Raw genomic sequence first — 57671 nt, forward strand, 5'->3', positions numbered from 1 at the left:
ATCAACACCACACTTGTCTTTTCTTACCATCCAACGCAAATACATATTTATTCTTTTGCAAGTAGAATTATTAATGGGTGATGAAATATGCTTTTTTGTTCTATTAGGAAAATCAGGCAACGAAAAAAACGCTTGCTGAAATTGAACCAAACCATTTTCAAGATTATCATTTACAAACAAATTTTCTAATGAGTCGTTTTTTCTATAATATTGATTGAAGAAATGAATACAATACAATAAATCAGTACTATTAAAAGTACGATGTACAAAATCTTGAAATCTAATTAAATCTTTTTCTTTATGGTTTAATATAAAATCATGAGGTGCATTGTCCATCAATTCTACAATTCTATTTGCATTTTTGATGATAGTTTTTCGCAAGCCCCAAGCCAAAATTGCCGCAAAAAAACCAGCAATTTCTATATCTTGTTTCTTAGAAAAACGATGTGGCACAGAGATAGGGTCATCTACAATAAAATCTATGCAATTGTATTTACGATAATAAAAATCAAGTAGTTTTATATTTGATGGTTTAGGCATATATTTTGGCATTTATGATATATATCATCAAACGAAAGACTAAAATAATATTTTAATATCAAAAGCTTATGTATTTTTGTCATTCAATCTTGTAGTATGAATTTTTTAAATAATAAAACTAATTTTGAATTAATTGAATTTGGCAAACAAAATCATGATGCATACGTAAATGCAAATCCATTTCCAAGTGGCTATTATGATAATTTATTTAATCCAGAATTATTAAGAGAAATTATAGCAGAATTTCCAGAAATTGGAAAAGCAAAAGAAGATATTCATTATGAAAACCCAAATGAACAAAAATTTGCAACCAAAGGCGAGAATAGATTTTACCAAAACCAAAGAATTTATTCATTATCTAAATTCTCAACCATTCTTAGAGTTTTTGCAACAACTTACAGGCATCAAAGAAACATTAATTCCTGATCCATACTTGGAAGGTGGAGGTTTCCATCAAATAAAACCTGGAGGTTTCTTAAAGATGCATGTTGATTTTCACAAACATAAATTGACAAACTTAGATAGAAGATTAAATATTTTAGTTTATCTAAACGAAGATTGGAAAGAAGAATATGGCGGACATTTTGAGCTTTGGGAAAAGATATGAGCAAATGCGTAACCAAAATATTACCATCATTCAATCGTTTGGCAATGTTTTCTACCACAGATTATTCTTGGCATGGTTTGCCAGATCCACTTACTTGCCCACCAGACAGAAGTAGACGTTCTATAGCATTATATTATTATACTAATGGCAGACCAGAAGGCGAAGTAAATGCAGGCGACAAATCAAGAATTACAACCACATTTGCAACCAGAAAAGGACAAGACAACTCATCTATGAAATTTTTTAATGGCTTGGTTAATTTTGCTAATGATATACTTCCACCATTTTTAGTTAGATTTATAAAAAAATTTAGAAATACCTAATATCACAAACCAACTATTCTATCTATATGGAAATAATACAACAATGTTATTGTTGCAAGAGCAATAATTTTAAAACATACACAAAAGCAAAAGACAACTACGCAAACGAAGTATTTTCTATACAACAGTGCGAGAGTTGTGGTTTTGTGTTTACCAATCCAAGACCAGAAATTCAAGATATAGGAAAATATTATAACGCTGCAGGTTATTTATCGCACCAAAGCCACAGCAAAGGCTTTGTACAAAGTATATATAGATACGCAAGAAATTATATGAAGAAAAAGAAACTATCTTTAATTCAAAATGAGATAGGCAAAAAAGATAATTTCACGTTATTAGATTTTGGTTGCGGCACAGGCGATTTTCTATCATTTATCAAAGAAAATAATATACAAGCAGAAGGCATAGAACCAGACGAACATGCAAGAAGTGTAGCAAAAAACATCAATAAATTAGACGTTTTTTCTTTAGAAGATATGAATACAATAACTAATGACAAATATGATGTTATTACACTCTGGCACGTTTTAGAACATGTATATAATCTACACGAACAGATAGATTACTTCCACAAATGGCTAAAACCAAATGGAAAACTAATCATTGCAGTACCCAATATTGAAAGTTATGATGCTAAGAAATATCAACAACATTGGGATGGTTTAGATGTACCAAGACATATTTATCATTTTTCTCCTAAAAATATTGCTCAAATTTTAGGCAACCAACAATTTGTATTGCAAGGTACACATCCATTGTTTTTAGATGCCTATTATGTGTCTATGCGTAGCGAATGGCATCATGGCACAAATAGACTTTTAGCTTACATAAAAGCAGTTTTTGTTGGATTTAATAGTAATCAAAAAGCAAAAAAAGACGGAAATTATAGTAGCTTGATTTACATTTTTGGTAAAAAATAAAAAGAGCTAAGTAAAACTTAACTCTTTTTAAGTAGGCCGATAAGGATTCGAACCTTAACTAAAGGCACCAAAAACCTCTGTGCTACCGTTACACCATCAGCCTAATTGGTGTGCAAATTTATAAAAAATTCTAAATATCTAAAACTTATTTTTAGAAATAATCTTTTTTTAAAACTGCAAACAAAGTTAAAAAGCATTAATTATAATGTAGAACAATAATTTTGTAGAAAAAAATTTATATTATTGACACAAAAAAAATAAAATGAAAAGATTATGTATTTTAATTGTGAGTGTATTTGTTTTGTTTGCTTGTACGCAAGATCCAAAAATTGATTTTGTAAAAGCAGCACAAACAGAAATAGGCAACCTAAAAAAAGAAAGTGCAAATTTTTCAACTGTTCTAGACTTTATTAATTTATCTGAAGAAGAATTTGACTTTAAAGATGTTGTATTAGATTTTAAAATTGATGGCAAAGAAATAGGAACAATATTCTTAGAGAAAGCAAAAAAAATAAAAACACACTCTGAGTTTAATATTCCAATTAAATATAACTACGAAACTAAGCATGTATTAGATCCAGATGAAGAGCCAGAACATTTATACTTAATAGAACTATCTGGAAAAATGACATTGAAAGATAAAAGTGGCAAAGAAATTGTAGTACCTATCAAGCATAAAGAAAGCTACGAATACAAAACCAACAAAGAAGAAAGAAGAGATAATAGACAAGAAAAGAAAGAAGAAAAAGAAAAAAGAAAAGAAGAACGCAAAAAAGAAAAAAACAACGATTAAAAAATGCAATCAATTATAAAATACACAATCATTCTATTTTTTTTTACAGTAAGCATATGTACTATAGCTAAAGAAGAAGTAAAAGAACCATATTTAGTACGTACAAAAGACTTTAGTGTAATAGATTTCGGGCTAAAGCAAGTAGATTTAGGACTTACAGCTGTAATTTTTAATCCAATTAAAGCAAAGGCCAAAATTGATGAAATAGTTATCGATGTATTTGTTGAAGATAAAAAACTGGGCACAATTTTAGAAGTACCAGAAGTTGTAAAAGTACCCAAAAATGACACATTTGATTTGCCATTAAAAATTGCAGTAAAAACAGGACCGACATTAGGAAAATTTGCCACAGAATCAGCAAGATTAGCATTAGGCAAATCAGTAAAAGTACAATACAAAGGTTACATAAAAATAATTGCCATAGGTTTTATTCCAATAAAGGTAAAAATTGACGAAACTGAGTATTTTACAAAAAATGATATATTCAAAACGCCACCAAAAAAACCAATTGATACAATAACCATCAAGAAAGCACCAAAGAGCATAGAATAACACAATAGTATAGTTATTAAAATATAAATTATAGAAATGACTATAGATTTTTTATTAGCTTTGCAAACAATATGTTTAAATCACTCAAAGCAATAGTTGCTTGCAAATGCCCAAAATGTAAAGAAGGAAATCTGTTTGTCAATCCAAATCCATATGTATTTAAAGATTTAGATAAGATGTATGACAATTGCCCAAAATGCAATTTTGACTTACGCAATGAAACAGGATTTTATTGGTTTTCAATGTACATTAGTTATATACTTAGTACAGCCATTACCATAGCAAATTTTGTTGTTTTCGGATTGTTATTTGGCTTTCTAGAGCATATAGTTACCTTTATTATTATAAATGCAATTATTCTAATCATACTATTGCCATTTATTTTTAGATGGTCTAGAATTTTAAGCATATATCTCACACTTAAAGTGGATAAAAATTAGAATATCTTTTTAGATTTGTGTAGTGCAACTTAGTTTCTCAGAAAAAGAATCAAAAATATTACGCGTAATAGCTAAAGCAGCTAAAAACTTAGGTGTTGAAGCATTTGCAGTAGGTGGTTTTGTAAGAGACAAATTACTCAATAAAGAATGTAAAGACTTAGACATTGTTTGCCTTGGCAATGGAATAGATTTAGCACATGAAGTGTCTAATTTATTAGATACCAAACCCAAAGTTTCATTTTTTAAGAATTTTGGTACAGCACAATTCAAATACCATGATTTAGATATAGAATTTGTTGGCGCTAGAAAAGAATCTTATAGAAACGATAGCAGAAAACCAATAGTAGAAGATGGCACACTAGAAGAAGACCAACTTAGAAGAGATTTTACAATAAATGCACTAGCAATCTATCTTTCAGAAGAAAAATTTGGCAAAATATTAGATTCATTTAATGGCTTAGAAGATTTAGAAAACAAAATAATTAGAACACCAACAGATGCAAATATCACATTCAATGATGATCCTTTGCGCATGATGCGTGCCATACGTTTTGCTACACAACTAAATTTTAGAATAGAAGAAAAAACATACCAAGCCATAGAACCATTAGCAAATAGATTATCAATTATTTCGCAAGAAAGAATAACAGATGAGCTAAATAAAATTATAAAAGCAAAACAACCATCAATTGGCTTTAAAATGTTGTATAATACCAAATTACTACATCAGTTTTTTCCAGATATGGTCAAATTGCAAGGCGTTTCATTACAAGATAACTATGGCCATAAAGATAATTTCTACCACACATTAAAAGTATTAGACAATATATCAGAATATACAAATAATTTGTGGTTGCGTTGGGCAGCTATCTTGCATGATATTGGTAAGCCAGCAACACAAAAATTTGAACAAGGTCATGGCTGGACATTTCATAACCACGAATATATTGGCATGAAGATGGTGCCTAAAATATTTGCAAAATTAAAATTGCCTTTAGATGAGAAAATGAAATATGTGCAGAAATTAGTATTACTACATCTTAGACCAATTTCTCTAACAAAAGATAATATCACAGACTCAGCAATTCGTCGTATAATATTTGATGCCAATGAAGATTTAGAAGATTTACTTATATTGTGTAATGCAGATATTACATCAAAAAACGAAAAAAAAGTAGCAAAGTATAAAGAAAACCTAGAACTAGTAAAAAAGAGAATAGCAGAAGTAGAAGAAAGAGATAAAATAAGAAACTGGCAACCACCAATCGATGGATTGCTTATTATGCAAACATTTAACTTAAAACCAAGTAGAGAAGTAGGCATCATTAAAGAACATATAAAAGATGCAATATTAGATGGCATTATTCCAAACGATTTTGATGCAGCATTTCAACTAATGATACAAAAAGCAAAAGAAATTGGTTTATAAGCTATAATATATTACAACAAATAAGTATTTTTGGAAACAACAATTTAAATAAAGAAAAAATAATTCTATTTTATATATAAATAGAATATTATGTTATCTTTACATACAATACCACACACAAAACTAAAACATGTTAAAAATAGACAACAAACAAGACTCAAACAATCAAATCATTCTGTTTGATATCAACAGAAAGGAAAGTCTAGAATTCTTAGAAAAAGAAGAACAACAACTAGTACAAGCAAAACTAGATAAAAACATACATACAATACATTTCCAAATACACCATATACAATACATACTTTATGGTTTTAAGATAGAAGGCGATGCTAATGAGGCAAAAGAAAAACTTAGAATAGACGCACATAAAATATACAATTACCTAAGTACAGCAAAAGAAAACAGCGCATCATTAAATATTTTAGACAAATTAGATAATAAATATATCATTGCATTCCTCGAAGGATTTTTATTATCTCAATATCAATTTGATAAATACAAAAAACAAAAAGCAGAAATATTTACATTATACATTCCAAACAATTTACTTCCAAAACAAAGCCTAACAGAAATCAATAGCATTGTAGATGCAGTAAAGATTACAAAAAATCTAATCAACGAACCACAAAATTTCTTAAGTACATTACAATATACAACAGAAATAAAAAATATATTCAAAGGCACTACTGTAAAACACACATTTTGGAATCAAGCTAAGATAGAAAAAGAAAAAATGGGCGGAATATTGGCAGTAAACCAAGGCAGCCAAAACACAGCATTCTTCCACCAATTAGAATATAAACCACAAAACGCACAAAACAAACAACCAATAGTTTTGGTAGGCAAAGGCGTAATGTACGATACAGGTGGCTTATCAATAAAAACAACAACCAATAGCATGGATTTAATGAAATGCGACATGGCTGGCTCAGCAACTGTGATTGGTGCCATGCACGCAATTTCAAAAATGAATTTGCCATTTCATATTATTGGATTAATACCATCAGTAGAAAATAAAATAAACTCAAATGCAGTTTGTCCAGGAGACATAATTACTATGTACGATGGCACAACAGTAGAAGTAATGAATACTGACGCAGAAGGAAGATTAATTCTAGCAGATGCACTACACTATGCCAAAAGTCTAAATCCAGAATTGGTAATTGACCTAGCAACACTAACAGGCGCAGCCATTCGTTCTGTAGGAAGAGAAGCAGCATTAATAATGAGCAATGCAGATAAAAAAACCAATAAAAAACTAGAAAAATCAGGACTAAAAACAGCCGAAAAATTAATATTTTTTCCACTTTGGAAAGAATACAAAGACTATCTAAAATCTGATATTGCAGACATAAAAAATATTGGAGGCGTAGATGCAGGAAGCATAACAGCAGCAAAATTCCTAGAACACTTTACAAACTATCCTTGGGCTCATATAGATTTATCGCCAGCATACGTTACTTCAAACTATAATTATAGAGGAAGATTCGCAACTGCCTTTGGTGTTAGATTATTGTGTAAATTTGTAAAGAATTTATCGAAGGAGAAAAAAAATATTAAAGAAAAAAATACACCAAAAAATGTCCAACCAAAAACAAGAAAAAATAAAAGTAGGAATAACACTAGGTGATGCAGCTGGAATTGGTCCAGAAATAATAATGAAAACATTTAGTGATGATAGATTATTTAAACATTTTACACCTATTGTTTTCGGAAATCCAAGAATATTTTCATTCTACAAAAAAGTTATTGAGATAGATAAATTCCAATATTCAACAGTAAAAAACTATCAAAACCTAAGCAACAACTCTTTAAATATATTTCCAGTATGGAATGAAGAGTTTGCAATAAATATTGGAGAACCAAATAAAGAAACAGGAAAGTACGCATTCTTATCATTAAAAGCAACCTGCGAAGCATTAGAAAAAAATGAAATTGATGTGTTGGTTACAGCACCAATCAATAAAGATGTAATACATTCTGATGAATTTCCATTTGCAGGACATACAGAATATTTACAAGCATTTTTTAGTGCAAAAGATAGTTTAATGTTTTTAGTAACGGATGAAATAAAAATTGGATTAGTAACAAACCATGTTGCAATCCATGATGTTGCAAAAAACATTTCAAAAGATAAAATCATTAGAAAGATAAGTCTAATGCACCAAACCTTGCAAGAAGATTTTAATATAGATAAACCTAAAATCGCAGTATTAGCATTAAATCCATACGCTGGAGACAATGGCGTAATAGGCAACGAAGAAAAAGATATCATCTATCCTGCAATTCAAGAAGCAAAGAATATGAATATCTTGGCATTTGGACCATACGCAGCTGATGGATTTTTCGCTTCAGACAATTATAAAAATTTTGATGGAATACTAGCAATGTATCATGATCAAGGCTTAATACCATTCAAATACATAGCAAGAGAAGATGGCATCAATTTCACAGCAGGATTAAACATCATTCGTACTTCTCCAGACCACGGAACAGCAGAAAACATTGCAGGAAAAGGCATTGCAGAAGAAGCATCATTTAGAAATGCAATTTATAAAGCAATTGATATATACAACAATAGAATCAATCACTTTGAGATGCGTAGCAATCCATTAGAAAAAATTGCACAGTTTAAAGAAGAAAGATAGCAAACAACCTAAACCATAGCAGTTGAACACAGATTTTCCTAAATATTATTTAGCCAATGGAAAATTGTTGCTTACCTCAGAATATTTTGTCTTAGATGGTGCAAAAGCATTAGCAGTACCAACAAAATTTTACCAAGAAATGCAATGTTTTAAAATCTGAAAACGAAGGCATATTTTGGGAAAGTTTAGATGAAAATAATGAAGTTTGGTTTTCATGTCAGATGTCTAAAAACATTGAATTATCAATATATTCAGACAAAAACATAGCTGAAACATTATTAAAAATTATACACTTAGCAATAAATAACGACAAAACCATTGATTTTAATAATCTTCATGTAAGAACAAAGACAAATTTTAATAGAAATTTTGGATTAGGCACAAGCTCAACACTCATCAGTTTGATAGCACAATGGACTAACGCAAATCCATACTTTTTGTTAGAAAATTCATTTGGTGGCTCAGGTTATGATATTGCATGCGCAACATCAAAAAATGCAATTCTCTATCAAATTCAAAATGAAAATAGAAATATTGAACACACACATTTTTCACCACCATTTCAAGAAAACATTTATTTTATTTACTTAGAAAATAAACAAAATTCAAGAGAAGGTATACAATATTATAAATCTATCAATCAAATAAATAAACAAAATACAATTGAACAACTAAATGATATTACTAATAAAATTATAAAATGTAATAATATTTATGAATTTAATACATTGATAGAAAAACATGAACAATTAATATCTAGCCAGTTGCACATGAGCCCAATAAAAGCTACATTATTTAGTGATTTTTCAGGAAGCATAAAATCATTGGGCGCATGGGGCGGAGATTTTATTATGGCATGTAGTGATAAAGGTGCAGCGTATATTCAACAATATTTTAAAGAAAAAAAATACAATAACATAATATCTTTTAACGACATGGTGTTAGATTAATTGCTTATATTGCGTGGTTTCAATTTTTGAGTAGAAATAACTAAACACGTAAGCACAATACATCTATGGATATTACAGAGACAAAAGAAATCGCCAAAGTTCAAAAAAAATTATACCCATATCAAGAAATATATATTGAAAGGATACTTGGTGCATTGCTTCATAATGAGCGACGCGACAACTTAGTTTTTCAACTACCAACTGGTGGAGGAAAAACAGTTATATTTTCTGAGATAACAAGAAAATACATTGAGGCTACAGGAAAAAAAGTATTAATACTCACGCACAGAATAGAACTACTAAAACAAACAGCAAGAGCATTAGAAGAAGCCAATGTACACTGCAAACTTATTACAAGCGAAATAGATAGTGTCGAAGACCAAGAAGGTTATATGTGTTTCTTAGCAATGGTAGAAACGCTGAACAATAGACTAAAAGAAGATGAAGAATTTTTAAAAGAAATAGATTTAGTAATTGTTGACGAGGCGCATTACAATTCTTTTAGGAAGATTTTTAAATATTTTGAGAATACAATGATATTTGGTGTTACGGCAACACCATTAAGTTCAAATATTCATTTTCCATTAAGACACAATTACAAAAAACTAATTGTTGGAGATTCTATTAATGATTTAATTAGTAACGGATTTTTGAGTGATGCCAAAACATACACATATGATGTACATTTAGGTGGATTAAAAGTAGGAATTGATGGCGATTACACAGTCAACTCATTAGACAGAATCTACATGGGTTTTGATATGCACCAAATACTACTGAATGCTTACAACGAAAAAACAAAAGGCAAAAAAACATTGATTTTTAATAGCTCAATAGCAACATCAAAATCTGTAGAAAATTTCTTTAAATTACATCAAATTCCAATTAGGCATTTAGATAGTACAAGCAACAAGCAAGACAGAAAAGAAGTACTACAATGGCTGAAAGAAACACCAGATGCAATTGTAACAAGTGTTGGTATATTAACTACAGGATTTGATGAGCCAACAGTAGAAACAATTATTCTAAATAGAGCAACACGTTCACTTACATTGTACCATCAAATGATAGGACGAGGAAGTAGAAGATTACCCAACAAAAGTGAATTTACAATCATAGATTTAGGTAATAATGCAAAAAGATTAGGACTATGGCAAGACCATATTGATTGGCAAGATGTTTTTGTTAATCCAGATAGATTTTTAGAACATCTATTTGATAGAGAACAAAAAATGGAAAAAGGATTGATGTACACATTATCACAAGAGATAATGGACAAATTTCCCAATACAGAAGACTTTTATTTTGATATAGAAAAAGAATACCAAAAATTATACTTAAAAGGACAAAAAACACTACAAGTATTAGATATTTCTATACAAAACCATTACGAAAGAATAAAAGAAAACTGCACCAATTATTTAGATGCAGTAGAGTTGATTAATATTTTACAAGATGAAATAAAATATAGATTGAATGTATATATTAATTGTTTATCAAAAGCAACCAAAAATTACTTCAATTATCTTTTAGAAGAATATAACACTAAACTGCACAAATTACTCAAAGAGAATTTGCCGTTTAGTGATTAATATTAAAAGAAATTAGAAATTGCTAATTATAGCATCTCCAAATTCAGAACATTTAAGTAAAGTTGCATTCTCCATCAAACGATGGAAATCATAAGTAACAGTCTTGTTTTTTATTGCTTGCTCTAAGCCTTTTACAATTAAGTTTGCTGCTTCATTCCAACCAATATATTCCAACAACATTACACCACTCAATATTACAGAACTTGGGTTTACTTTGTCTTGGTTTGCATATTTTGGCGCAGTACCATGCGTTGCTTCAAAAATAGCCATTCCAGTGATATAATTAATATTTGCACCTGGTGCAATACCAATACCACCAACCAACGCAGCCAATGCATCAGAAATATAATCACCATTTAAGTTTAGAGTAGCCACAACATCATATTCTTCAGGTCTTAGAATGATTTGTTGTAAGAAATTATCTGCAATGGCATCTTTTACTATAATTTTTCCTTCTGCAACAGCTTTTTTCATAGCATCATTTGCTTCTTCTACGCCATCTTCAACAGCAATTCTATCATATTGTGTCCAAGTAAATACTTTGTCTGCAAACTCTCTTTCTGCTAATTGATAGCCCCATTCCTTAAATTTACCTTCTGTAAATTTCATAATATTTCCTTTGTGTACAAGTGTAACAGATTTTCTATTATGCTTCACAGCATGTTCTAATGCAGCTCTGATTAATCTTTCTGAGCCTTCTTTAGAAACTGGTTTAATACCAATAGATGATGTTTCTGGGAAACGAATTTTATCTGTTACATTCAGTTCGTTTCTTAAGAAACTAATAATTTTTTTAGCATCATCAGTACCTTCTAGCCATTCTATACCAGCATAAATATCTTCAGTATTTTCTCTGAAAATAATAATATCTACTTTTTCAGGCACTTTAAAATTAGTTGGTACACCTTCAAAATATCTAACAGGACGAACACATGCATATAAATCTAATATTTGTCTTAAAGCCACATTTAATGAACGAATACCACCACCAACTGGCGTTGTTAATGGTCCTTTTATTGCAATTAAATGTTCTTGTATTGTCGTTAATGTTTCTTCAGGCAACCACTTTCCAGTTTCTTTATATGCTTTCTCACCAGACAATACTTCCAGCCAATTTATCTTTCTCTTTCCATCATATGACTTCTTTATTGCTGCATCAAAAACTTTTACTGATGCGTGCCAAATATCTGGTCCTGTTCCATCTCCAATAATAAAAGGAACAATTGTTTCATCTGGCACATGTAGTGCGCCATTTTTCATGCTAATTTTTTCTGCTGACATATTAATAGTTTTTTAATTGTTCAAAATTATGGCACAAAGATATGAATTTTAATTTGTGTTATAATAATATTAACAAGATATAAGATATTTTGTTTTCTAAATATTTCAAACTAGAATTAACTATAGTTAATTAAAATACTAGTTGTTCATTATTAGCTTTTGTTAATTGATTTTGTTGTTTTATAAGAATAGATTTATATAAATAAATTTCTAAAATATGACAGCAACTACGCATAAACTTAAAGTAAGAAATGTAAAATTTAATTTTGATAAAGTGCCAAAGCATTGGATACTAGGTAGCACAATTGCTACTCACTTTGTGAATAGTATGCATGTCGTTTTTCCAGAAGGCGAAAAATTCTTTGTAAGAAGTGTAAGACATTTTGCAAAGCAAATAGATGACAAAGATTTAAAAACCGAGATAAATAGTTTTTGTGGACAAGAAGGCATACACGCACGCGAGCATCAACGATTTTGGGATGTAATGGAAGAACAAGACTTAAACCCAAGTTGGTTTGCAAATTTCTTAAAAGTATCAGCATTTTCTGGAAAATATAGCTATGAGAACCTGAGTGTAAAAATATTAAATCGAATACAGCCAAACCTTGGCTATAAATTTGCACTTTCTGTAACTACAGCACTAGAACATTACACAGCAATATTGGCAAACGCACTTTTTCATGAACCAATTGCCACAAATGATAATATTGCACCTCAAATGTTAGAACTACTACATTGGCATGCATCTGAAGAGATAGAACACAAGTCAGTATGTTTTGATGTGCTTAAAGAAGTAGATGATAGTTATATCCTACGTGTTTCTGGTATGGGAATGGCAAGTATTATGCTTTGGGGATATATTGGCATAGGGCAAATATATTTTATTTCAAAAGATAAAGACAAGAGCATAATCAAAATGCCAATAGAATCTTTTATTTTATTAAGAACAATAATTTTTGGAGAAATTGGAAAAAATTTATCTAAACATCTATTATTATATTTCAAAAAAGATTTTCATCCAAATGATATTGATGATAGATATTTGATTGATAAATTTTTTGCAGATAAGTCTTACGCTTAAGACTTAGAAGAAATTAGATATTACAAAGCAACTCAATTTTTTGTCCTTTGAGTTGTTTTTTTGTGCTTTCAAAATTTTGGGTAAAGCCTAAAATAAAACCACCACCACCAGCACCACAAAGTTTTAGATAGTATTCACCAGTATCCAATCCACGTTTCCATAATTTATTAAATATTCTTGGAATCATTGGTTTGAAATGCTCAAACTGGAACTTAGAAAGTAATTTTAAGTATGCGAATAGAGTTTCTTTGTCACCATCTAAGAATGCTTGAATACAGTTGTTTGCAAATGGCTTTAATTGTTTATCTACGAATTCTCTGTACGTGTGCTCTTGCATACGCTGCATATAGTATTTTACAAGTGGCTCAGTAGAACGAGAAATTCCTGTATCTATTAAAAATATTGCGCCTTTACCATCATTTTTTAATTCTACTTGTACTGGTTCTACACCATTTTTTCCATTAATTAATAATGGTAAATTCAAATAACAAATTAATGGATCAACACCAGAGCTACTACCATGAAAATAAGATTCTAACACAGATAATACTTTTTTTAGTTCAAGTATTTCTTCTTTCTTTGGTGTTACATCTAAGTTTAGCTTATTTATACAATAATTAGAATATACTGCTGCAACTAATGCACCAGAACTTCCAACACCAAAGCCTTGTGGTATTGAAGAATCAAAGTAAAGACCATTTTCAATATCAGCTTTAAGTAGTTCAATATTAAAATTGACTGTTAAAGATTTGTCATCTAATTTTTGTTGAATATAATTTGCAAAATCTTTTAGATATTGATTAGATTGTTGTACAAAATCAGAAGTATTATTATGTTTATTAAAAGAAAGGCTACCGCCAAACTCTTGGTATGGAAGTGTTAGACTCATAGAGTTTTGTATGGCACTATACTCACCAAACAAAAGTATCTTAGAGTTGAATTTTTTATCTTTATTTTCAGCCATTTGGCATTATTTTAATTTTATTGGTCCGCTTCCTACCTCATCATAAATTACCTTCCTTTGCTCACAGTATTCTAACAATATGTTGGTAATGAATGTTTCTACTTCAGGTGCATTTTCTTTGGGATACAATAAGTGTACATTTGGTCCTGCATCTAATGTATAGTACAAAGGTACGTTATTTTTTGTTCTGTAGTCTTTTATTAGATCTATAATTTTCAGTGTATTAGGTTGCAATAAGATAAATGAAGGATTAGAACACATCATTAAAGCATGAAGGTAAGTGCCTCTTGCTCTACAATTCTACCAAAATCATCTAAATTGCCATTTTCTAAAGCCTTAAGTAGCTCATCAAAGTGATGTTTTGCTTGTTTATACCTAGATTCGGCAAAGAAATTATTGTCCATTAAGGCATGTCCAGCTCTACTAGACACAGATTTCTCATCAGATGAAACTATCAATATAGCATCTTTATAAGATTTAAAAACGGGATGAATTTTTTCCTCAAATCCAATAGCATGTTCATTGCTTGAAAATGGAATGTTTTCATCTTTTCCCCAAACTGAAATGTATGGAAATATTGACCTACAAGCACTTCCAGAGCCTAAACGTGCTATAAAGCTTGATTTTTCTATAAATTCAGCTGGTCTTAGTCCGCCAGCAATTGTATTTTCAATATCTGACAAGCATAGTACCAATGCAGACATGGATGATGCAGAACTTGCAATTCCTGTTGAATGTGGGAAAGAATTGTAACTTTCTATTTTTAATTCTAAGTATTTTAAAAATGGAAAATATACTTCAATACTGCTCAGAAACTGAACAATTTTAGCTTTAAATTTTTCATTCTCTTTTCCTTCAAATAAAAAACTGATTGAAAGCTGTCCATCTACTTCTTTTTTACCTTGGTAGTGAATGGTAGTTTCTGTAAATGCTTTTGAAAGTGTAAAACTAATATTTGGATTTTTTGGTAGCTGATTGCCGTATTTTCCCCAGTATTTTACTAGTGCAATATTTGATGGAGAACGCCATGATACTGTACCATGTACATTTTTATAAGGATTATTTATTGAGCTCATCAATCGTATAGAAAATTGTTAATTGATGTTGTAAAAATAAGTTATTTTGTTAGAATTGAAGAAGAAAAACTTACTTTTGTAGCTTTTGGAATGATTTGTGAGATAAAATATAAGAAGAAAATGAAGCAACTATTCACATTAATTATAATATTATTTTCTATATGTACGCTTAGTTACTGCCAACAAAACAATGATAGTACGGAAAATAAAGTTTTTAAACAAAAAAAATACACACAAGATGAGTATCTAAATAACAGAAAGATAGATATAAATATAAAAGATACTAACATTCAACAAAAAATACATGCATTAGATTGTTATTTTGCTAAAAGGGTTGATTCTTTAGGATTTAATGGTTCTGTGCTTATCAGCTACAAAGGAACACCAATATTGGAAGGATACTATGGATATTCAAATTATTATACCAAAAACAAACTAAATAAGAGGTCAACATTTCAGATAGCATCTACAAGCAAAACATTTACATCAGCTGCAATTTTGTTGTTACATCAAGAAGGATATCTGAATATAGATGATACATTACAAAAATATTTTCCAACTTTTCCATACAAAGGCATTACAGTACGTATGTTACTCAACCATAGATCTGGATTGCCTAATTATCTTAATTTTTCAGAAACATATTGGGCTAAAAAAACCATATACATGAACAACGAAGATGTATTGGCTCAGCTTCAAAAATTTAAGCCAAAAAGTTTAGCATATCCAAACACAAAATTCTATTATAACAATACAAACTATGTCTTGTTAGCTTTAATAATTGAAAAAGCAAGTGGTTATAGTTATAAAGATTTTATGCACCAATTTATATTTAATCCATTAGGAATGCACGACACACATGTATTTGACCCAAAAAACCAAGGAAAGAACGAAGTATTAGGGTACAAAGGCAGTAGCTGGAAAGAAGATAATATTGTGTACACAGATGGTGTAGTTGGAGACAAAGGAATCTATTCTACAGTATTAGATTTGTATAAATGGGATCAGGTATTATATGCAGGAAAGCTGATAAAACCAGAAATTTTAAACTTAGCTTATACACCACAAAGTTTTGAGAAACCAGGAAACAAAAATTATGGACTAGGTTGGCGTATGACAGACCAAGAAGACGGCACCAGAATAATTTACCACAATGGTTGGTGGCATAGCTTTAATTCTGTTTTTAACAGAAAAATTAGCGATGGTACATGTATCATTGTACTTAGCAATCATTATAGCCAAAGTGTATATAAAATAAAAGAAATATGGGATATTCTATATCCAAATCAAGATGTGGACATGAGTTCTGAACAATAAAAATTAGAGTTTAAACTTTTATTCAATATGTTGTGTTTTTATTTTAAAATGAAATACATTTGTATTAGAATATTATTGTAAAAAATAAAGAAAATGAAACAAGAAATAAAAGTACCATCAATTGGAGAATCAGTAAATGAAGTAACCTTAGCATCTTGGTTGGTAGAAGATGGAGATTATGTTGAGCTAGACCAACCACTAGCAGAATTTGAGTCTGACAAGGCAACATTTGAGCTTCCTGCAGAGGTTGCTGGCATTGTAACAAGAGTTGCAAAAGAAGGCGATGATATAAAAATAGGAGAAGTAGTAGCGACAATAGATACAAGTGCAAGTAAAACATCAAACGATAATAAACAAGAAGAAAAAGCTATAGAACAACCAAAAACTGAAAGTAAAGCAGCAGTTGAGAAAAATATTACACAAGAAAATAATTATGCAACAGGCACAGCATCTCCAGCAGCTAAAAAAATATTAGACGAAAAAAACATAAATACTTCAGAAGTTAGCGGAACTGGCGTTTCTGGAAGAATTACAAAAGAAGATGCAATTAAAGCTGAAAAACAAACAGCAAAACAAGAAACCATAGTTGCCCCAAAACAAGAAGTACAAAAAGTAGTTGGAGAAAGAAACGAAAGAGTTGAGAAATTAACAAGAATAAGAAAAACAATTTCAAAAAGATTGGTTGAAGTAAAAAACCAAACAGCCATGCTAACTACTTTCAACGAAGTAGATATGACAGCTATCAATGAGATAAGAGCAAAATACAAAGATGCATTTTATGAGCAAAACAATATAGGCTTAGGCTTTATGTCGTTTTTCACAAAAGCTGTTTGTCAGGCATTACAAAAATTTCCAGCAGTAAATGCTTACATTACTGATGAGAATATGATTTTTCACGATTTCTGTGACATTTCTATTGCTGTGTCAACAGAAAGAGGTTTGGTAGTTCCAGTAATTAGAAATGCAGAAACACTAAGTTTTGCAGGAATCGAAAAAGAAATAAAAAGATTAGCTACACTTGCCAGAAACAACGAACTAAGCATTCAAGATATGGAAGGCGGCACATTTACAATAACAAATGGTGGCGTTTTTGGCTCATTAATGAGTACACCAATCATCAACCAACCACAAAGTGCAATTTTAGGTATGCATAAAGTACAAGATAGACCAATGGTTATTAACGGAAGTATTGAAATAAGACCAATGATGTATATTGCGCTTTCATACGACCATAGAATAATTGATGGAAAAGACAGTGTTAGTTTCTTGGTTGCAGTAAAAGATTATTTAGAAAATCCTGAAAAATTATTAATAGGATTATAATATATTTTTTAATTGAATGAAATACAAATTAATATTCATAGTTTGTTGTTTTGTTAGTACTGTTGGTTTTGCTCAAAAATCAAATAAAAAAAAAACAAGCAATCCATATTATATTGTAAAAAACTTAGAAGATAAAAAACTACAAAATATTAATAAGAAGATAGATTCATTAACTTCTATTAAATTACCAAATGATGCAAAACTGATTAAGCACAAAGCATATTACAGTGCATATTCTACTATTTATAAGCAACCATATTGGGTAGCACACATTATACCTAAAGATATTTTGTATGGTTCATACACAAGAAATGATGGTTTTGTAAAAGATAGTTTGTACTTAAACACGGCAGACAGCACAGACTATTGGGCAAGTGGCTACGATAGAGGACATTTGGCACCAGCAGCAGATTTTAGATGGCACAAAGATGCTATCAAAGAATCATTTTACTATACAAATGTGGCACCACAACTCAAAAATTTTAACAGAGGCGCTTGGTCAAAATTAGAAACTTTGGTAAGAGAATTTGCCATAGATGCCAATGAAGTATATGTGATTACAGGTGCAGTGCTCAACAATAAATTACCAAAACTACAACAAGGTTCATATCAAGTATCAATACCAAAATATTATTATAAAATAGTGTATGATATCTATCCACCAGAATACAAAGCAATAGCATGTATGATGCCTAACCAAGATATAAGTTTTGATTTAACAAAATACATTGTAAGTGTAGATTCTATAGAAAATCTTACAGGATTTGATTTTATGAATATTTTGCCAGATAGTATTGAAAATAGAATAGAGAAACAAAGCAAAATAATAGATTGGGACAAAAATTATCTTTCATTTTCTGGAAATGAAATATCTAAAAATTATGGTAATAATAAAATTAATACACTTGAGGCTAAAGATATGATTGGCAAACAAAGCACTGTATGCGGAAAAGCAGTAAGTATCAAGTTTGTTGAAAATGGAAAATCAAATCCAACGTATATTAACTTAGATAAAAAATTTCCAGACCAATTATTTACTATCGTAATCTATGAAAATGTAAGGAACAAACTAAGTTATATTCCTGAAGAAAAATTAATGAATAAAGAAATTTGCGTTTCAGGAAAAGTAGAACAATACAAAGGCGTTCCACAGATTATATTACAAAAAGAAAAAGACATTGAACTGATAGAAAAATGATATTTTATCAATTATAAAATGATAAAATTTTTTGTATAATATATTGTACATTATCTATTTCAAGCTCAGGAAATATTGGCAAAGACAACACTTGTTGACATAATTGTTCAGCATTTTTCAATGAAATATTCTGTTTGTATGCCACTTGTTGGTGCGCACACAATGGATAGTACACAACAGTTTCTATCTGTTCATTTTTTAGATAATCTTGCAAACTATCTCTCTCATTGTTTTTTACTTTTATAGTATATTGATGATAAGCATGTGCGTTTTTTTGTTTTGGAATAATTACATTATCTATATTTTTCAATGCTTCATCGTATATTGACGATATATGTTTTCGCTTCTGAATAAAAGTATCTAAGTGTTTTAGTTTAATGCTTAAAATTTTAGCTTGGATAGCATCTAATCTAGAATTTATACCAACATACTCATGATAATATTTTTTATTCTGTCCATGATTTGTAAGCTTTCTTAGCTTTTCTGCTACATAATTATTGTTAGTCATTACTGCACCACCATCACCATAACATGCCAAGTTTTTAGTAGGAAAAAATGATGTAGTAATGATGCTATTTCTCGTAATATTTTTTTCAGCACCAATACATTGCGCAGCATCTTCAATTAACAATATTCCATTTTCATTACAGAACGTAGCTATCTCATCAATATCTTCAACAATTTGTCCAAATAAATGCGTAACAATAATTGCCTTTACTTCGTTGGTTAGTACAGCTTTTATTTTTTCTAAATTAATATTGAATGTATCATTACATACATCAGCAAAAATAATATTATAGCCAAGTAAGGTTGCCACTTCTACAGCAGCAATATAATTGAACGTAGGAATAATAATACTTGAATTTTTTGGCAAATTAGCACTAAGTAATGCCAACATCAATGCATCAGTACCATTGCCACAAGATACCACATGTTGAATGCCTAAATAGCTTGCCAATTCTTGCTCAAATTGATGTACAGCTTCGCCACCAATAAATTTTCCAGACGCACAAGTAGAACTTATAGCATCATCAATTTCTTTTTTTAAAGATTGATATTGTAGTTGTAAATCAAAAAAAGGAATTGTTGCCATTTTTCTATTTATAATGATGACAAGATACAATATGATCGTTCACCAATCCAGTTGCTTGCATGTGCGCATACAAAGTGGTAGAGCCCAAAAATTTAAAACCTCTTTTTTTCATGTCTTTTGCCAATGCATCAGAAATTGGTGTTGTGGCAGGCACTTCTTTAAGTACTTTCCATTTGTTGATGATTGGTTTGCCACCAACAAAACTCCAAATATAATTGCAAAATGTGCCAAATTCTTTTTGTACTTCCAAAAATCGTTGCGCATTATTGATAGTAGATTCTATTTTTGCTCTATTTCTAATAATTCCTGTGTCTTGCATTAGCCTTTCTACATCGTCAGGTGTCATTTTTGCCACTTTTTTATAGTCAAAATTTTTAAATGCTTTTCTGTAGCCCTCGCGTCTTTGCAAAATTGTCCACCAACTTAGTCCAGCTTGCGCAGATTCTAAGACAAGAAACTCAAATTGTTTTGTATCATCAAAAATAGGAACGCCCCATTCTTCATCATGGTATTTTTCGTACAATGGTTTGCCTATGCACCAGCCACATCTTATTTTTTCGCTCATAATTATTAATATTTTATGCTCGCCAAATCATTTTTAGTGTATGAAATAACGTAGTTCTATAGAATTTATTTTTAATATAAATCATCTTCCTCTTCCAACCTTTTGTATGTTCTAATAGTAAGAATTGCTCAAGAATTTGCTTTTCTTTTTCTGGCAACAAACTACTGTATTGTTGTTGGAATGCTTTTAGCTTGTTCAATTCTAACCATTAGATGTTTAATATATTCATCTTGCGTCGAAAAGTTTTTATAAAATCGTTTTAATCGCATCCAATTGTTATTCTTTCTTTGAGTAACATTTTCACCATGATTTCGAATCAAAACTAATTGTTCTTCTGTAGCAATTGCTTGTCCAAAAACTACTGTAACCAAGGACAACCAATGATCGTGCAAAATTGCATTTTTTGGAATTGGGAAAGCCATATTTTTCAATTCTTGATGCATGAGGATTGTACAACCATGAGGAATATTCTGCATCAAAAGTCTATTAAATGTAAAATGTTTTGGATGTAGATAGGCTAATTTCCAAAAAGAATCATGCGTTGTATTGTCATATTTATCAATGATTTTCATGTCAGAATACACAAAACATATTGATTTATTTGATTTTTTCAAGTATTCATCTATCAAAACCATTGATTTTTCAATCTTTTCTGGAATCCAAATATCATCTTGGTCGCAAAATGCAATGAATTTTGCTGTACTGTGTTTTGCAAGCTCATTGAAATTTTGGGTTACACCTAAATTTCCAAGATTATCTTCAATGATGTGAATTTTGTTTGGATATTTTTGTTGGTATGTTGCTAAAATTTGTGGTGTATTGTCAGTTGAACCATCATCTCTAATCCAAATTTTTAAATTAGAATACGTTTGTGCCAAAACAGAATCTATCTGCTTGTGCAAATATTTTTCACCATTATAAGTAGCCAATAATATGTCTATAGGTTCTTCCATTTCTTATAATTGATGATAGCCTAATTGTTGTAACAAAGCATCATTTTTTATTTGCTGATAAAATCTAACATAGTTTTCATTATTTAAAAATGCATATGCTCTATTTTTTTGCACTGTTTGAGTTGCTTGTTGTATTTTTTCTTCATTGGTATCTAAATCACAAAAAACACTCAGTTTTTTCAATTCTGCTTCAGGATTTGATAAGAATTGCTCATATTGAAGTAAATAATAAGCATCATTGCTTTCTTGTAAATGCAAAGCTTGAGTTACATATTCTTTCCAAAGTTGGTAGCCTTGTTCTAAATCGTATAGTCTAAAATTATAGTTGAATTTATATGTCAATAAAAAATCTCTTTTTAGTTTTTTCTTCCAGTTCCATTCAAATTGATTTTTCATAGCTAAGTCGCGCTCAATATAACTTGAAATGCAATCAATAGGATTTCTGTAAACATGTATTATTTTAGGATTTGGGAAAACTGATTTCCAAAAATTAAGTGTAAATGTATTTTTTGGATCTTTCCAGCCGAAAGGGAAACCTACATCAGCAATTGAATTATATTGATTAGATAGATTGCCTAAATATTTTTTTTTTCTTGAAGATTGAACAAAATATTGCAAGGCTTCTTCTAAAATAATTTTTGTTGTAGGATTGGTGTATTGCAAATTATGTGGAAGTTCAGGTTTTGCTGTATGCAAATCAAAAATCCAATTGTTTATTTCCCAAAAAAATAATGCTTCGTGGTTAATTTCTTTTTCTGTACCAACAAATAAACCTATGTTTTCTAATAACTTAGTAATCATAGTTGTACCACTACGATGCATGCCTAAAATAATAATTGGTTGTTGGCTCATTTTTATTATTTTTGAACTATGTCTTTACAAGTATTATACGAAGATAATCATATTATTGCTGTAAATAAAAAATCTGGTGATATTGTACAAGCAGATATTACCAAAGATGAACCTATTACAGAAGAAATAAAACGCTATATAAAAGAAAAATACGATAAACCTGGTGCTGTTTTCTTGGGCGTTATTCATAGAATAGATAGGCCAGTGAGTGGTGTGGTGCTTTTTGCTAAAACAAGCAAAGCTTTGGCAAGAATGAATGTTTTATTTAAAAATAAAAAAATTGAAAAAACATATTGGGCTGTTGTAAAACAGAAACCACAAGAAGAACATGGTACATTAATACATTATCATTTAAAAGACGAGCAACGTAAAAAAGCTAAGTTATTCAATAAAGAAGTAGCGCATAGTAAAATATGCGAATTGGATTATACACTTCTTATGTCTTCAGATAATTATCATCTATTAGAAATACATCCAAAGACAGGAAGATTCCACCAAATAAGAGCACAGCTAAGCAAAATTGGTTCACCAATAAAAGGCGATTTGAAATATAATTTTGATAGACCAAATGCTGATGCATCAATACACTTGCATGCAAGAAAAATAGAATTTATACATCCAGTGAGTGAGAAAAAGCTAGAGATAATTGCACCAGTGCCAAGTGAAAATGTAGTGTGGCAATATTTTGAAAAGAACTTAAATAAGTAAGTATATTGTGTTATGACATATACTGATTTATAATATGACTGAGATTGGTTGCTTAATAAAATAAACATATAATTATACTTTGAATCTTATCTTCACATCTTCTTAGTATTAAGTTCACAAACCATTGTATATTAATGATTTTTTCTTAATAGCTTACTAAAACTATATTAAAATATAGTGTATAAATTTGCTGTATAAATTATTTATAAAATGAAAACAGATTCCAAAGACAAGTTCAAAGAAGCATTTGATGTATTAGTTAATGACTTAAATGCAAAAGTTGAAGAATTTCGCCAAAACCTACAAAACTTTACAAGTGATGTAAAAGTACAAGTAGAAGGACAAAAAGAAAACTTACAAGAGTACGGCGAGAAACTAAAAGGAACAATAACAAAAGTAATTGATTTAGACAAAGTAGATAAAGCAAGAGAAGACATTTTAGCAGAAGCAGAGAATGTAATTGATGAAGCAAAACACAAATTAGATTCTTTCTTTAAAACTGTGGCAGATAGAGTAAATATGGGCGAGAAAAAAGCTAAAGAAGCTGCAAACAATTTTACAAAGCAAGCAAAACAAACTTCAGAAAAAGTAGAAAAAGAATTGAAAAAAACTGCTAAAGAAGTTGAGAAAAATATAGAAAAGAATACAAAGAAAGTTACAAGCGAAGTAAAGAAAACAGTAACTAAAGCAGAGAAAGAAGTAAAATCTACAGTAAATACAGCTGCTAAAAAAGTAGAAAAAATAGCTGAAGATGTACAAAAAAGCGTGAGCAAAAAAGCACCAGCGAAAAAAGTAGCAGCCAAAGCGCCAGCAAAAAAGGCAGCAGCAAAAGCACCAGTAAAAAAAGCTCCAACTAAAGCGCCAGCAAAAAAAGCAGCAGCGAAAAAATAGAATTTTGTTTAGTGGAATATTTTTTGTGGCTCGTCATTTTGGCGAGCCACATTCTTTTTAAAGCAAATTATGAATTATTGTTTTCCAAACAATTTGTTTTTAAAAGGCAAATAAGCAATTATAAAACCAAATTTTTGGTAGATATACACCACGCCAACAACATTCCAAACAATCATGCTGATGGTGCTCGCTACGCTCGCACCAACTACGCCATAATACTTAATTAAAAACACATTCAATAGTATATTGACAAATGCACCGAAAATAGAAATATAAGTAAACTGTTTATGATGACCAGTTGCATTCAATAATTGAGCAACAGGACCACAAGCTGTATTAAAAAATTGCCCAACTACCAAAATCATTAATGGAATAGTACCATCAGCAAAAGTACTACCATACAACTGCATGATTTGTTTAGCCAAACCAAACAATAAAATATAAATTGGAAGACTCAACCAAAAAATTAAACCAGAAGAACGTTGTACCAATCTACTAAGTTCTTTCATTTCATGCTTATAATATAGCTGAGTAATTTTTGGTTGCACAGTAGTATTGATAGCTACCAAAAGCGTAGCACTAATCAATGCAATATTTGTAACTGTTTTATAAATGCCAACATCAGCAGTAGAAATGTCAAATATCTTGAGCATAAACACATCAGCATTATTATTCACTAAAAATGAAAAATAAGTAATGAACATTGGGAAAGATAAGTGTCTAATTGTTTTCAGCTCAGGCAGAATGAGTACAGGCTCATCTTTAGAAGCAACAACAAAGTTTTTATAAATTGGATATATGGTAAATAAAAATGGCAACAATGCCAAGGTTATCCAATGCAAATAAATTGGATTATAGATTATAAAAAAAGTAGGTAACAATCAGCAACAAGATTATTCTTAATATAGTTGGAATAATTAAGGTAATATTTGCAGTATTAATTTTTAATCCAGCTTTTAAGCTAAAGAAAAAAATGTCGCCGAGCACAGCAGGCAAAACAAACAAAGCACTAATTCTAAATAAATTTGTAAGCGAAGGTTCATTCCAATAATTTGCTAAGTATGGAGCAATAATGTATAAAATGATAGACAACACAACCCAATTCAAAACAACCATTTTATTACCTAACATAAAATAATGATAGGCAGCTTTGGTGTTATATTTAATTTTATACTCAGGAATAATGCGCTGTAAGGCATCTTTAATACCAAAATTGCATAATATGCCAACAATAGACATTACTGTAACTACTAATGTTAATTTTCCAGATGCATCAGCACCATAATATCTACCAATAATAACACCAGAGATAAAACGCAAACCTTGAACAATACCTAAGGTAACAAATGTAGAAAGGCTACCTTTGGCAACAAATGAAAAATTCTTGTCTTGCAATAATTTGTTTATCTTTTCTGTATATTGCTTTGGAAGCATTGATAAATATAGAAATAAAATATGCGCTTTTTGATTTTCAAACAATAAAATTTGTAATTTTATAATCGTCACATGGCAAGGTCAATATTTAAAAAGATATTCTTTATTACCATAATTCTTTTGTTAGTATCACAGTTGGTAGATGCTATATTGCCATATGGTTGGGCAGATATTGTACAATACACCAAAATTCAAGATTATAAGCAGAACAAACAACAGTACAATGCATTGTTTTTTGGAGGCAGTTTAGAATATAGACACATTATGCCAAGTATTGTAGATAAACAATTAAAAGATAAAAATATAAATTTTAAAAGCTATAACTTAGGTGTAGATGCACACAATATTATTCAGCAAGTATCAGATATTGAAGGTGTATTGAAAATAAAAAACCCAAACCTAAAATACGTCTTTGTTAGTCTTTCTAGCGAACCATATTTCTTTGCATATAATAAAAACACATCAAAATGGTTGGCTTGGAACAATGCAAAATCTACCTATAGAGCATTGAGTATTTTGCCAAATGCAGGAAAATCAGTAAAAGAAAGATTGCGATTTAGCATTTTATATATCAGAAGTTGGATAATGAATTTGTTTAAAGTAGGTATTTGCCAGATGTACTAACACATTATTTTGTTGCAGATACCTTGCACCACGCATATATTGGCACACAGAAAGATGGCTTTTTTTCTTATGATGAAGAAAGAGCATATTTAGAGAAATTTAATGCAGGATTAGATCAACCATTAATTGAATCTAGAAATAGTTTTGTGAACACACCAGCACACAGAGATAGCTTATTGAGTGGAAATATAGAACAATTTAGACAATATAAAAGCACAGATAAACCGAACCAACAAGAACTAGCAATGCTTGAAAACTTAATGAAAAAATTAGCAAAAAAAGGAATAGATATTTATTTTATTTTGCCACCAAGAGCAAGAACAACTTACTCGTTTTTATTGCCAATTTACCATGCATTACCACAAGAAAGATGTATAGAATTAGCCAATCCGATCCAATACCCAGAGTTTTATACATACGAAAATGGTTATAATTTTCATCACCTAAATTTGAAAGGCGCAAAAATATATAGCCAAATATTAGCTGAAAAGATAGAACAACTATTGAACATAAACAGCAGCGTAACTGGACAATAGAATTAATCTACTATACTAATTTTTATCATGTTCGTTCTGCCTCTTCCTTTTATTGGCATACTTGCTGTATTTATTACAATATCTTCAGGCTTTAGCTTATCAATGCTTTTTAATAAGCCAATAATATCACGAATAGATTTGTCTGTAGTTTCAAAATTATCGTAGTAGAATGCTTCCACGCCCCAAACCAAACTCAGCTGATTAATTAAGTTTTGGTTGCTCGTAAAAATATAAATATTAGACATTGGTCTGTAACTTGCCAGCATAAATGCTGTGTAGCCAGAATACGACATGCCCAAAAGTGCCTTTGCTTCTACATCTTCGGCAATACTACAAGCATTGTAGCATATAGCATCTGATAGAAAAGACACAGAATTTTTATTAGGCAATAAATTTTTAAAATATATTTTATGTTGTTCTTCTGTTTTTCTAATAATCTTATCCATTGTCTGGATTACCTTTATCGGATATTTACCTACTGATGTTTCTGCACTCAGCATCATAGCATCTGCGCCATCAAAAACACCATTTGCCACATCTGTAATTTCTGCTCTAGTTGGTCTTGGCATTTCTATCATAGATTCCATCACTTGCGTAGCAATAATTACTGGCTTTGCATGGTATATACATTTTTCTATTATATTTTTTTGTATAATAGGCATTTCTTCCATAGGTACTTCTACAGCCAAATCGCCTCTAGCTATCATTACGGCATCACTTGCTATAATAATATTGTCCAAATCTTTTATTGCCTCAGGTTTTTCAATTTTAGCAATAATTTTTGCTGTAGATTGTCTATCATTTAAGTATGTCTTTAGTTCTGTAATGTCTGATGCTTTTCTAACAAAAGATAAGGCAATCCAATCTATTTGATGTTGTAAAATAAAGGCAACATCTTCCATGTCTTTTTCAGTCAAACTTGGAATAGATATTTTTGTATCTGGAAGATTAAATCCTTTTTTGGATGATAAAATGCCACCAAATACTACTGTACATTCTATTGTTTTCGCATTTAGTATTTTGGTAACTTTTAGTTCTATTTTTCCATCATCAATCAAAATAGATTCGCCAACTTTTATATCATTGCTTAGGTTTTCATAAGTTACACTAATGATGTCTTTATTGCCAATTACATCTTCAGAACTTACTTTTATAGTATCATTTTCGTTTAATGTTATTCCATTATTTTCAATAACACCAATTCTTAATTTTGGACCTTGTAAATCTGCTAAAATTCCTATATTTAGTTGTAGTTTTTTATTTAGTGCGTGTATATTTTGTATAACAGCCAAATGCTGTTTGTGATTTCCATGAGAGAAATTTAATCTAAATACATTTACGCCTGCATGCATTAAAGCTTCTAAGTTATCAATATCACTACATGCTGGGCCAACTGTGGCAACGATTTTTGTCTTTCTACTTTTGTTTATCATTAAAATGTCTCATTAAAAGATTGTATTTGGTTTTTATATTTTCTATGTCTATTTCAAAGATAGACTGAATTCCTTTAATTTGCTTGAGTACTTGCGTTATTTCATCTTTATTAAAATAATCTTCTTCGCCTTGGAATAAAAAAATGTAATCAAAGTTTTTCATTTCAGGAATAAGAATATTACCATCATGTTTGTTTTTTATAATTTCAATTGTATAAAAGTCTAACTCATTAACATACTTATATGCATTAAAGTTGATGTATCTTTTTTCTTTCTGTTGATAAAATGCAATATCATCTACTCTTTTGAGTTTCCAATCTAAAATTTTATTGAGCAACCAACATAGTCTATAATCTTCTAATGGACTATTGATGCCCCAAATATTAAAATTGAAGGAGATAGAATCAATGATATTTTTATTCTTCTTAATCACTTACTAGTTGTTCTTCAGATGTAGAATAATGGTATAAAATTTCATCCAAAACTTCAAAAATTGCTTCTTTTTGTTGCAATGTTACCAACTGAGTTCTATATGGTTTAATGTGTTGCAAGCCTTTTAGGTAATTACTATAATGTTGTCTCATCTCTAAAATACCTAAGGTTTCACCTTTCCATTCAATAGATTTCTCTAAATGTGTTTTAATGACATTAATACGCTCATCTATTTGTGGTGTTGCAATAATATTTTTATTAAATATGAATTCTTTTATTTGATTAAATATCCATGGTGCGCCAATGGCAGCTCTTCCAATCATAATTCCATCTACGCCATATTTATTTTTATAGTCTAATGCTTTTTGTGGAGAATCGATATCACCATTTCCAAAAATAGGAATATGCATTCTCGGATTGTTTTTTACTGCGCCAATTAATGTCCAATCTGCTTCGCCTTTGTACATTTGTTTTCTGGTTCTGCCATGTATGCTTAGTGCTTTTATGCCTATGTCTTGTAGTCTTTCTGCAACTTCTACAATGTTTTTAGAATTATCGTCCCAGCCTAATCTTGTTTTTACAGTTACAGGCAAGTTAGTTGTTTTTACTACTTGCTCTGTGAGTCTAATCATTTTGGGTATATCTTGCAAAATACCTGCACCAGCCATTTTACATACTACTTTATTCACAGGACAACCATAATTAATATCTATTAAGTCTGGTTGTACTTCTTCTATTATTCTAGCAGATTGTACCATAGCATCTTCTTCGCCACCAAACATCTGAATGCCAATTGGCTTTTCGTAATCAAAAATGTCTAATTTCTGAATACTTTTCTTTGCATGTCTAATTAATCCTTCTGAAGAAATGAACTCTGTGTACATCAAATCAGCACCATATTGCTTACAAACATATCTGAATGGCGGATCACTCACATCTTCCATTGGTGCCAAAATAATTGGAAATTCTCCAAGTTCTATGTTGTCAATTTTTACCATCAATACTAGACCAAAGATAATAAATTCTGTGTTCTAAAAATTTTACAAAAAGTTTTAATTGATATATAAATTTGTATTTTACAACCAAAAAGCATAAAAATGCATACAGGAAAAAGATTTTCGCCTTTAGTATTTTTTAAATGGTCACTTCAGGATACTATAGTATTAATATTAATTGCTACAATACCTACCATATTATATTATTTTGGACAAACCTATGTTGCTCTACCATGGCAACCTATAGCACTATTAGGTACAGCACTTTCTTTTATAGTTGGTTTTAAAAATAATGCAAGCTATGGAAGAGTTTGGGAAGCTAGACAAATATATGGTGGAATAATAAATGATAGTAGGAGCTTTGGATATACACTACGTGATTCATTAGGTAAGAACAATATTAATACAACAAAAGAAATGTTTTATCGTCATTTTGCATGGCTAACAGCATTGCGTTTCCAATTGAGAGAGCAAAGAAGTTGGGAAAATACAAATAATAAAAGAAGCAACAGAAAATACATGGAGAAAACCTACAAAGTACCAGAATGGGAAAGTAATATAGAAGTAGAATTAAGAAAATATCTAGATGTAGAGCAACTAAAGTATATATTATCGAAAAAAAATAGAGCAACTCAATTAATAGCATTACAATCTAAAAACATTGCAAAATTGAAAAACGATGGAATAATTAATGATTTTCAATGGTCAGAATTGCAAAATAGTATTACTAAACTAATAGACGACCAAGGCAAGGCGGAACGTATCAAGAACTTTCCTTATCCAAGAAACTTTGCATCTATCGCCACCTATCTTATGTTTGTATTTGTAATCTTATTGCCATTCGGACTAATTGATGCATTTAACAAAATTGGCGAAGGTACATTTCTAGAAGGATATACTATTTGGCTGAATATTCCAATTTCTGCTATTGTAACATGGTGCTTTCATACACTTGATACAATAGGCGAAAGTTCTGTTAATCCATTTGAAGGTGGCGCAAATGATATTCCAATTACACAAATTAGTAGAATGATAGAAATAGATATGAGAGACATGCTAGATGAAATTAACTTGCCAGCACCGATTGTGCCTATGAATGAAATTTTATTATAAAAACTAAAACTTATCTGTTATAAAAAGATGGAAGAAATAAAAAAAATTGCAGAATATTCAGGAAACTACATAACATGTGGCACTATTATAATTGTAACATTTATTATCGCATTCATAATAAAAAAATATATGAATGAGAAAGTAGTTGAAAAAGCAACAAGGCACCAAATTGATGCAACAAGTTTTGTGTTCTTAAATCACTTAATTATATCTATAGTTTATTTTCTTGGCTTTGGTTGGGCATTGTTGCTATTGCCAATTACACACACGTTTGCACATTCACTATTTGCTGGCGCAGGTGCATCTACGCTAATTCTTGGATTTGCATCACAAAATTTATTTACTAATCTTATAAGTGGCGTATTTTTAGTTATCAATCGTCCATTTAAAATTGGCGACAATGTGGAATTTCAAGGAATTACAGGCAAAGTAGTAGAAATTAATCTTAATGCAGCTATTATTGAAGATAAAGACGGAAATAGAAATATTATTCCAAGTTCATTAATTATAAATGATAAAATAAAAATTATAAAAAATGCTTAAAAGTCAAAAATTAGAAATCATCAGAAAGTGGTATCCACATGCAATTACAACATTAGATAGCGTAAATAGGATAATAGATTTTTTTGAAGAAGAATTAAAAATAGAATCGAAAAGTGTAATGCTTGCAGATAGTATTTGTAGCGATGATGTAAATAGCATACAATATCCAGCAAGAGCCTTAGATTTCTTAGGTCCTTTCAAAATGGGCGGATTAGATGGTTACCCTTTTACTGGATTAACAGGAATGGGTGCTTTTGCTAGTCATGTTCCAGATGATGGTGCTGTTTTTATATATTATGGACCACATATTGGTATTACAAAAACAGGCGAATTAGGAGAAATACATAGAATAGGACAACACAAAAATAGTGGATGCTGTGGTGCAGCAAAAGGCGCATTAAGTAAATTACTCAATAATGAAATAATAGAAGGTAATATAACAGAAATAGACTATCAGATGAATACGATTGAGCAAATTTTATTTGCACAGAAAGATAGAATAATTAATGCAAAAACACCATATTTGAAGCAACAGAAGTTATCTACGAAGCAATAGACAAACGCATCAACGAATTAATAGGGAAAACAAAATACAATTGCAAATATGTTGTTGCAATTGGTGCAGTACTTATCAATAGTGATAGTGATATGGGTTCATTTGCTCAAACAAAAAACTTTAAGGTAACTAATGTAGCAACAGGCGAACAGAAAGACTATACACACTATCTCAAAGAATGATATAGCTGTACACAAATATTTTCTTGTTCAGTCATTAATGATTTGTCTGCTTTCTTTTTGTCGTTATAGCCTATTAAGTGTAAAAAGCCGTGCGCCATTACTCTTAATAGTTCGTCCATTTCAGAAGCATTAAATTTAATTGCATTCTCGACTATTCTATCAATACTAATATAGATTTCGCCATTTATAGATGTAGCATGCTCTGCTAAGTTGAATGTGATAATATCAGTGTATGTATCATGTTGTAGAAACTGCATATTTATTTCAAGTAGTTGCTCATCACTAAGGAAAATGTATTGTAGTGAGTCAATTTTTTGATGGTAATGTTGTTCTAATGTCTTAAACCACTTTTTAATACTTATAGATTTAAAGTACTTAGGCTTGGCAACTTCATCAAAATAAAATGAAACATGCATTGTATTAGTTTTCTGCTACTACTTCTTGTACTTCAGGTACAAATCTTTTCATAATATTTTCTATACCTTGTTTTAGTGTAATTGTAGATGAAGGACAACCACTACATGAACCTTGCAATTGTAAAGTCAATTTGCCATCTTGAAAACTAACGAATGAAATATTGCCACCATCCATTTCTACAGCTGGTTTTACATATTTGTCTAATGCGGTTTTTATTCTAATATCTACATCAGTATCATTGTCAGCAATTTGGTTGCTTGCTGTTTTGCTTGGTTTTACAAACTCTGGCAAAAGCAAAGGCTTATCTTCATCAAGGTATTTTTTCAGAAATTGTTTAATTTCTGGCATCAACTCAAACCATTCCAGTTTATCATCTTTAGTTATAGAAATAAAATTATTAGACATATATATTGCTACAACATTAGGAAATTGGAATAATTCGATAGCAATAGGTGCATTTTTTGCTTCGTCAATATTTTGTATTTCTACAAAGTCATTAGGCATCAAAGGTCTATTTACTACAAATTTTAGTGTGTTTGGGTTAGGTGTTGTTTCTGTGTATATCATCGCAGGAACTACTTTTATCGTATCCATGTTTTTTTATTTTTTTGATTAAGAATTAATTTATAGCTTCTACCTTCACAATTTCTGGTACAGCCATTTTTATTGTACTTTCTACGCCAGCTTTCATGGTAGATGCACTCATTTTACAAGTTTCGCATGTGCCTAATAGTTTCACAAAAACAACTAGTTCTTCTGTTATATCTACTAATTCTATATTGCCACCATCAGCTATCAAAAATGGTCTGATATCGTCTAGTGCTTTTTCTACTTTTTGATGTAGTGTTGCTTCTGCTGTCATTTAATATTTCAAATTTAATTATTTTACTGAAATTCAGTGTTTAATATAGCAACTTGTTGCGCCACAGCTTGTGCTATATGCTCAAATGCTTTGCTTGATGGTGTAGAAAATTGCAGCGCAATAGGTCTTCCTTCATCTCCACCTTCTCTAATGGCTTGTACTAATGGCAATTCTCCTAAAAATGGTACATCAAATTGTTGTGCAATTAATTGTCCGCCACCTTTTCCAAAAATATAATATTTCTTTTCTGGCAAATCTGGTGGAACAAAATATGACATATTCTCTACAACACCTAAAACTGGAATATTTATGCTTTCTAGTTGATAAAAGGCAACTGCTTTTCTTGCATCTGCAAGTGCTACTTCTTGTGGTGTGGTAACAATAACTGCTGCTGTAATGCCAATTGTTTGTGCCAACGTAAGGTGAATATCGCCAGTGCCTGGTGGCAAATCTATGATAAGATAATCTAAATCTTCCCAAAGTACTTCTGTTATCATTTGTCTGAGTGCAGAAGTTGCCATTGGGCCACGCCAAGCAACAGGTTGTTTTTCTCCAATTAAGAAACCAATAGACATTACTTTCAAATCATTGTACATTAATGGTACAATAAAATTTCGTTCATCTATTTTTTGTACTGTCGGACGTTGGCTTCCAAGGTTGAGCATTGTTGGAATTGATGGCCCATGAATGTCTGCATCTATCAATCCTACTTTTGCGCCAGTATTTGCTAGTGCTAATGCCAAATTTACAGATACGGTAGATTTTCCTACACCACCTTTGCCTGATGATATTGCAATTAGGTTTTTTACATTAGGCAATAGTTCAGCTTTTATATTTTTTGCTGTTGCCACTTTTGATGTAAAGGTTATGTCTACTTTTGCTGTGTTTGAAACCAATTGAGCAATAGCATTTCTACAATCTTCCTCTATTTTATCTTTAAGTGGACAAGCTGGTGTCGTTAGTTCTACTGTAAATGCAATATTATTTTCGTCAAATGATATGTCTTTTATCATATTTAGTGATACCAAATCTTTTTTAAAATCTGGATCATCTACTTGTGCTAATGCATGAATTATTTTTTCTTCTGTAATAGTCATCTGAATGCAAAATTAAGCTAATTAATTACAAATAATGCGATAGTTTTGTTTAGATTTGTTTTAAATAATACTAAAATTAGTGTGTTGTATATGAAAGCAATGGTTTTTGCAGCAGGATTAGGTACAAGACTAAGACCATTAACCAATGATATTCCAAAAGCTTTGGTGAAAATTGGTGATAAACCTCTATTGCAAATTGTAATAGAACAATTGAAAAGCTATGGAATAACAGAAATTGTTATTAATGTACATTATTTGGCACAGAAAATAGAAGAATTTCTAAAAACGCACAATAACTTTGGAATATTAATACATATTTCTGATGAAAGTGATGAATTGTTAGAAACAGGTGGAGGATTATTAAAAGCAAAAGATTTTTTTGTTGATGATAATGCACCATTTTTGGTATGCAATGCTGATATTTTTACCAATATTAATATCCAAGAGTTTTTAAATCAGCATAAAAAAAATAATGCGCTAGCTACTTTGGCAGTACGACAACGTGCATCTTCTAGATATTTGTTGTTTGATGATGAACATATTTTGTTTGGTTGGGAAAATGCCAAAACAGAAAAATTTATTATTCCACGTACATCAGCTAGAAAATATACAACAAATGAATTTGGAGAACAAGTGTTGGTAGAACATCCTTTACACGAATTTGCTTTTAGTGGTTATCACATTATAGAACCAGAAATTTTTAATCATGTAAGTAGAACAGGCATTTTTTCGATGACTGATTGGTACTTAGATTTGTGCAAAAACCATGTGATAAAAAACTACATACACAACGATGATATTTGGATTGATATTGGTACTATTGAAAAAGTAGAAGCGGCAACGCAGACTTATAGAAGCAACAATTCTTTGTAAGCTAATGCGTATTGATATGAATTTTTATTTTCACTCAAAATAAAATCTTGATGTATATCTATAATTTCTTCAATGATAGCTACTAATTTTTCTTCAAACAATAGTAGAATCCATTTGTCAATTGTCTTTGCATTGTTTAAATATTGAATGCCATTTTGTAATTTTTTACAGTAAAATAGCCAACCAATATATTTGCATTTGGATAGTTTTTGTAGTACAACCAAGCATACAACAAACCTTGAAATGTTTCTTTGTAAGGTGTTGCTGTCTTGTTTAATATCTTACTAAAGAAATCATCTATACTTTTTTCATCGCCTTCAGTAGGAAAATTGCAAAGCTTAATGTTTCCTGTTTTATAATCTAAAATTCTAATATGGTTATTTTGCTTATCTATTCTATCTATTTTTCCGTATATCGTTATTTCTTTATTTTTAATGTGTAATGTTGCTTTTAACTCTTGTTCTAATCCAAGAATTTCAAAAGATTCTTTTTGGTCAATATCAAGTACATCAGTAAAAAGTTTTTCAATAATTTTTTTAGAGAATGCATTGTTTTTTTTGAAATAACTTTTTGGATAGCCTAAATCTGCAATAGCTTGTTGTATATAATCATTCTTTTCATATTCATTAAGAACCCTCGGACTTTTGTTTTGCGTATAAAATTTTTCTAATATCTTATGCAAGATGGTACCAAAATCAGCTGATTCTTTGCTTGTGTTTAATTCATCTGGAATGTACACTTTTAGAATATACTTAAGATAGAATTGTATAGGACAAGTTAGATACGTATTGATTGATGATGCTGTGTATTTAATATTTTCTAACTGTTCAATAATTTCTGGATTTTTTGGAATAAGTATTGAGTTGTTCGTATGTACAACATCAGCACTTAGCATATTCAATGTTGATGAATGTATGGCTATCTGCTTTCTATCAAACTCATATTCTATTTGTCGTATAAATCTACTTTTTTCATTATCAGAATCTGAGCTTGCTGAGTTATTGTATATTAAATAGATGTTTTTTGCACGCTTCAGCAATCTATAAAAATGATAGGCATTCACACCATCAAATTGGTCAAAAGTTGGTAGCTGAAAACTTTTTCTAAGATGATATGGAATAAATGAATTGGATTTGTTGGTGCCTGGCAAATTCTTATCATTCAAGCTAAGAATATACAAACTTTCAAAATCTTGCAATCTGGTTTCTAAAAATCCCATAATTTGTATGCTGTTATCGCGCTTGGTTTCAAACGGAATAGCACCATTTAGTATATAATTCTGAATAATTAGTTTTATATCTTTTATACTTTGTAAAATATCGTAGTTAATTATTTTGTGAAAATGCTCAAGTTCACGCGTTAATTCTTGGGCAATTATCTTTTCATTTTCTGTTTGTAATGCTAAAGCTCTTATCAAAGAAATACAATTGGGAATAATTTGTCTTGTATCTAAGTTTTTAAATAGATTTAAAAATGATTCATCGTAAATATACGATGAAAGACTATTTATCTCAAAAGGAAAATTATAATGCTCAATAGATTTAATATTTGACTCTTTGGAAACAATATGTTCTAGTTCATGATATGAAATAAGTGTAGCAAAATCTTTTATATAAATAAAATTTTCATTTATATTTTGGATGCACGATAAATAGTTTTGAATAATATTGCAAATATTACTATTTTTTACTTTGCTGCCCATCGTAATATTTACAATGTCTTTGTCAAATATAGGCTGACAATGTTCTAATAAAGACTCATCACACAATACAATGGCACTATTTTCTTTAGGATTGATTAGGCTTTTTGTGTAATGCACTTGCCCAACATTGCTCGACAATGATATAATATTGATTGTTTGTTGTTCGTTTCTATCAAAGCACCAATGATGATTTTCTCCAGCATATTTTTGCTTGTAGTTTCTAAGGAAATTTCCAGCTTCGTGCCAATCATTATTCATAAATAATTCATCAACATCCCACCAAGTTTCTATATTCTTTTTACATAATAGAATGTCTAGCAGCTTTTCTTCACAGTAGGTAAACGCATTAAAACCACAGAAAATAATATTGTTGTAAGCTATTGTTGTTTTATCTAATTCAATATCGCTAACTAGTTTTTTATAAGCCATACCTTCGTAGCCTATGTTTTCTGCGTTTAATGTAGTTTGTAATTGCTTGTATGTAGCACCAAGATGTTGCCATGTTTTTACAAAATCATCGTACAATATTCCTTTTTTATCGTTCTCTAAATGTTTGTAGAATATTTGCAAATATTCATTGGTTAAATTCTTAAGCTCATAATGTTCGTCAATATCTTTATGTGCTTGCAACACATCAAAAAAATATTCAGTATCTATATTGTATTTATCAATTTCATCAAAATCTTTCAATATCAATTTTCCCCAAGAAATAAATTGATGGAAAGTTTGTCCACTTTGTGTTATAGATTCATGGATTATGAATAATTTTTGAAGTAAATAGAATTCATCTACAATGGATATTCTACTGTATTCATTAAAAAATTCTTGTATTGTTTTAGTTTCTGGAAGAATATATGTTTGTCCTTCTGTTTTGTCTTTTAATATTTGGTTGAATATTGCAACGGCTCTCTTACTCGGAAATATATACAAATTGTCTTTTAATTCTTGAATAGAATATTTGCGTAAGGTATGCTCAACAATTTGTTGAATAAAATTCATACACGAATATATTGAATAAAAAACTTTCTTTTAGGAATTATTCTATAATAGGAATTAAACCACGAATGCCCATGTCTACAACACTATCTTCAATTAGGTTGTTGTTCAAGGCATTTACTGGCTGAAATTGTCCATCACCATTTTTATCTTTCCATTCAAAACTTTTGTTGGTAGACAAAGAAACAATCACAACGATATCTTCTGTTTCGTTTCCAGTAATGGTCAATGTATTAGCAAAACGACCAGTAACAACACAAGAACCTTGTGGTACTGGTGATGTTGAAAATATTGGATTTGGTACTGTTGTTGCACCAGCTGGTGCTTGCCATGTAATTGGATTGACAGTAACTGGCAAACCACTTACTTCCAAACCACCATAACCTTGTTTTCTATTGCCATTTACAGTTACGCTTTGGTTTTTTATAGTATAAGCATCTATGTATGTATTAAATCCAATAAATGATGCAACAGTACCATCTAAATTGAATGAGCCATATGTTGGATGTACATATTTTATTTTGATATCATAGTTCTGATAAGCTAAAGAAATACGCAGCCACTTGTATGTGCCAACGCCAATATTGCTAACTGGAACAGAATAAAAAACTTCGTTGTTGCCTGCAAAATACGCTTTAGAAAAATTAATTGCAGATTCGCCATTTGTCGTTTTTTCATCAGCTTTGTATAATATTTCGCCTTTTCCCAAAAGTGTTAAACTGTCAAAAGCTAATTCTATATAATGTGCTGACATAGAATTGAAAATTGGCGATTGTGCTGCATTTCCTGCTGGCAAACTTAGTATTTCTTGTCCAAAATTATTCAATCTAGTTTGTGTAGAATCAAATCTAAATTTGAATATAAGTTTTAGTCAGTTGGTTCTGTATTATTATTTTTATTGCAAGATGATAATACCATCAATATTGATAGTAAAGAAAAGATGCTCCATTTCATAATTATATTTATTTAATTGTATCAAATTCTATTCCAAATAAGTTAGATGCATTTTGTGTGGTTTGTTTGGCAATTTCATTTATATCTATTTGATAAACAGAAGATAACATATCTGCAACTAAGTAAGTATATGCACTTTCATTTCTTTTTCCTCTGTGAGGTACTGGAGGCAAATAAGGTGCATCTGTTTCTAACACAATATGTTCTAAGTCAATCTTCGATAGTGTTTCTCTCAAGTTTGTATTTTTATAAGTTACCACACCACCAATTCCTAAATAATAACCTAGTTTAATGATTTCGTTTGCTTCTTCGTAGCTACCTGTAAAACAATGAAAAACACCTTTTGGTTTTTCTTTTCTTTTCTTTAGAATATCAATTATTATTGATGTGCTTTCCCTTGAATGAATAGCAATAGGAAGTTGGTGTTGCACTGCCCAATCACATTGTAGTTCAAAAGCAATTTTTTGAATATCGAGCGTAGATTTGTCCCAATATAAGTCTATGCCAATTTCGCCAATAGCAATAGGTTTGTTTTTTAATATAGCTTGATTGATGGTGTCTAATTCTTGTTTGTAGGTTTCTGGTTTTACATAGCATGGATGTAGACCAAGCATAGGAAAAACATTGTTTGGAAATTGATGAACGATACTATACATTGGTTCTATCGTTGTTGCATCAACATTTGGAATAATCATTTTCTGTACATGATGTTTGATAGCATTTTCAATCATTTGAGTTCTGTCGTTATCAAACTGTGTTTCGTATAAATGTGTATGTGTATCTACTAAAATCATTGTTACAAAAGTATAATTTATTATCTTTGAAATAATATTTTGAAGCACATAATTTCATTTTTTTTAATTTGCTTGTTGTTTTTTGTACAGTGCAAAAAGCAACAAAATATATCTTTCTATTATTGGGAAACTACTTATAAACTCAATTCTGCCGAACAGAATTATTTGTCAGAATTTTTAGTAAAGAAATTATATGTCAGATTTTTTGATATAGATAAAGAAAATGGACAATCATTTCCTGTGGCAACAATTCAGATACAAGAAAAGAATAATAACCAAGAAATTGTGCCAGTTGTTTTTATTACCAATGAAACATTTAGAAACACGACAAATCAAGAAATTATACAATTAGCCAATCATGCTTTTAATGAAATTAAATATATCTATCCAAAAATAAGTGATAGGAAAATTGAAGAAATACAGTTTGATTGTGATTGGACAGTGCAAACCAAAGAAAATTATTTTTTGTTTTTAAAGACAGTACAGCAAATTTCAAAAGATATTGTGGTGTCTGCAACAATTCGATTGCACCAAATAAAAGATAAACAAGAAACAGGCATTCCGCCAATAGAAAAAGGCGTTTTGATGTATTATGCAACAAGCAGTCCAATTGAAGACAACAACAATAATTCTATTTTAGATAATAATACAGCAAAAAATTATATTGAGAATTTAGATGAATATCCAATCAAATTAGATGTAGCATTACCAATTTATTCGTGGGCAATTGTAACCAATGAGTTAGGCGAAAAAAGACTTGTGAATGGCATAAGACCAGAAAATTTAAGCGACTCAACTTTGTATCAAAAATTAAATAAAAATAACTATCGCGTAAAAAAAGAACATTACTTGAATGCTATATTTGTATATGAAAACTATGAAATAAAAATTGAATATATTTCTGAAAATGACTTGCAAATTGCTGCAAAAAATATTCGAAAAAAGATAAATAACAAATCATTTCAAACTATACTCTATTATTTAGACGACAAAAACATTAAACATTATTCTACAGAAACCTTAAAAAACTTATAATACATGAAAAAAGCATCACTCGTACTAATTTCACTCATCGTTACTTTAAAATTAAGCTCTGCTTGTGCTGATTTTTCTGAAGATATAACTTATTATAATTTGTTTGACCAAACCTTAGCAAAAGAAGAAAAATTGCATCCATTTCTAGTAACTTTTGATTATATTTTTTATGATAGAGGTTATTGGAATCCAGCAGAAAAATCTTTAGATAGTATAGATTACAATATTGTAGAATGGCAAAAGTTTTTTGATAATCAAATTTCAAGTCAAGATTTAAAGTACATTGTATATCAATCTACGATAGATGAATTAAATGAAATTATAAATAATAAAAACACCAATAAATCTACAAGTATTTTTAAACATAAAATCTTATTATCAGACAAAGGAATTGAGGCACTGAAATATCTTGTGTTTGCTAAAACTTGTGAGCCATTTGCTGTAATAAAACACAGCTATGATACTTGGTCTTACATGGAAGGAAGAGGCGAAATGACCAAATCTCAGTTTATGAAAACAGCAAAAGATGGTAATATTCTTTATGCTGCCACAAAAAACAACGACCTAAAACTTAGAATTGCTTATCAGTTGGTTAGGCTTTCACATTATGGTGGATTTAATGACGATGCCGTGCGATATTTTAATACTTACGTTGTTCCATTAAACAACAAATCTTTGATATATTATTATGCTTTGGAACAAAAAGCAGGAGCATTGTACAATCAGAAAAAATATGCCAACGCAGCACAAAACTATATCGAAGTTTTTAACAATACACCAGACAGACAATTAGCAGTGTACACCAGTTTTTTAATGAATAATAGTTTATTTGTAAATGCTGAAAATACCATCACATCAAAAGAAGAGAAAGCAACACTATATATGCTTCGTGCTTATCATGCATTTTCAAATGGATTGGCAGAAATGAAGAAAATTTATAATTTATTACCCAATAGTTCTAATTTAGAAATTGTTGCTATAAGAGAATTGAACAATATAGAAAGACATATCTTAGAATTACCAGCACAATACAATGGCAACAATTCTTTTTTGAAAGCAGATGCTAAAACTCAAACATATTTAAATAAATTAATTTTATTCACAGAAACATTAGCAAACAACAAAAGCATTATAAGAAAAGATTTTTGGAAAGCATATTTAGCACACCTATATTTTGTATCAGGTAATTATACCAAAGCAGAAAGTACAGCAAAATCTATACAAACTACTGATGATAGAATAAAAAATCAAGCAACAATTACTGCATTTGCAGCATTTATGGCAAGCAAAAAAACAATTGATGCAAATACCGAAAATACAGTATATGATTATCTAAATAATAATAAAGACGAAACAGTACAAGGATACATCTATGAAGTTTTGGGCAACAGATACCTAAAGCAAAAAAGCTACGCAAAGGCATTTTTATGTCACAATGATTTCTCAGGCTTGTATAAGTCATTAGATATTCAGGTAATAAATGATTTAATTACATTTTACAATCAACCCAATAAAAATAAATTTGAAACAGAATTGTGTGCAAAAGAAAACAAAAACGCACTTTCCTATCTATACGAATTAAAAGGAACTTATTATCTAAAAAATGATGACTTAGAAAACGCATTAATTTGGTTCAAAAAAATTCCACCAACACTAAAATTCCTTACAGATATTGAATATAGTTATGAAAACGACATATACAAAGAAATAGTACACGAAACGGAAGGCTTTAATGGATATAGTAATATCTCACCAAAAATATTTAGCAACGGAATAAGACCATATTTTGAAGATGATGTAAATACAGCAATGACTGATGTACTATACAAAACAACAGATTTTAGTTTTATTCCAGATGTTCTAAACAAATTACAACTAACAGAAATACTCATCAAACTAAAAAAGATGGCAGCAGAAAATAACGAGCTGAGTGCAAAAGCAAACTATCTATTAGGCAACTATTATTACAACATATCAGCTTTCGGATATTTTAGAAACATCATGTATTACGAAACAGGCAACTACTATTTATCTAATATCTATTCATACACAAACAACAAACCGAATGATTTAGTAAATCCATACAATTACAATGGCGGCACAGGATTTGTCTATCAAAATCAGTTGCAAAAATCGTTCGATTGTTATATGAAAACAGCAACACAAGCTATCAATAGTGAGTTAAAAGCAAGAGCAACATTCCAAGCATCAAAAATTGAGTTAGACAATCTTTATATCAAAGACAACAAAGAACAATCTCAATACTATTATCCAAGCTTTTGGGAAAAGCCTTATGTACAATATTCTGAAGTAAACAGACCATTGTTCAAAATCTTAAAAACGAAATACGCAGACACCAAATATTTTGCTCAGATAAAAAGTAACTGTTTGTATTTCAAATATTACTTAAATAATTAGTATTATTGCGAACCAATATGTATCAAATTCTAAAATTCTTTTTGTTCCAATTAGATGCAGAAAAAGCACACCATCTTACATTAAATTTACTAAAGACAATCACTAAAATTCCTTTTGTAAAAAGTATTCTAAAGTTTTTGTATCAAAAAAAGGATAAAAAATTAGAAAGAAATATTTTTGGATTACAGTTTAAAAATCCAGTTGGGTTAGCAGCAGGCTTAGACAAAAATGCATCATGCATCGATGGATTAGCAGCATTAGGCTTCGGCTTTGTAGAAGTAGGAACAACCACACCATTAGCGCAAGACGGCAACGACAAACCACGATTATTTAGGTTAATCAAAGACCAAGCAATTATCAATAGAATGGGATTTAACAACGATGGCGCAGAAAAAATAAAGTCGAATATATTAGCATCACAAGCATACAAAAACAAAAACATAATAATTGGTGGAAATATCGGAAAAAATAAAAATACACCAAACGAGAAAGCAAATGAAGATTATATCAAATGCTTTAATACATTGTACGATGTAGTGGATTATTTTGTAGTAAACATCAGTTCGCCAAACACACCAAACCTACGAGATTTGCAAGACAAAGAGCCATTAAAAAACCTATTATTAGAAGTACAAAAAATCAACCAGACCAAAGCAAAACCAAAACCATTATTACTAAAAATAGCACCAGATTTAACTTCATCGCAATTAGACGATATTATAGAAGTAGTAACAGAAACAAAATTAGATGGCATTATTGCAACCAATACAACAATATCTAGAAATAATCTAACTACATCAGCAAATGTCGTAGAGCAAATTGGCAATGGTGGATTGAGTGGAAAACCCATCACACAACAATCAACAGAAGTAATAAAATACATTGCACAAAAAACAAATCAACAAATACCAATTATTGCAGTTGGCGGCATCATGACAGCACAAGATGCCATAGATAAATTAAATGCAGGCGCAGCATTAGTACAAATCTACACAGGATTCGTGTACAACGGACCAAGTCTAATCAAAGAAATAAATCAAAAAATTTCAAAACAATAGATTAACCAAGCTAACAATTATTATATCGCAAAAATTAATACTTTTGTAGATTAGTAAATTCGATAATGATTCAACCAAGAATATTTAAAGGCGCAAGAGATTTTTTGCCAGAACAAATGCTACACAGAGAACATATTGTAGCAACCATGCGTCAAATTTTTAAAAAATATGGCTACGCACCAATAGAAACACCAGCAATTGAATATTTAGATATTCTAACTGGAAAATACGGCGAAGAAGCAGACAGATTAATTTATAAACTAAATTACAAAACTGGAACAAAAGATGAAGCAGCATTACATTACGATTTAACAGTGCCATTCTCACGAATGGTAGCCATGAATAATGATTTGCCAGTACCATTCAAAAGATACCAAATACAACCAGTTTGGCGTGCAGACAGACCACAACCACACCAAGGAAGATTTAGAGAGTTTTATCAATGCGATGTAGATTGTGTAGGCACAGCTTCAATGCTGATAGAAGCAGAACTAATTGCCATCACCTACGAAGTATTAGCAAGCTTACAAATTCCAGATTTTTTAATAAAAATTAATAACAGAAAAATTCTAAATGGAATAACACAATACATAGGTTTAGACGAAACTTATGTTGGTGATATTTGTATTTCTATTGATAAATTAGATAAAGTAGCTTGGAGCGAAGTAGCAGCAGAATTAGCATCAAAAAAAATTGATACAACAGCAATTCAAAAATTACATCAACTACTTTCTAAAGAAATTAATCTACAACAATTAAAAACAGAATTGGCAGAAATTGCAATTGCACAAGAAGGCATTTCAGAACTAGAAGAAATATTCAAATACTTAGAAGTATTGGGCATTCCAAACCAATATTATACATTCGATATAAGCTTGGCACGTGGCTTAGATTATTACACAGGACCAATATTTGAAACCAAATTACCCAAACATCCACACATTGGCTCACTCAATGGTGGCGGACGTTACAATGGATTAATAGCATCATTTGGTGGAAGAGATTTGCCAGCAGTTGGCACATCATTAGGATTAGATAGAATCTTTACAGCCATGCAACAATTAAATTTATTGCAAGAGGTAAAAACATCTACACAAGTATTAGTAGCAAATTTTGGAGACGATACACTTGATGCAGCTTTAAAATTAGTCAAAGAATTAAGAGCCAATAATATTAATACAGAACTGTATCCTGAATCTACAAAGATGAAAAAACAATTCGCTTATTGCGATAAGAAACAAATTCCTTTTATGGCAATTTTGGGCGGAGATGAAATAAAACAAGAAAAAATCACGCTGAAAAACATGAGCAAAAGCGAACAACAAACATATACATTTGATGAAGCATTAAGTATAATTCGTAATAGCATTTAATAATGAAAACAATTGTTGTATTGTCTGGAGCTGGAATAAGTGCCGAAAGTGGCATAAAAACTTTTAGAGACAGCGATGGACTTTGGGAAAACCATAGAATTGAAGATGTAGCCACTTTTGATGCTTGGCAAAGAAACCCAACATTAGTTTTAGAATTTTACAACCAAAGAAGAAAGCAATTGCATGAGTGTGTACCCAACAAAGCACACCAACATTTGGCAGCATTAGAAGAAAAATATAATGTACAAATTGTAACACAAAACATAGATGATTTGCACGAAAGAGCAGGCTCAACAAATGTGTTGCATCTACACGGAGAATTATTTAAAGTAAGAAGTACAGTAGATGAAAAACTGATATACGATTGGAAGTCAGATTTGAACCTTGGCGATTTGTGTGAAAAAAAATCGCAACTAAGACCACATATTGTTTGGTTTGGCGAGCAAGTACCAATGATAGAAGTAGCAGCAGAAATATGCAGAAAAGCAGATATATTTATTGTAATAGGCACATCATTAGTGGTATATCCAGCAGCAGGTTTGGTACATTACACAGATTTTACGGTGCCAAAGTATATAATAGATCCAAACCAACCAATTATGTATGATGCACAAAACAAACACTACATACCCAAAAAAGCCACAGAAGGCATGCAAGATTTATTTGACCAGTTGATGAAATAATTTTTAGTTTTATTTATAAAAGTAAGACATTCTTTCTACATCTTCATTATTTTATATCATAGCTTACATATTGAATGTTTCATTATGAAATTAACACTTGTATTTTCAACCATTTTAATATTCATTTTACAAGCATGTAGTAATCAATCTAAGGATGAGTATAATTCAAAACATAGAATTAATTATAGCATCTATTTTTTTACAGATATTAGGCTAGATACAACAAAGTTTGAAGTAATAACAGATTCTATTCACAATACAGAAGGTGCTTTTGATGTTGACTACAGTTGGTTTGTAAAACTTAAGTTTGATAGTATATATTTTGAGAACTTAAAGAATGAAATTAGAGCATCTAATAATTTTAATACAAATAAAAGTGAATTTGATGATAATTGGAAACTAATTGATTCAAATATTTTAGGAATTTGGCTCATTGATACAACCAATATTAGATTTGTTCAGAAACCAGTAAAATATAATCCTGAATCAAAATGGCTATCTATTGATACAGTTACTAAAGTACTTGAGCTAGAATTAATTCATCTATAATTTCTGTGCCTTTCTTGGTTCTTAGAACTAAATAGTGTTTATTCAATAATTGTAAACTTTTTAATCCAATACAGAGACCAATCGCTTTTTTGAGGCTTATTTTTATTTGTACATTATTAAATTCCTTTTACTTGTCAAATGAGCATCAAATAGTAAATAGTTGATAATTAATGTTTTAAATTGATTGAATATATGTTTTATCAAATAACCATCAAATAAAAATTAAGCCCAAAATGGGACATAACTTCTGTGTTTTCGTGATTTACTTTCAGGATCATCTTCTTTAATCATATTAGCCTCAAATGTATCTTTTATAATTCTAGAAGCAATAGCTGCATTTTTGTCATCAATAGAGAAGCGTTCTCTAAGACTTTGGTTAGACATTTTTTCATTAGATACCCATTTTAAACAAGAATGCTGATAACAAGCTCTAATTTTTTCTTTTTTATCAAGGTCATTTAGTGTTTTATAGCTAAAGATAGTTACCCTTGTTCTATTTTCATCTGAAATGACATTGATAGGTGGCAATTGATACAATTCATTATAGAAAATTACTTTGTCTAAACCACTGCCTTTTTCTTCACAAAAGCCCATTCTACGCATCATATCTGCTAACTTTTCGTTTCGTGAAATGTAGGAATCAATAAACCTATCAGTAGTTATTAATGGATTACCAGGGTTTGATATTTCTATCCTATCACTAAAAATCTCTATCATAGGAAACCCTTTAACCAATAAATCTTGGTGAATTAATGCATTGGCAACTATCTCTCTTATTGCAATTTCAGGATACATCCTTGATTCTTTTCGTAATGCTTTACCTATTTCTTCATTGGCAGGCAATTGACTGTTTATCCATTCTACTAAACCTAAAAACCCAAGGGCATAGCCTTTTGCACCAATTTGTTCTCTAATAGTTTCTACTTTATTATTTCCTTTATACACAATTACCCTTACAGATTTTCTTTCAATTGTTTCAAAATCTGGTAAGTTTTTTGCAAATAGAATAGCACCAAGATTTGTAATGGCATAGCCTTGAGATTTTACTATTAAATTTTCATTCAAAAATTTTTCAATAACGCCTAATTGGTTAGAAGGATAAGGTAATTTCATTAAATCAAAATATGTCTCTGTACTCAATAGTTGAATTACATCACTGGCATTCAAATTATCTTTGGCTATTTCTTGCTCAAAAGGATTTGTTTTCTTTCGCCAAATTTTCGCTTCTTTCTCAGGAAATTCTGCCAATTTTCTTGTTATACTTCCTACTCTAATATATGCATTGTGCAAAAAATCTACAGGCTTGGTTTTCGCTGCTGGAATTACGAAAATTGCAATATTTCGATTTTCATCAAAGGAAAATTCATAGATACTAAAATCTATACGTGGGTTTAGACGTTGCAAGATCCAATGTTCTATAACTTCGTTGCCTTTCTTGTGTTGCTTAGGTTTGAATGTTGTACCTTTTATAATATGTGATTTGTCTTCTACACCAAAAACCAAATATCCAAAATCTTGATTTACAATTGCTGCTCCATTGGCTAATGCTGAAATGCGTTCTCCTATCTCATCTTCAGAATGAAAATTAAGTTTAAACTCTACCCATTCACTTTCGTATGGTTGTTTAACTAAATTTTTCAATAACTCAATGAGTTGTTTTTCGTTCATTTTGCTATTATAAATTAAGTTGCAAATTTACAATTATTTTATGGGTACTTTGCATTATGTCGTGTTAGAAGTTATTTTTATTTTAGAAGATTTGACTTCTTTTCAAAAATATAAACTTATATCAGTATTTATTCAATAATTGTAAACTTCTTTGGGACGACACAAGCTATAATTTACAGAAATACCTGTTCTTTAATAAGCCAAAGCGGAAAATAGAAGCATTAAGCCTTAGCAAAAGCAATAAAACTGCAAAAAACAGTCTAAAAAAGCAAATAGAAGCCTATGTTTTTACAAGAAGCGCCACCAGATACCAGATAACAAGAGTAAAGTAAATAACCATATATTAATACTAATAATATATTATATATAAATTATGTAAAATTGCCACCAAAAATACCACGTTGTGCAACTGCCACCCTTGTTAGCTGTTGTTATATTTTTCGTGAAGTTCAATCGCTATTTTTAATTCAGCTTCTAAATCGTAAATAATTTTGTTTTGTTCAAAGTCAAAATTACTAGTTGTTATAATCATTGGCGATACTTTAATTAGGTCTTCTGTTAGTACATTATTTGTGTCATAGTTCGTCTCTGCAATATCGTAAACAGTAATTTTGTTTAACTGCAATTTGTCAAATACACAATCATTAAATATAGCTAAATTTGTCAAACCATATTCCATTCTTACACTCGGGTAACAAACTGCATCTATTTTAAAGCCATTCTTGTCCGGGTTTTGCTGTATAAGTCTTGATGAATAGTTCGCAGAAAATAGATAATTCTGTTTTTCATCGTCCGAAACCTTTTTCATATACTGCTCGGTTAAGAAAAATATTAATTCATCAAATACTTCAACAAGTTCTGGGTTAATTTCCTTTTTCGATTGAAGCCAAGCATCATAAGCACCTGAACTTTCTTTATTTGTTGTAGTAAGTGTCGGATGAAAAATATAGTGTGTATTAAGTTTTTCCCCTGGTTTTATTTCCCATTCACTAACGGTTATTAAATCGCCAACTTCAGGTCTTGTTTCCCAAATAGCAGTTTTGAAATCTAAAGCGGAATAGAAAACGCTTTCTCCTTTTAAATTACATCTTCCGTGATTAGATTTACCAACAGGTGGTCCAACCAAATCTGTAACTTTTTGAAGTTTTACTTTCTGTCCGCCATAGAGATATTTATTATTTGTTACCCTAAAAAGTTTGGTTGGATATGTGTCTGCAAAAAGTGTAAAAATGACATTCTGAAACTTAATAAATTCAGCTTTTAAGTTGTCAAATTCTTGTTCAGTCAGTTTGTGAAGTCCGTTGTCACTTAACTTTCTAAAATAGTCAAGTTTTTCCTTGACATCTTTTGCAGAATTATATTTATGGATTTTGTAGTCGATAACAACTTGTTCTATCACATCGGTTGACGGCTTGGCGATGTGGCGGATTTTTAGCACAAAAGTTCGGTAGAATTACTGCTGTTGAACCTTGCACAAAAGTTTCATAGAAGCACTTCAGCCCGCCATTTTGCCAAACTGCTGTGTTTGTTGCACAACGTAAAAATAATGACTTTTTTGATATTTTATATCTTCTGTATAAATAACTATATATTAATATACTTAGAATACTTTTATATAACATATGTTTGCTTATTCTTCGTATATTCGCACATGCAAGGACGCAAATCATTTCAACCTAAAACTATTTTCTTTACTTCTCTGCCTGAGCTCGTACCTCAAGATAATTTCTATAGAAAGCTGAATAGTGCCATTTCGCTTCATTGGATTTATAAGGCTACTGCTGTGTATTATGGCAATGATGGCAACGAAAGTATAGACCCAGTTGTGTTTTTCAAAATTCTGCTTGTTGGTTATCTCAACAACATAAATTCCGATAGAAAACTCATCGCTTTCTGTGCTGATTCACTTGCCATTCGTTTGTTTATTGGTTATGATATTGACGAGCCTCTTCCTTGGCATTCTACTATTTCTAGAACTAGACAATTATATGGCGAAGAACTATTCCTTACACTTTTTCAACAAGTACTAAAGCTATGCGTAGACAAAGGCATGGTTAGTGGTAAGCGTCAATGTGTAGATAGTGCTTATGTAAAAGCCAATGCTTCTATGGATGCTTTGATAGAGAAACAAGTTGTTGATGATGCTGTATTGTATGCTAATGAACTGAACGAACATAGCGACTTTAAAGTAAAAGCTTCTATGAAAAAAGCTGTAGACAAACACCATGCATGGAAAGCTAAAGCATACAAAGATATGCCTGGCAATGCAGTAAATCCTAAACAGACAGATGAGCATGGCAATCTTATTCGTCCTAAATTTACCAGCAACCATACACACATCAATACAACAGACCCTGATGCTAGAATAGCAGTAAAGCCAGGCAAAGCAAGACAACTCAACTATCTTTGCTCAAGTAAGTGTAGACGATAAATATCATGTTATTACTGGTGCTTTGGCAGATTTTGCCAGCAAGAAAGATAGTGATAGTTTAGCTTTAATTATTGAGAAACAAGTGTTAATTTATTAGAAAATGATATAAAAATAAAGAAGTAATTGCCGATGCTGGTTATAGTAGTGGCAAGGCACTAAAGTATTTAGAGCAGAAAAATATAACAGCCTACATTCCTAATTTTGGACAATACAAAAGTGAAAGAGCAGGTTTTGTTTTCAATAGGATAGATAATCAGTATGAATGCCAGCGTGGCAACAAAGCAGTACTGAGCTACAAAGGGATAAAAACAGATAGCAAAGGTTATGAAAAGAAACAATACAGAAGTAGTGAAAGTGATTGCAAAAATTGTGCATTGAGAGCACAATGCTGTGGTAAGGTTACCAAATACAAAAAGATAGAAGACAGCATAGATAAACCATATTATGATAGAATGCATGAACGTTTAACAAGTAATGAAGCGTATGCAAAGCGTATGGTACGGAAACGGAGTAGCACAGTAGAGCCAGTATTAGGCACGCTGATAAACTACAGAAACATGAAGCGAGTAAATACACGAGGCATACAAGGAGCAAACAAACACGTGTATTGATGGCGGCAATAAGTTATAATTTACAGAAATACCTGTTCTTTAATAAGCCAAAGCGAAAAATAGAAGCATTAAGCCTTATTAAAAGCAATAAAAAGGCAAGAAACAGGCTAAAAAAGCAAATAGAAGCCTATATTTTTACAAGAAGCGCCACCAGATACCAGAGAACGAAAGTAAAGAAAGCAACAATATATTAATACTAATAATATATGATATATAAATTATTTAAAATTGCCACCAAAAATACAACGTTGTGCAACTGCCACCGATGTTAGCGGCAGGTTATTTTATCTTGTTTTTAATTTTCTTAATTGTGTCTGTATAGTATTGATGCCAATTGTCTTTATAATTGTCTTCTTTTGGTTTTATTACGGTCACATTCAATGATTTTAATAGTTCTTCTTTGTCAGCTTTAATGTTCCTGTCGTAAAAGTATATATTATTTGAAATTAAATTGCTTGATTTTTCTTCATTTAATATTCTTGCTCTTTTTGTTAGTAGCCACCAAATGTCTGTTTCACTATAATCAAGTGAAAAGCCAAGTATATGAATGTTCGAGTTGAAAAACAATTCAGACCAAGAGCGATTGTCAAAATCTTTGGTTTTGAGCTTGTCTGTCATTTTTGTTATTCGAATTTGTTTTGAGTTTTCTTGAAATTCATAAGTTCCTTTTATATAAGCGTCTAGTTTACTTACAGAACCACAATAATGGTCAAGTCCTAACATAATAGAAATAGGTTTGTCAATTTCACCGTGAATATTCCAAATTTTGCAGATTTCTTTTTCGTTTTTGTCTAATATCTGCGTCTGCCTTCTTATGCTGTAAATATCTTCCGTGCTATTATTAGAACTGAAATACTTCTCCACATTAGTTATGTAATTTCTAAATGCATAGTCGTAATTTGTAGTTAAGTAGTTTTCTGCATTAAGTTCAAAGAGCATTTGATAAAACTCATTTGTTTCAATTTTTATAAGTAGGTCAGCGATTGAAAGTTTTATATTAAATTCAGTCTGCCTAATGTCATTTGAAGTTTTGTTTTCAAATACGGCTCTTTCGTAAATGAATGTATTTGGTAATTCTCCATTGTCAAATATTTTCTTGCCTTTAATTCTGTTTAAAAGTTCATTCCAAGGAATTGGTTTTTTACTCAAATTATTTAGTCCATTTCCAAAAAATATAGTGTCATTCATTGTTTGTAGTATGTCGGTTTAACTTGCCGCTAACGTGCGGCGGATTTGCGAAGTTACGAACTGCAAACGAAGTTTGCAAGTGAAGTAATTTTGCAAATCCGTTGATGTGTTGAAGGTCGAGCGTAGCGAGCCTAAACGCATCAACGGATGTAATCCGCCGCACGATGTGCAAAAGGCGTAGCGTAGCGAAGACTTTTGCACATCGGTTTTGGGCTTTGCGAAGGCTGGGATTAGAAGTACTAATGTTCAAATTTAGCACAATGTTCATTAGATTTCCAAATGTTCAATTTAGCACTGAAGCCCAGCTTTTGCAAAACCCCTGTGTTTGTTGCACAACGTAAAAATAATGACTTTTTTGATATTTTATATCTTCTGTATAAATAACTATATATTAATATACTTAGAATACTTTTATATAACATATGTTTGTTTATTCTTCGTATATTCGCACATGCAAGGACGCAAATCATTTCAACCTAAAACTATTTTCTTTACTTCTCTGCCTGAGCTCGTACCTCAAGATAATTTCTATAGAAAGCTGAATAATGCCATTTCGCTTCATTGGATTTATAAGGCTACTGCTGTGTATTATGGCATTGATGGTAACGAAAGTATAGACCCAGTTGTATTCTTCAAAATACTGCTTGTTGGTTATCTCAACAACATAAATTCCGATAGAAGACTCATCGCTTTCTGTGCTGATTCACTTGCTATTCGTTTGTTTATTGGTTATGATATTGACGAGCCTCTTCCTTGGCATTCTACTATTTCTAGAACTAGACAATTATATGGCGAAGAACTATTCCTTACACTATTTCAACAAGTACTAAAGCTATGCGTAGACAAAGGCATGGTTGCTGGCAAGCGTCAATGTGTAGATAGTGCTTATGTAAAAGCCAATGCTTCTATGGATGCTTTGATAGAAAAACAAGTTGTTGATGATGCTGTATTGTATGCAGAAGAACTGAATGAACATAGCGACTTTAAAGTAAAAGCTTCTATGAAAAAAGCTGTAGACAAACACCATGCTTGGAAAGCTAAAGCATACAAAGACATGCCTGGCAATGTAGTAAATCCTAAACAGACAGATGAGCATGGCAATCTCATTCGTCCTAAATTTACCAGCAACCATACACATGTCAATACAACAGACCCTGATGCTAGAATAGCAGTAAAGCCAGGCAAAGCAAGACAACTCAACTATCGTTGCTCAAGTAAGTGTAGACGATAAATATCATGTGATTACTGGTGCTTTGGCAGATTTTGCCAGCAAGAAAGATAGTGATAGTTTAGCTTTAATTGTTGAGCAAACAAGTGTTAATTTATTAGAAAATGATATAAAAATAAAAGAAGTAATTGCCGATGCTGGTTATAGTAGTGGCAAGGCACTAAAGTATTTAGAGCAGAAAAATATAACAGCCTACATTCCTAATTTTGGACAATACAAAAGTGAAAGAGCAGGTTTTGTTTTCAATAGAATAGATAATCAGTATGAATGCCAGCGTGGCAACAAGGCAGTACTGAGCTACAAAGGCATAAAGACAGATAGTAAAGGGTATGAAAAGAAGCAATACAGAAGTAGTGAAAGTGATTGCAAAAACTGTGCATTGAGAGCACAATGTTGTGGCAAAGTAACCAAATACAAAAAGATAGAAGACAGCATAGATAAACCATATTATGATAGAATGCATGAACGTTTAACAAGTAATGAAGCGTATGCAAAGCGTATGGTACGGAAACGGAGTAGCACAGTAGAGCCAGTATTAGGCACGCTGATAAACTACAGAAACATGAAGCGAGTAAATACACGAGGCATACAAGGAGCAAACAAACATGTATTGATGGCAGCAATAAGTTATAATTTACAGAAATACCTGTTCTTTAATAAGCCAAAGCGAAAAATAGAAGCATTAAGCCTTAGTAAAAGCAATAAAAAGGCAAGAAACAGGCTAAAAAAGCAAATAGAAGCCTATATTTTTACAAGAAGCGCCACCAGATACCAGAGAACAAAAGTAAAGAAAGCAACAATATATTAATACAAATAATATATGATATATAAATTATGTAAAACTGCCACCAAAAATACCACGTTGTGCAACTGCCACCGCTGTTGGTGGCAGGTGTTTTTAATTTATATTTCTTGTCCTTCCTATAATTAATAAAAGTTCTTGTGCAGAACGGTGGTCTCCATCTTTGTCTGCAAGTTCTAAATATTTTCTAGCAGTTTCAATTGATTGTTCTACTACTTCTCCTTCCAAATACATTTTACCAATAAAATAATTTGCTTCGTCAATATCATATTCTGAATTATAATGTTTGTCAATTGATTTAAAAAATTCTAAAGCTTTTAGTTTGTTCTTTTTTGTTCCTATTCCATAATAGTAGCATAGTCCAACCGTTAATTCTGCATAATAATTTTCAGAGCTATCAGCTTTTTTATAAAGTTCAAAAGCTTTTTCAAATTGTTGCTTGTTTCTGTATTCAATTCCTAAATTAAAGGTTGCAATTTCAGAACCGTTATTCATAGCTTTTTCATATAATTTCATTGCAAGTTCTATGTCTTTATCGCAATGTTCATAAATTCCGTCATTCAAATAATTTGCATACCTAACCATACCATCAATATTTCCACTTTCATATGATCTCTTTGTCCAATAAAATGCAAGTTTTTTGTCACATTTTACGATTTCTATTTTGTCATATGACCAACCGTCTTCATAATATCCGGAAACCTCATTCATTGCTTCACTATCACCATTTTCTGCTTTTAGTAATAACAGATTGAAGTCGTCGATATTTTTAATATTAATATAGTCTTTCATTTTGCGGATTGTTTCGATACACTTGCCACTAACGGCTCGGCGGCTTTGCGAAGTTACGAACTGCAAACGAAGTTTGCAAGTGAAGTAATTTTGCAAATCCGTTGATGTGTTGAAGGTCGAGCGTAGCGAGCCTAAACGCATCAACGGATGTAATCCGCCGCACGATGTGCAAAAGGCGAAGCGTAGCGAAGACTTTTGCACATCACACAAATATACGCAATAAATTGAATTGCGTATATTTTTTTATTAAAAATACTTTTTCTTTATAATCTTCTTATTATCAATATTCTATATTAAATATGTTTTTGCGTATTTTGAATATCCTGTCGTATTGTTTTATCCATATTTCATTTGTGTATATCCAAAATGCGCAAGTTGTTTTTTGCTTTATCTTCAAATAATTAACATAAACATTTATGGAATTTTTCTGCTTTTGCGTCATTATTATAGCTGGGGGTACTTCAAACCTAAGCTGGCTTATTCTTTAATTTAAAAATTTTATTATTATGTCAAACATCACCAACAGCAGATTGAGATACAAAGAATATCTGAAAATATATGCAACACATAATATTCCAATTATAGACACAAAAATTTGGGATTATGATGCAACATTGCTCAATGGTCTTAAACTAAATCAGAAATTCTCCAACTATACCAAAGAAGAACTAGCTATTGTGCATGTATATATTGTAAGTAGTAAGTAACGTTGAAGAAATTATTTCACAATTAATTTCCCAGTGCTTTGTATTCTTTCATCAATTTTTAGTTGATAAAAATATACGCCAGTGTATTTGAAACTGTCTTTAGAAATTTTCACTTCATACTCTTTAACAGTATTTATTTTATACACTTCTTTTCCTAAAAGATTATAAAAAACAACACTTACCTTACTATTTGATAAGTCAATATCTTCATTTATTTTAATGATAGCATCATCTACCAATGGATTTGGATATACTTTAATACTTTCTGTTTTGCTATCGAGAAAAGATTCTAGACGATTATTTGCATGAATGTTTTGCGCAACAAACATTAAAAGTATTAAGACTAAACTCTGGAATGTAAATTTTCTACTCATAGGCTTTTCCACATATTCTTATACGAATTTAATAATTTATGTTGAAAAATGCAATATCTGTGCCATTTTTTTTACAAAAGATTATACAATTCTTTCAGCTTCAAAGATAGAGATGATTTTGTCTATTGTTTCATCAACAGTAAGATATGATTTGCCACCAGATGCATTTCTATGTCCACCACCTTCAAAATGTTTTCTGCAGATTTCTTCAACAGAAATTTCTTTTTTAGATCTAAAAGATAATTTAATCATTTTAGCTTCTTGTTTTATCAAGATGGCAACTTTAATTTTTGCAATACTCAATGGGTAATTAACCAAGCCTTCAGTATCGCCATTTTGTAGATTGTATCTATAGGCATCTTTTCTATCAACTAAAATATAAGCAATGCCCAAATCTTCACGCACAGTCAATTTTCTACTTAATGCATTACCAATAAATCTCAATTTTTCTTCTCTACCATTTTGGTTCAGCAGTTCTTGTACAGCAACAATATCAAGACCACATTCTAATAATTTTGCTGTAATCTCAAATGCATTTCTATTGGTAGCACCATTTGAAAAGCTTCCAGTATCTGTTAAAATTCCAGTATAAATACAAGTAGCTACTTCTTTGCTTGGCTCATACTGACTGTCTAATAATTGTAAAAACCTAAAAACCAATTCGCAAGTAGAACAAGCTTTTACATCATGCAGCACAAAATCTGCAAAATCTTTTGGATATAGATGGTGGTCTAATAATACAATTTTTGCCTGAGTTTGCTCAAATGCTTTATTAAATGGTTCTATTCTACTTAAATCATTAAAGTCTAAACAAAATATGATGTCTGCTTCATAAACTAACGCATTACTCAATGTTGGATTTTCTTCATAGTTCCAAACTTCATCGCAATTTGGCATCCAATTAAAATAAAGTGGAAAGTCTGTTGGTGTTACTACACGCACATGATGACCTTTTGGTTGTAAATAATTAAATAAAGCTAAAGAAGAACCCATTGCATCGCCATCAGGTTTTTGGTGCGTAGTTATCACTATTTTTTTAGGCGTAGCTAAAAACGATTGAAGTTCTCCAATATTATTCATACTACAAAGGTAGTAATTATTGTAGTACTACATTT

The 57671-nt window shown here is 30.5% G+C and carries 54 protein-coding genes, 1 tRNA gene and 5 pseudogenes (1 of these 60 running past the window's edge); 33 read left to right on the forward strand and 27 right to left on the reverse strand.

The window, feature by feature from the left end:
* A protein-coding gene (locus tag IPK18_06520; GenBank protein QQR99157.1) for a TIGR02757 family protein crosses the window boundary here: on the reverse strand, positions 1–540 show its 5' portion. It extends 222 nt beyond the left edge of the window; the window shows 540 of its 762 coding nt (coding positions 1–540); it begins with the start codon at positions 538–540; its stop codon lies beyond the left edge, outside the window.
* A 280-nt stretch (positions 541–820) separates the two neighbouring features.
* Between IPK18_06520 and IPK18_06525 the strand changes: the two are divergent.
* Both IPK18_06525 and IPK18_06530 read left to right on the forward strand, forming a co-directional pair.
* A pseudogene (locus tag IPK18_06525) lies at positions 821–1470 on the forward strand (2OG-Fe(II) oxygenase).
* 26 nt (positions 1471–1496) lie between these two features.
* The gene (locus IPK18_06530) at positions 1497–2390 is read left to right on the forward strand and encodes a class I SAM-dependent methyltransferase (protein QQR99158.1); all 894 of its coding nucleotides are present in this window, start codon (positions 1497–1499) and stop codon (positions 2388–2390) included.
* A gap of 32 nt (positions 2391–2422) precedes the next feature.
* On the opposite strand, the gene IPK18_06535 is transcribed toward IPK18_06530, so the two are convergent.
* Positions 2423–2493, reverse strand: a tRNA-Gln gene (locus IPK18_06535).
* A gap of 159 nt (positions 2494–2652) precedes the next feature.
* On the opposite strand from IPK18_06535, the gene IPK18_06540 reads away from it, so the two are divergent.
* From IPK18_06540 to IPK18_06580, 9 genes are all read left to right on the forward strand, one after another.
* Positions 2653–3183 carry a hypothetical protein gene (locus IPK18_06540; GenBank protein QQR99159.1) on the forward strand — a complete coding sequence of 177 codons (531 nt, stop codon included), beginning with the start codon at positions 2653–2655 and terminating at the stop codon, positions 3181–3183.
* A 3-nt stretch (positions 3184–3186) separates the two neighbouring features.
* Entirely contained in the window at positions 3187–3735 is a 549-nt protein-coding gene (locus IPK18_06545) for a hypothetical protein (GenBank protein ID QQR99160.1), read from the forward strand.
* A 71-nt stretch (positions 3736–3806) separates the two neighbouring features.
* On the forward strand, positions 3807–4175 hold the full coding sequence (locus IPK18_06550; GenBank protein ID QQR99161.1) for a DUF983 domain-containing protein: 369 nt from the start codon (positions 3807–3809) through the stop codon (positions 4173–4175).
* A 22-nt stretch (positions 4176–4197) separates the two neighbouring features.
* Positions 4198–5604 (forward strand): HD domain-containing protein, encoded by a 1407-nt coding sequence (locus IPK18_06555; protein ID QQR99162.1) that lies wholly within the window; start codon positions 4198–4200, stop codon positions 5602–5604.
* A 130-nt stretch (positions 5605–5734) separates the two neighbouring features.
* Positions 5735–7234, forward strand: a complete 1500-nt coding sequence (locus IPK18_06560) for a leucyl aminopeptidase (protein QQR99163.1) — start codon at positions 5735–5737, stop codon at positions 7232–7234.
* Positions 7185–8252, forward strand: coding sequence for a 4-hydroxythreonine-4-phosphate dehydrogenase PdxA (gene pdxA / locus IPK18_06565; protein QQR99164.1), 1068 nt, complete (start codon positions 7185–7187; stop codon positions 8250–8252). Before IPK18_06560 ends, pdxA begins: the two co-directional genes overlap by 50 nt.
* A 22-nt stretch (positions 8253–8274) precedes the next feature.
* On the forward strand, positions 8275–8412 hold the full coding sequence (locus tag IPK18_06570) for a hypothetical protein (protein QQR99165.1): 138 nt from the start codon (positions 8275–8277) through the stop codon (positions 8410–8412).
* A 61-nt stretch (positions 8413–8473) separates the two neighbouring features.
* The gene (locus tag IPK18_06575; protein QQR99166.1) at positions 8474–9202 is read left to right on the forward strand and encodes a GHMP kinase; all 729 of its coding nucleotides are present in this window, start codon (positions 8474–8476) and stop codon (positions 9200–9202) included.
* A gap of 65 nt (positions 9203–9267) precedes the next feature.
* Positions 9268–10794: a DEAD/DEAH box helicase gene (locus tag IPK18_06580; protein QQR99167.1), complete on the forward strand. Its 1527-nt coding sequence runs from the start codon at positions 9268–9270 to the stop codon at positions 10792–10794.
* A 12-nt stretch (positions 10795–10806) separates the two neighbouring features.
* Here the strand turns inward: IPK18_06580 and icd are convergent, their stop codons facing one another.
* Positions 10807–12075, reverse strand: coding sequence for an NADP-dependent isocitrate dehydrogenase (icd, locus tag IPK18_06585; GenBank protein ID QQR99168.1), 1269 nt, complete (start codon positions 12073–12075; stop codon positions 10807–10809).
* 217 nt (positions 12076–12292) lie between these two features.
* Between icd and IPK18_06590 the strand changes: the two genes are divergently transcribed.
* Positions 12293–13156 (forward strand): metal-dependent hydrolase, encoded by an 864-nt coding sequence (locus IPK18_06590; GenBank protein QQR99169.1) that lies wholly within the window; start codon positions 12293–12295, stop codon positions 13154–13156.
* Between the two features lie 13 nt (positions 13157–13169).
* Here the strand turns inward: IPK18_06590 and IPK18_06595 are convergent, their stop codons facing one another.
* Positions 13170–14120 (reverse strand): mevalonate kinase, encoded by a 951-nt coding sequence (locus tag IPK18_06595; protein QQR99170.1) that lies wholly within the window; start codon positions 14118–14120, stop codon positions 13170–13172.
* A gap of 6 nt (positions 14121–14126) precedes the next feature.
* Positions 14127–15196 (reverse strand): annotated as a pseudogene (locus tag IPK18_06600) (diphosphomevalonate decarboxylase).
* Positions 15197–15211: 15 nt separating this feature from the next.
* Between IPK18_06600 and IPK18_06605 the strand changes: the two are divergent.
* The 3 genes from IPK18_06605 (at position 15212) to IPK18_06615 (ending at position 19034) form a co-directional block, all read left to right on the forward strand.
* Positions 15212–16513, forward strand: a complete 1302-nt coding sequence (locus IPK18_06605) for a beta-lactamase family protein (protein ID QQR99171.1) — start codon at positions 15212–15214, stop codon at positions 16511–16513.
* A gap of 93 nt (positions 16514–16606) precedes the next feature.
* A complete protein-coding gene (gene odhB, locus IPK18_06610; protein ID QQR99172.1) occupies positions 16607–17836 on the forward strand; it encodes a 2-oxoglutarate dehydrogenase complex dihydrolipoyllysine-residue succinyltransferase in 1230 nt (409 codons plus the stop codon).
* Between the two features lie 16 nt (positions 17837–17852).
* Complete coding sequence (locus tag IPK18_06615) at positions 17853–19034, forward strand: DNA/RNA non-specific endonuclease (GenBank protein QQR99173.1); 1182 nt, start codon at positions 17853–17855, stop codon at positions 19032–19034.
* A 7-nt stretch (positions 19035–19041) separates the two neighbouring features.
* Here IPK18_06615 and IPK18_06620 read toward each other — a convergent pair whose 3' ends face one another.
* The 4 genes from IPK18_06620 to IPK18_06635 all read right to left on the reverse strand — a co-directional run bounded on the left by IPK18_06620 (position 19042) and on the right by IPK18_06635 (position 22497).
* Positions 19042–20127 carry a DegT/DnrJ/EryC1/StrS family aminotransferase gene (locus IPK18_06620; protein ID QQR99174.1) on the reverse strand — a complete coding sequence of 362 codons (1086 nt, stop codon included), beginning with the start codon at positions 20125–20127 and terminating at the stop codon, positions 19042–19044.
* A 4-nt stretch (positions 20128–20131) separates the two neighbouring features.
* A complete protein-coding gene (locus IPK18_06625) occupies positions 20132–20692 on the reverse strand; it encodes a DNA-3-methyladenine glycosylase I (GenBank protein QQR99175.1) in 561 nt (186 codons plus the stop codon).
* Between the two features lie 161 nt (positions 20693–20853).
* Positions 20854–21645 (reverse strand): glycosyltransferase family 2 protein, encoded by a 792-nt coding sequence (locus tag IPK18_06630; GenBank protein QQR99176.1) that lies wholly within the window; start codon positions 21643–21645, stop codon positions 20854–20856.
* Positions 21646–21648: 3 nt separating this feature from the next.
* Positions 21649–22497 (reverse strand): sulfotransferase, encoded by an 849-nt coding sequence (locus IPK18_06635; GenBank protein QQR99177.1) that lies wholly within the window; start codon positions 22495–22497, stop codon positions 21649–21651.
* Positions 22498–22515: 18 nt separating this feature from the next.
* Between IPK18_06635 and IPK18_06640 the strand changes: the two genes are divergently transcribed.
* Both IPK18_06640 and IPK18_06645 read left to right on the forward strand, forming a co-directional pair.
* Entirely contained in the window at positions 22516–23205 is a 690-nt protein-coding gene (locus tag IPK18_06640) for an RluA family pseudouridine synthase (protein ID QQR99178.1), read from the forward strand.
* Positions 23206–23415: 210 nt separating this feature from the next.
* Positions 23416–24096, forward strand: coding sequence for a hypothetical protein (locus IPK18_06645; protein QQR99179.1), 681 nt, complete (start codon positions 23416–23418; stop codon positions 24094–24096).
* A gap of 74 nt (positions 24097–24170) precedes the next feature.
* Here the strand turns inward: IPK18_06645 and IPK18_06650 are convergent, their stop codons facing one another.
* Entirely contained in the window at positions 24171–24938 is a 768-nt protein-coding gene (locus IPK18_06650; GenBank protein ID QQR99180.1) for a polysaccharide biosynthesis C-terminal domain-containing protein, read from the reverse strand.
* 10 nt (positions 24939–24948) lie between these two features.
* Positions 24949–25530: an oligosaccharide flippase family protein gene (locus IPK18_06655; protein ID QQR99181.1), complete on the reverse strand. Its 582-nt coding sequence runs from the start codon at positions 25528–25530 to the stop codon at positions 24949–24951.
* A gap of 72 nt (positions 25531–25602) precedes the next feature.
* Here IPK18_06655 and IPK18_06660 point away from each other — a divergent pair, with 72 nt between their 5' ends.
* Complete coding sequence (locus IPK18_06660) at positions 25603–26154, forward strand: hypothetical protein (protein QQR99182.1); 552 nt, start codon at positions 25603–25605, stop codon at positions 26152–26154.
* The gene (locus IPK18_06665) at positions 26139–26690 is read left to right on the forward strand and encodes a hypothetical protein (GenBank protein QQR99183.1); all 552 of its coding nucleotides are present in this window, start codon (positions 26139–26141) and stop codon (positions 26688–26690) included. Before IPK18_06660 ends, IPK18_06665 begins: the two co-directional genes overlap by 16 nt.
* Positions 26691–26692: 2 nt before the next feature.
* Here the strand turns inward: IPK18_06665 and pyk are convergent, their stop codons facing one another.
* From pyk to dusB, 3 genes are read right to left on the reverse strand one after another with little or no spacing between them, the layout of a single operon-like run.
* A complete protein-coding gene (gene pyk / locus IPK18_06670; protein ID QQR99184.1) occupies positions 26693–28123 on the reverse strand; it encodes a pyruvate kinase in 1431 nt (476 codons plus the stop codon).
* Positions 28107–28556 (reverse strand): IPExxxVDY family protein, encoded by a 450-nt coding sequence (locus IPK18_06675; protein ID QQR99185.1) that lies wholly within the window; start codon positions 28554–28556, stop codon positions 28107–28109. Before IPK18_06675 ends, pyk begins: the two co-directional genes overlap by 17 nt.
* The gene (gene dusB / locus IPK18_06680) at positions 28549–29553 is read right to left on the reverse strand and encodes a tRNA dihydrouridine synthase DusB (GenBank protein ID QQR99186.1); all 1005 of its coding nucleotides are present in this window, start codon (positions 29551–29553) and stop codon (positions 28549–28551) included. The genes IPK18_06675 and dusB overlap by 8 nt, the downstream gene beginning before the upstream one ends.
* A gap of 99 nt (positions 29554–29652) precedes the next feature.
* On the opposite strand from dusB, the gene IPK18_06685 reads away from it, so the two are divergent.
* The 3 genes and pseudogenes from IPK18_06685 to IPK18_06695 all read left to right on the forward strand — a co-directional run bounded on the left by IPK18_06685 (position 29653) and on the right by IPK18_06695 (position 31944).
* Complete coding sequence (locus IPK18_06685; protein ID QQR99187.1) at positions 29653–30663, forward strand: multidrug transporter; 1011 nt, start codon at positions 29653–29655, stop codon at positions 30661–30663.
* A gap of 27 nt (positions 30664–30690) precedes the next feature.
* Positions 30691–31206, forward strand: a complete 516-nt coding sequence (locus IPK18_06690; GenBank protein QQR99188.1) for a mechanosensitive ion channel — start codon at positions 30691–30693, stop codon at positions 31204–31206.
* A pseudogene (locus IPK18_06695) lies at positions 31199–31944 on the forward strand (hypothetical protein). The gene IPK18_06690 and the pseudogene IPK18_06695 overlap by 8 nt, the downstream one beginning before the upstream one ends.
* On the opposite strand, the gene ybeY reads toward IPK18_06695, so the two are convergent.
* From ybeY to IPK18_06715, 4 genes are read right to left on the reverse strand one after another with little or no spacing between them, the layout of a single operon-like run.
* Entirely contained in the window at positions 31929–32360 is a 432-nt protein-coding gene (gene ybeY, locus IPK18_06700; GenBank protein ID QQR99189.1) for an rRNA maturation RNase YbeY, read from the reverse strand. The pseudogene IPK18_06695 and the gene ybeY overlap by 16 nt on opposite strands.
* A 4-nt stretch (positions 32361–32364) precedes the next feature.
* Positions 32365–32955 carry a NifU family protein gene (locus IPK18_06705; GenBank protein ID QQR99190.1) on the reverse strand — a complete coding sequence of 197 codons (591 nt, stop codon included), beginning with the start codon at positions 32953–32955 and terminating at the stop codon, positions 32365–32367.
* Positions 32956–32980: 25 nt separating this feature from the next.
* Positions 32981–33223 (reverse strand): NifU family protein, encoded by a 243-nt coding sequence (locus IPK18_06710; protein ID QQR99191.1) that lies wholly within the window; start codon positions 33221–33223, stop codon positions 32981–32983.
* A 23-nt stretch (positions 33224–33246) separates the two neighbouring features.
* On the reverse strand, positions 33247–34320 hold the full coding sequence (locus IPK18_06715; GenBank protein QQR99192.1) for an Mrp/NBP35 family ATP-binding protein: 1074 nt from the start codon (positions 34318–34320) through the stop codon (positions 33247–33249).
* 90 nt (positions 34321–34410) lie between these two features.
* Between IPK18_06715 and IPK18_06720 the strand changes: the two genes are divergently transcribed.
* A complete protein-coding gene (locus tag IPK18_06720; GenBank protein ID QQR99193.1) occupies positions 34411–35193 on the forward strand; it encodes a nucleotidyltransferase family protein in 783 nt (260 codons plus the stop codon).
* Positions 35194–35329: 136 nt separating this feature from the next.
* Here IPK18_06720 and IPK18_06725 read toward each other — a convergent pair whose 3' ends face one another.
* From IPK18_06725 to IPK18_06735, 3 genes and pseudogenes are all read right to left on the reverse strand, one after another.
* A complete protein-coding gene (locus IPK18_06725; GenBank protein QQR99194.1) occupies positions 35330–37894 on the reverse strand; it encodes a PD-(D/E)XK nuclease family protein in 2565 nt (854 codons plus the stop codon).
* Between the two features lie 37 nt (positions 37895–37931).
* Positions 37932–38845: pseudogene (locus IPK18_06730) on the reverse strand (hypothetical protein).
* Positions 38846–38853: 8 nt separating this feature from the next.
* The gene (locus IPK18_06735; GenBank protein QQR99195.1) at positions 38854–39639 is read right to left on the reverse strand and encodes a TatD family hydrolase; all 786 of its coding nucleotides are present in this window, start codon (positions 39637–39639) and stop codon (positions 38854–38856) included.
* Positions 39640–39804: 165 nt separating this feature from the next.
* On the opposite strand from IPK18_06735, the gene IPK18_06740 reads away from it, so the two are divergent.
* The 6 genes from IPK18_06740 to IPK18_06765 all read left to right on the forward strand — a co-directional run bounded on the left by IPK18_06740 (position 39805) and on the right by IPK18_06765 (position 46755).
* On the forward strand, positions 39805–40674 hold the full coding sequence (locus IPK18_06740; protein ID QQR99196.1) for a hypothetical protein: 870 nt from the start codon (positions 39805–39807) through the stop codon (positions 40672–40674).
* A gap of 3 nt (positions 40675–40677) precedes the next feature.
* Positions 40678–43092: a hypothetical protein gene (locus IPK18_06745; GenBank protein ID QQR99197.1), complete on the forward strand. Its 2415-nt coding sequence runs from the start codon at positions 40678–40680 to the stop codon at positions 43090–43092.
* 17 nt (positions 43093–43109) lie between these two features.
* Positions 43110–44150, forward strand: a complete 1041-nt coding sequence (locus tag IPK18_06750; GenBank protein QQR99198.1) for a quinone-dependent dihydroorotate dehydrogenase — start codon at positions 43110–43112, stop codon at positions 44148–44150.
* 65 nt (positions 44151–44215) lie between these two features.
* Positions 44216–45523 (forward strand): histidine--tRNA ligase, encoded by a 1308-nt coding sequence (gene hisS / locus IPK18_06755; protein QQR99199.1) that lies wholly within the window; start codon positions 44216–44218, stop codon positions 45521–45523.
* 2 nt (positions 45524–45525) lie between these two features.
* Positions 45526–46206 carry an NAD-dependent deacylase gene (locus IPK18_06760; GenBank protein QQR99200.1) on the forward strand — a complete coding sequence of 227 codons (681 nt, stop codon included), beginning with the start codon at positions 45526–45528 and terminating at the stop codon, positions 46204–46206.
* 84 nt (positions 46207–46290) lie between these two features.
* Entirely contained in the window at positions 46291–46755 is a 465-nt protein-coding gene (locus tag IPK18_06765) for a hypothetical protein (protein QQR99201.1), read from the forward strand.
* A 222-nt stretch (positions 46756–46977) separates the two neighbouring features.
* Here the strand turns inward: IPK18_06765 and IPK18_06770 are convergent, their stop codons facing one another.
* Together IPK18_06770 and IPK18_06775 are read right to left on the reverse strand one after the other, a co-directional pair.
* Entirely contained in the window at positions 46978–48423 is a 1446-nt protein-coding gene (locus tag IPK18_06770) for a putative DNA binding domain-containing protein (protein QQR99202.1), read from the reverse strand.
* 421 nt (positions 48424–48844) lie between these two features.
* Complete coding sequence (locus IPK18_06775; protein ID QQR99203.1) at positions 48845–49822, reverse strand: RES domain-containing protein; 978 nt, start codon at positions 49820–49822, stop codon at positions 48845–48847.
* A 252-nt stretch (positions 49823–50074) separates the two neighbouring features.
* Between IPK18_06775 and IPK18_06780 the strand changes: the two genes are divergently transcribed.
* Both IPK18_06780 and IPK18_06785 read left to right on the forward strand, forming a co-directional pair.
* Positions 50075–50854, forward strand: coding sequence for a transposase (locus tag IPK18_06780; protein ID QQR99204.1), 780 nt, complete (start codon positions 50075–50077; stop codon positions 50852–50854).
* A gap of 122 nt (positions 50855–50976) precedes the next feature.
* Positions 50977–51465 (forward strand): transposase, encoded by a 489-nt coding sequence (locus tag IPK18_06785; protein ID QQR99306.1) that lies wholly within the window; start codon positions 50977–50979, stop codon positions 51463–51465.
* Positions 51466–51744: 279 nt separating this feature from the next.
* Here the strand turns inward: IPK18_06785 and IPK18_06790 are convergent, their stop codons facing one another.
* The gene (locus IPK18_06790; GenBank protein ID QQR99205.1) at positions 51745–52653 is read right to left on the reverse strand and encodes an SIR2 family protein; all 909 of its coding nucleotides are present in this window, start codon (positions 52651–52653) and stop codon (positions 51745–51747) included.
* Positions 52654–53104: 451 nt separating this feature from the next.
* Between IPK18_06790 and IPK18_06795 the strand changes: the two are divergent.
* Positions 53105–54578, forward strand: a pseudogene (locus tag IPK18_06795) (IS1182 family transposase).
* 201 nt (positions 54579–54779) lie between these two features.
* Here IPK18_06795 and IPK18_06800 read toward each other — a convergent pair.
* On the reverse strand, positions 54780–55475 hold the full coding sequence (locus IPK18_06800) for a sel1 repeat family protein (GenBank protein ID QQR99206.1): 696 nt from the start codon (positions 55473–55475) through the stop codon (positions 54780–54782).
* A 506-nt stretch (positions 55476–55981) separates the two neighbouring features.
* Here IPK18_06800 and IPK18_06805 point away from each other — a divergent pair.
* Positions 55982–56182, forward strand: a complete 201-nt coding sequence (locus IPK18_06805; protein ID QQR99207.1) for a hypothetical protein — start codon at positions 55982–55984, stop codon at positions 56180–56182.
* A gap of 11 nt (positions 56183–56193) precedes the next feature.
* Here the strand turns inward: IPK18_06805 and IPK18_06810 are convergent, their stop codons facing one another.
* Positions 56194–56556 carry a T9SS type A sorting domain-containing protein gene (locus IPK18_06810; GenBank protein ID QQR99208.1) on the reverse strand — a complete coding sequence of 121 codons (363 nt, stop codon included), beginning with the start codon at positions 56554–56556 and terminating at the stop codon, positions 56194–56196.
* An 81-nt stretch (positions 56557–56637) separates the two neighbouring features.
* On the reverse strand, positions 56638–57636 hold the full coding sequence (locus IPK18_06815) for a bifunctional oligoribonuclease/PAP phosphatase NrnA (GenBank protein ID QQR99209.1): 999 nt from the start codon (positions 57634–57636) through the stop codon (positions 56638–56640).
* Between the last annotated feature and the right edge of the window lie 35 nt (positions 57637–57671).

It is taken from the genome of Sphingobacteriales bacterium (genome assembly GCA_016699615.1).
GTDB lineage: Bacteria > Bacteroidota > Bacteroidia > Chitinophagales > JADIYW01 > JADJSS01.

Coding starts and splice junctions, on each gene's coding strand:
- IPK18_06530 (QQR99158.1), top strand. CDS start 1,497: ATGGAAATAATACAACAATGTTATTGTTGCAAGAGCAATAATTTTAAA.
- IPK18_06540 (QQR99159.1), top strand. CDS start 2,653: ATGAAAAGATTATGTATTTTAATTGTGAGTGTATTTGTTTTGTTTGCT.
- IPK18_06545 (QQR99160.1), top strand. CDS start 3,187: ATGCAATCAATTATAAAATACACAATCATTCTATTTTTTTTTACAGTA.
- IPK18_06550 (QQR99161.1), top strand. CDS start 3,807: ATGTTTAAATCACTCAAAGCAATAGTTGCTTGCAAATGCCCAAAATGT.
- IPK18_06560 (QQR99163.1), top strand. CDS start 5,735: ATGTTAAAAATAGACAACAAACAAGACTCAAACAATCAAATCATTCTG.
- pdxA (QQR99164.1), top strand. CDS start 7,185: ATGTCCAACCAAAAACAAGAAAAAATAAAAGTAGGAATAACACTAGGT.
- IPK18_06575 (QQR99166.1), top strand. CDS start 8,474: ATGTCTAAAAACATTGAATTATCAATATATTCAGACAAAAACATAGCT.
- IPK18_06580 (QQR99167.1), top strand. CDS start 9,268: ATGGATATTACAGAGACAAAAGAAATCGCCAAAGTTCAAAAAAAATTA.
- icd (QQR99168.1), bottom strand. CDS start 12,075: ATGTCAGCAGAAAAAATTAGCATGAAAAATGGCGCACTACATGTGCCA.
- IPK18_06590 (QQR99169.1), top strand. CDS start 12,293: ATGACAGCAACTACGCATAAACTTAAAGTAAGAAATGTAAAATTTAAT.
- IPK18_06595 (QQR99170.1), bottom strand. CDS start 14,120: ATGGCTGAAAATAAAGATAAAAAATTCAACTCTAAGATACTTTTGTTT.
- odhB (QQR99172.1), top strand. CDS start 16,607: ATGAAACAAGAAATAAAAGTACCATCAATTGGAGAATCAGTAAATGAA.
- IPK18_06615 (QQR99173.1), top strand. CDS start 17,853: ATGAAATACAAATTAATATTCATAGTTTGTTGTTTTGTTAGTACTGTT.
- IPK18_06620 (QQR99174.1), bottom strand. CDS start 20,127: ATGGCAACAATTCCTTTTTTTGATTTACAACTACAATATCAATCTTTA.
- IPK18_06625 (QQR99175.1), bottom strand. CDS start 20,692: ATGAGCGAAAAAATAAGATGTGGCTGGTGCATAGGCAAACCATTGTAC.
- IPK18_06630 (QQR99176.1), bottom strand. CDS start 21,645: ATGGAAGAACCTATAGACATATTATTGGCTACTTATAATGGTGAAAAA.
- IPK18_06635 (QQR99177.1), bottom strand. CDS start 22,497: ATGAGCCAACAACCAATTATTATTTTAGGCATGCATCGTAGTGGTACA.
- IPK18_06640 (QQR99178.1), top strand. CDS start 22,516: ATGTCTTTACAAGTATTATACGAAGATAATCATATTATTGCTGTAAAT.
- IPK18_06645 (QQR99179.1), top strand. CDS start 23,416: ATGAAAACAGATTCCAAAGACAAGTTCAAAGAAGCATTTGATGTATTA.
- IPK18_06655 (QQR99181.1), bottom strand. CDS start 25,530: ATGCTTCCAAAGCAATATACAGAAAAGATAAACAAATTATTGCAAGAC.
- IPK18_06660 (QQR99182.1), top strand. CDS start 25,603: ATGGCAAGGTCAATATTTAAAAAGATATTCTTTATTACCATAATTCTT.
- pyk (QQR99184.1), bottom strand. CDS start 28,123: ATGATAAACAAAAGTAGAAAGACAAAAATCGTTGCCACAGTTGGCCCA.
- dusB (QQR99186.1), bottom strand. CDS start 29,553: ATGGTAAAAATTGACAACATAGAACTTGGAGAATTTCCAATTATTTTG.
- IPK18_06685 (QQR99187.1), top strand. CDS start 29,653: ATGCATACAGGAAAAAGATTTTCGCCTTTAGTATTTTTTAAATGGTCA.
- IPK18_06690 (QQR99188.1), top strand. CDS start 30,691: ATGGAAGAAATAAAAAAAATTGCAGAATATTCAGGAAACTACATAACA.
- ybeY (QQR99189.1), bottom strand. CDS start 32,360: ATGCATGTTTCATTTTATTTTGATGAAGTTGCCAAGCCTAAGTACTTT.
- IPK18_06705 (QQR99190.1), bottom strand. CDS start 32,955: ATGGATACGATAAAAGTAGTTCCTGCGATGATATACACAGAAACAACA.
- IPK18_06710 (QQR99191.1), bottom strand. CDS start 33,223: ATGACAGCAGAAGCAACACTACATCAAAAAGTAGAAAAAGCACTAGAC.
- IPK18_06715 (QQR99192.1), bottom strand. CDS start 34,320: ATGACTATTACAGAAGAAAAAATAATTCATGCATTAGCACAAGTAGAT.
- IPK18_06720 (QQR99193.1), top strand. CDS start 34,411: ATGAAAGCAATGGTTTTTGCAGCAGGATTAGGTACAAGACTAAGACCA.
- IPK18_06725 (QQR99194.1), bottom strand. CDS start 37,894: ATGAATTTTATTCAACAAATTGTTGAGCATACCTTACGCAAATATTCT.
- IPK18_06735 (QQR99195.1), bottom strand. CDS start 39,639: ATGATTTTAGTAGATACACATACACATTTATACGAAACACAGTTTGAT.
- IPK18_06745 (QQR99197.1), top strand. CDS start 40,678: ATGAAAAAAGCATCACTCGTACTAATTTCACTCATCGTTACTTTAAAA.
- IPK18_06750 (QQR99198.1), top strand. CDS start 43,110: ATGTATCAAATTCTAAAATTCTTTTTGTTCCAATTAGATGCAGAAAAA.
- hisS (QQR99199.1), top strand. CDS start 44,216: ATGATTCAACCAAGAATATTTAAAGGCGCAAGAGATTTTTTGCCAGAA.
- IPK18_06760 (QQR99200.1), top strand. CDS start 45,526: ATGAAAACAATTGTTGTATTGTCTGGAGCTGGAATAAGTGCCGAAAGT.
- IPK18_06765 (QQR99201.1), top strand. CDS start 46,291: ATGAAATTAACACTTGTATTTTCAACCATTTTAATATTCATTTTACAA.
- IPK18_06770 (QQR99202.1), bottom strand. CDS start 48,423: ATGAACGAAAAACAACTCATTGAGTTATTGAAAAATTTAGTTAAACAA.
- IPK18_06780 (QQR99204.1), top strand. CDS start 50,075: ATGCAAGGACGCAAATCATTTCAACCTAAAACTATTTTCTTTACTTCT.
- IPK18_06790 (QQR99205.1), bottom strand. CDS start 52,653: ATGAATGACACTATATTTTTTGGAAATGGACTAAATAATTTGAGTAAA.
- IPK18_06800 (QQR99206.1), bottom strand. CDS start 55,475: ATGAAAGACTATATTAATATTAAAAATATCGACGACTTCAATCTGTTA.
- IPK18_06805 (QQR99207.1), top strand. CDS start 55,982: ATGTCAAACATCACCAACAGCAGATTGAGATACAAAGAATATCTGAAA.
- IPK18_06810 (QQR99208.1), bottom strand. CDS start 56,556: ATGAGTAGAAAATTTACATTCCAGAGTTTAGTCTTAATACTTTTAATG.
- IPK18_06815 (QQR99209.1), bottom strand. CDS start 57,636: ATGAATAATATTGGAGAACTTCAATCGTTTTTAGCTACGCCTAAAAAA.